58 protein-coding genes (1 of these 58 running past the window's edge) are annotated in these 53420 nt (G+C 62.0%); 19 read left to right on the top strand and 39 right to left on the bottom strand.

Annotated elements, in window-relative coordinates:
- Positions 1-206: 206 nt before the first annotated feature.
- Positions 207-866 carry a glutathione S-transferase family protein gene (locus AC1D3C_RS20965; protein ID WP_477484193.1) on the top strand — a complete coding sequence of 220 codons (660 nt, stop codon included), beginning with the start codon at positions 207-209 and terminating at the stop codon, positions 864-866.
- Positions 867-891: 25 nt separating this feature from the next.
- On the opposite strand, the gene AC1D3C_RS20970 is transcribed toward AC1D3C_RS20965, so the two are convergent.
- Both AC1D3C_RS20970 and AC1D3C_RS20975 read right to left on the bottom strand, forming a co-directional pair.
- On the bottom strand, positions 892-1227 hold the full coding sequence (locus tag AC1D3C_RS20970; protein WP_477484194.1) for a hypothetical protein: 336 nt from the start codon (positions 1225-1227) through the stop codon (positions 892-894).
- A gap of 110 nt (positions 1228-1337) precedes the next feature.
- A complete protein-coding gene (locus AC1D3C_RS20975; protein ID WP_477484195.1) occupies positions 1338-2231 on the bottom strand; it encodes a LysR family transcriptional regulator in 894 nt (297 codons plus the stop codon).
- A gap of 381 nt (positions 2232-2612) precedes the next feature.
- Between AC1D3C_RS20975 and AC1D3C_RS20980 the strand changes: the two genes are divergently transcribed.
- The 3 genes from AC1D3C_RS20980 to AC1D3C_RS20990 all read left to right on the top strand — a co-directional run bounded on the left by AC1D3C_RS20980 (position 2613) and on the right by AC1D3C_RS20990 (position 5803).
- Positions 2613-3809, top strand: a complete 1197-nt coding sequence (locus AC1D3C_RS20980; protein ID WP_477484196.1) for an MFS transporter — start codon at positions 2613-2615, stop codon at positions 3807-3809.
- A gap of 24 nt (positions 3810-3833) precedes the next feature.
- Entirely contained in the window at positions 3834-4871 is a 1038-nt protein-coding gene (locus AC1D3C_RS20985) for an aldo/keto reductase (protein WP_477484197.1), read from the top strand.
- 104 nt (positions 4872-4975) lie between these two features.
- Positions 4976-5803 (top strand): aldo/keto reductase, encoded by an 828-nt coding sequence (locus AC1D3C_RS20990; RefSeq protein ID WP_477484198.1) that lies wholly within the window; start codon positions 4976-4978, stop codon positions 5801-5803.
- Between the two features lie 120 nt (positions 5804-5923).
- On the opposite strand, the gene AC1D3C_RS20995 is transcribed toward AC1D3C_RS20990, so the two are convergent.
- The 3 genes from AC1D3C_RS20995 to AC1D3C_RS21005 form a co-directional block, all read right to left on the bottom strand.
- The gene (locus AC1D3C_RS20995) at positions 5924-6997 is read right to left on the bottom strand and encodes a magnesium transporter CorA family protein (RefSeq protein WP_477484199.1); all 1074 of its coding nucleotides are present in this window, start codon (positions 6995-6997) and stop codon (positions 5924-5926) included.
- A gap of 373 nt (positions 6998-7370) precedes the next feature.
- Positions 7371-7760, bottom strand: coding sequence for a hypothetical protein (locus AC1D3C_RS21000; RefSeq protein ID WP_007764435.1), 390 nt, complete (start codon positions 7758-7760; stop codon positions 7371-7373).
- An 89-nt stretch (positions 7761-7849) separates the two neighbouring features.
- Entirely contained in the window at positions 7850-8839 is a 990-nt protein-coding gene (locus AC1D3C_RS21005) for a YihY/virulence factor BrkB family protein (RefSeq protein WP_477484200.1), read from the bottom strand.
- A 110-nt stretch (positions 8840-8949) separates the two neighbouring features.
- Here AC1D3C_RS21005 and AC1D3C_RS21010 point away from each other — a divergent pair, with 110 nt between their 5' ends.
- Positions 8950-10521 carry a helicase HerA-like C-terminal domain-containing protein gene (locus tag AC1D3C_RS21010; protein ID WP_477484201.1) on the top strand — a complete coding sequence of 524 codons (1572 nt, stop codon included), beginning with the start codon at positions 8950-8952 and terminating at the stop codon, positions 10519-10521.
- 362 nt (positions 10522-10883) lie between these two features.
- Here the strand turns inward: AC1D3C_RS21010 and AC1D3C_RS21015 are convergent, their stop codons facing one another.
- Positions 10884-11189 carry an alkylphosphonate utilization protein gene (locus AC1D3C_RS21015; protein WP_046631329.1) on the bottom strand — a complete coding sequence of 102 codons (306 nt, stop codon included), beginning with the start codon at positions 11187-11189 and terminating at the stop codon, positions 10884-10886.
- Entirely contained in the window at positions 11176-11514 is a 339-nt protein-coding gene (locus AC1D3C_RS21020) for a hypothetical protein (RefSeq protein ID WP_477484202.1), read from the bottom strand. Before AC1D3C_RS21020 ends, AC1D3C_RS21015 begins: the two co-directional genes overlap by 14 nt.
- Before the next feature lie 102 nt (positions 11515-11616).
- Here AC1D3C_RS21020 and AC1D3C_RS21025 point away from each other — a divergent pair, with 102 nt between their 5' ends.
- The gene (locus AC1D3C_RS21025; protein ID WP_477484203.1) at positions 11617-13137 is read left to right on the top strand and encodes an ABC-F family ATP-binding cassette domain-containing protein; all 1521 of its coding nucleotides are present in this window, start codon (positions 11617-11619) and stop codon (positions 13135-13137) included.
- Between the two features lie 78 nt (positions 13138-13215).
- Here the strand turns inward: AC1D3C_RS21025 and AC1D3C_RS21030 are convergent, their stop codons facing one another.
- Positions 13216-13611, bottom strand: a complete 396-nt coding sequence (locus AC1D3C_RS21030; RefSeq protein ID WP_477484204.1) for a winged helix-turn-helix transcriptional regulator — start codon at positions 13609-13611, stop codon at positions 13216-13218.
- A 126-nt stretch (positions 13612-13737) separates the two neighbouring features.
- Here AC1D3C_RS21030 and AC1D3C_RS21035 point away from each other — a divergent pair, with 126 nt between their 5' ends.
- On the top strand, positions 13738-14496 hold the full coding sequence (locus AC1D3C_RS21035) for an SDR family oxidoreductase (protein ID WP_477484205.1): 759 nt from the start codon (positions 13738-13740) through the stop codon (positions 14494-14496).
- Positions 14497-14536: 40 nt separating this feature from the next.
- On the opposite strand, the gene AC1D3C_RS21040 is transcribed toward AC1D3C_RS21035, so the two are convergent.
- From AC1D3C_RS21040 to AC1D3C_RS21065, 6 genes are all read right to left on the bottom strand, one after another.
- Positions 14537-15067 (bottom strand): dihydrofolate reductase family protein, encoded by a 531-nt coding sequence (locus AC1D3C_RS21040; RefSeq protein ID WP_477484206.1) that lies wholly within the window; start codon positions 15065-15067, stop codon positions 14537-14539.
- Between the two features lie 77 nt (positions 15068-15144).
- Positions 15145-15702 carry a dihydrofolate reductase family protein gene (locus AC1D3C_RS21045; RefSeq protein WP_477484207.1) on the bottom strand — a complete coding sequence of 186 codons (558 nt, stop codon included), beginning with the start codon at positions 15700-15702 and terminating at the stop codon, positions 15145-15147.
- A gap of 24 nt (positions 15703-15726) precedes the next feature.
- Positions 15727-16410, bottom strand: a complete 684-nt coding sequence (locus tag AC1D3C_RS21050; RefSeq protein WP_477484208.1) for an alpha/beta fold hydrolase — start codon at positions 16408-16410, stop codon at positions 15727-15729.
- 210 nt (positions 16411-16620) lie between these two features.
- Entirely contained in the window at positions 16621-17433 is an 813-nt protein-coding gene (locus AC1D3C_RS21055) for a VOC family protein (RefSeq protein WP_247137690.1), read from the bottom strand.
- A gap of 60 nt (positions 17434-17493) precedes the next feature.
- A complete protein-coding gene (locus AC1D3C_RS21060; RefSeq protein ID WP_038548889.1) occupies positions 17494-17973 on the bottom strand; it encodes a DUF1579 domain-containing protein in 480 nt (159 codons plus the stop codon).
- A gap of 41 nt (positions 17974-18014) precedes the next feature.
- Positions 18015-18767: a DUF899 domain-containing protein gene (locus tag AC1D3C_RS21065; RefSeq protein ID WP_247137691.1), complete on the bottom strand. Its 753-nt coding sequence runs from the start codon at positions 18765-18767 to the stop codon at positions 18015-18017.
- 53 nt (positions 18768-18820) lie between these two features.
- On the opposite strand from AC1D3C_RS21065, the gene AC1D3C_RS21070 reads away from it, so the two are divergent.
- Positions 18821-19279: a MarR family winged helix-turn-helix transcriptional regulator gene (locus AC1D3C_RS21070; RefSeq protein WP_477484209.1), complete on the top strand. Its 459-nt coding sequence runs from the start codon at positions 18821-18823 to the stop codon at positions 19277-19279.
- A 51-nt stretch (positions 19280-19330) separates the two neighbouring features.
- Here the strand turns inward: AC1D3C_RS21070 and AC1D3C_RS21075 are convergent, their stop codons facing one another.
- A complete protein-coding gene (locus tag AC1D3C_RS21075) occupies positions 19331-19753 on the bottom strand; it encodes an organic hydroperoxide resistance protein (RefSeq protein ID WP_038540908.1) in 423 nt (140 codons plus the stop codon).
- Positions 19754-19915: 162 nt separating this feature from the next.
- On the opposite strand from AC1D3C_RS21075, the gene AC1D3C_RS21080 reads away from it, so the two are divergent.
- A complete protein-coding gene (locus AC1D3C_RS21080) occupies positions 19916-20401 on the top strand; it encodes a MarR family winged helix-turn-helix transcriptional regulator (protein ID WP_477484210.1) in 486 nt (161 codons plus the stop codon).
- 56 nt (positions 20402-20457) lie between these two features.
- Here AC1D3C_RS21080 and AC1D3C_RS21085 read toward each other — a convergent pair whose 3' ends face one another.
- The 5 genes from AC1D3C_RS21085 to AC1D3C_RS21105 all read right to left on the bottom strand — a co-directional run bounded on the left by AC1D3C_RS21085 (position 20458) and on the right by AC1D3C_RS21105 (position 24174).
- The gene (locus tag AC1D3C_RS21085) at positions 20458-20865 is read right to left on the bottom strand and encodes a DUF6766 family protein (protein WP_477484211.1); all 408 of its coding nucleotides are present in this window, start codon (positions 20863-20865) and stop codon (positions 20458-20460) included.
- A gap of 62 nt (positions 20866-20927) precedes the next feature.
- Positions 20928-21812, bottom strand: a complete 885-nt coding sequence (locus AC1D3C_RS21090; protein ID WP_477484212.1) for an aminoglycoside phosphotransferase family protein — start codon at positions 21810-21812, stop codon at positions 20928-20930.
- A 67-nt stretch (positions 21813-21879) separates the two neighbouring features.
- Positions 21880-22581, bottom strand: coding sequence for a L,D-transpeptidase (locus AC1D3C_RS21095; protein WP_038540897.1), 702 nt, complete (start codon positions 22579-22581; stop codon positions 21880-21882).
- Between the two features lie 226 nt (positions 22582-22807).
- Entirely contained in the window at positions 22808-23632 is an 825-nt protein-coding gene (locus tag AC1D3C_RS21100; protein ID WP_247137698.1) for a L,D-transpeptidase, read from the bottom strand.
- 74 nt (positions 23633-23706) lie between these two features.
- Entirely contained in the window at positions 23707-24174 is a 468-nt protein-coding gene (locus tag AC1D3C_RS21105) for an Rrf2 family transcriptional regulator (protein ID WP_038540890.1), read from the bottom strand.
- A gap of 136 nt (positions 24175-24310) precedes the next feature.
- Here AC1D3C_RS21105 and AC1D3C_RS21110 point away from each other — a divergent pair, with 136 nt between their 5' ends.
- The gene (locus AC1D3C_RS21110) at positions 24311-25192 is read left to right on the top strand and encodes an NAD(P)/FAD-dependent oxidoreductase (RefSeq protein ID WP_477484213.1); all 882 of its coding nucleotides are present in this window, start codon (positions 24311-24313) and stop codon (positions 25190-25192) included.
- Between the two features lie 32 nt (positions 25193-25224).
- On the opposite strand, the gene AC1D3C_RS21115 is transcribed toward AC1D3C_RS21110, so the two are convergent.
- The 4 genes from AC1D3C_RS21115 to AC1D3C_RS21130 all read right to left on the bottom strand — a co-directional run bounded on the left by AC1D3C_RS21115 (position 25225) and on the right by AC1D3C_RS21130 (position 30760).
- Positions 25225-26178: an alpha/beta hydrolase family protein gene (locus AC1D3C_RS21115; protein ID WP_477484338.1), complete on the bottom strand. Its 954-nt coding sequence runs from the start codon at positions 26176-26178 to the stop codon at positions 25225-25227.
- Between the two features lie 107 nt (positions 26179-26285).
- Positions 26286-27911: a cisplatin damage response ATP-dependent DNA ligase gene (locus AC1D3C_RS21120; RefSeq protein ID WP_477484214.1), complete on the bottom strand. Its 1626-nt coding sequence runs from the start codon at positions 27909-27911 to the stop codon at positions 26286-26288.
- Between the two features lie 268 nt (positions 27912-28179).
- A complete protein-coding gene (locus tag AC1D3C_RS21125; protein WP_477484215.1) occupies positions 28180-29190 on the bottom strand; it encodes a ligase-associated DNA damage response exonuclease in 1011 nt (336 codons plus the stop codon).
- Between the two features lie 37 nt (positions 29191-29227).
- Entirely contained in the window at positions 29228-30760 is a 1533-nt protein-coding gene (locus AC1D3C_RS21130; protein WP_477484216.1) for an MDR family MFS transporter, read from the bottom strand.
- A 119-nt stretch (positions 30761-30879) separates the two neighbouring features.
- Here AC1D3C_RS21130 and AC1D3C_RS21135 point away from each other — a divergent pair, with 119 nt between their 5' ends.
- Positions 30880-31431 carry a MarR family winged helix-turn-helix transcriptional regulator gene (locus tag AC1D3C_RS21135; RefSeq protein ID WP_477484339.1) on the top strand — a complete coding sequence of 184 codons (552 nt, stop codon included), beginning with the start codon at positions 30880-30882 and terminating at the stop codon, positions 31429-31431.
- Between the two features lie 147 nt (positions 31432-31578).
- Here AC1D3C_RS21135 and AC1D3C_RS21140 read toward each other — a convergent pair whose 3' ends face one another.
- The gene (locus tag AC1D3C_RS21140) at positions 31579-33108 is read right to left on the bottom strand and encodes a sensor domain-containing protein (RefSeq protein WP_477484217.1); all 1530 of its coding nucleotides are present in this window, start codon (positions 33106-33108) and stop codon (positions 31579-31581) included.
- A gap of 226 nt (positions 33109-33334) precedes the next feature.
- On the opposite strand from AC1D3C_RS21140, the gene AC1D3C_RS21145 reads away from it, so the two are divergent.
- Positions 33335-34714: a TIGR03808 family TAT-translocated repetitive protein gene (locus AC1D3C_RS21145; RefSeq protein WP_477484218.1), complete on the top strand. Its 1380-nt coding sequence runs from the start codon at positions 33335-33337 to the stop codon at positions 34712-34714.
- Here the strand turns inward: AC1D3C_RS21145 and AC1D3C_RS21150 are convergent.
- Together AC1D3C_RS21150 and AC1D3C_RS21155 are read right to left on the bottom strand one after the other, a co-directional pair.
- Entirely contained in the window at positions 34711-35022 is a 312-nt protein-coding gene (locus AC1D3C_RS21150) for a type II toxin-antitoxin system RelE/ParE family toxin (protein ID WP_038540868.1), read from the bottom strand. The two genes, AC1D3C_RS21145 and AC1D3C_RS21150, sit on opposite strands and share 4 nt — an antisense overlap.
- A complete protein-coding gene (locus AC1D3C_RS21155) occupies positions 35019-35300 on the bottom strand; it encodes a ribbon-helix-helix domain-containing protein (RefSeq protein ID WP_038540865.1) in 282 nt (93 codons plus the stop codon). Before AC1D3C_RS21155 ends, AC1D3C_RS21150 begins: the two co-directional genes overlap by 4 nt.
- Positions 35301-35434: 134 nt before the next feature.
- On the opposite strand from AC1D3C_RS21155, the gene AC1D3C_RS21160 reads away from it, so the two are divergent.
- Positions 35435-36094 (top strand): glutathione S-transferase family protein, encoded by a 660-nt coding sequence (locus AC1D3C_RS21160; RefSeq protein WP_038540860.1) that lies wholly within the window; start codon positions 35435-35437, stop codon positions 36092-36094.
- 4 nt (positions 36095-36098) lie between these two features.
- On the opposite strand, the gene AC1D3C_RS21165 is transcribed toward AC1D3C_RS21160, so the two are convergent.
- Positions 36099-36995 carry a LysR substrate-binding domain-containing protein gene (locus tag AC1D3C_RS21165; protein WP_477484219.1) on the bottom strand — a complete coding sequence of 299 codons (897 nt, stop codon included), beginning with the start codon at positions 36993-36995 and terminating at the stop codon, positions 36099-36101.
- Positions 36996-37096: 101 nt separating this feature from the next.
- Here AC1D3C_RS21165 and AC1D3C_RS21170 point away from each other — a divergent pair, with 101 nt between their 5' ends.
- Positions 37097-37297 carry a hypothetical protein gene (locus tag AC1D3C_RS21170; protein ID WP_477484220.1) on the top strand — a complete coding sequence of 67 codons (201 nt, stop codon included), beginning with the start codon at positions 37097-37099 and terminating at the stop codon, positions 37295-37297.
- A gap of 78 nt (positions 37298-37375) precedes the next feature.
- Here the strand turns inward: AC1D3C_RS21170 and AC1D3C_RS21175 are convergent, their stop codons facing one another.
- Both AC1D3C_RS21175 and AC1D3C_RS21180 read right to left on the bottom strand, forming a co-directional pair.
- Positions 37376-38008, bottom strand: coding sequence for a glutathione S-transferase family protein (locus AC1D3C_RS21175; RefSeq protein ID WP_477484221.1), 633 nt, complete (start codon positions 38006-38008; stop codon positions 37376-37378).
- A gap of 67 nt (positions 38009-38075) precedes the next feature.
- Positions 38076-38432 carry a DUF4406 domain-containing protein gene (locus AC1D3C_RS21180; RefSeq protein ID WP_477484222.1) on the bottom strand — a complete coding sequence of 119 codons (357 nt, stop codon included), beginning with the start codon at positions 38430-38432 and terminating at the stop codon, positions 38076-38078.
- A 127-nt stretch (positions 38433-38559) separates the two neighbouring features.
- Here AC1D3C_RS21180 and AC1D3C_RS21185 point away from each other — a divergent pair, with 127 nt between their 5' ends.
- Positions 38560-39315 (top strand): DeoR/GlpR family DNA-binding transcription regulator, encoded by a 756-nt coding sequence (locus AC1D3C_RS21185; RefSeq protein WP_477484223.1) that lies wholly within the window; start codon positions 38560-38562, stop codon positions 39313-39315.
- 408 nt (positions 39316-39723) lie between these two features.
- On the opposite strand, the gene AC1D3C_RS21190 is transcribed toward AC1D3C_RS21185, so the two are convergent.
- Complete coding sequence (locus tag AC1D3C_RS21190; RefSeq protein ID WP_477484224.1) at positions 39724-40641, bottom strand: LysR family transcriptional regulator; 918 nt, start codon at positions 40639-40641, stop codon at positions 39724-39726.
- 123 nt (positions 40642-40764) lie between these two features.
- On the bottom strand, positions 40765-41772 hold the full coding sequence (locus tag AC1D3C_RS21195) for an asparaginase (protein ID WP_477484225.1): 1008 nt from the start codon (positions 41770-41772) through the stop codon (positions 40765-40767).
- 94 nt (positions 41773-41866) lie between these two features.
- On the opposite strand from AC1D3C_RS21195, the gene AC1D3C_RS21200 reads away from it, so the two are divergent.
- Complete coding sequence (locus tag AC1D3C_RS21200; RefSeq protein WP_477484226.1) at positions 41867-42604, top strand: DUF3750 domain-containing protein; 738 nt, start codon at positions 41867-41869, stop codon at positions 42602-42604.
- A gap of 73 nt (positions 42605-42677) precedes the next feature.
- Here AC1D3C_RS21200 and AC1D3C_RS21205 read toward each other — a convergent pair whose 3' ends face one another.
- The 6 genes from AC1D3C_RS21205 to AC1D3C_RS21230 form a co-directional block, all read right to left on the bottom strand.
- Positions 42678-42824: a DUF1127 domain-containing protein gene (locus AC1D3C_RS21205; protein ID WP_007751079.1), complete on the bottom strand. Its 147-nt coding sequence runs from the start codon at positions 42822-42824 to the stop codon at positions 42678-42680.
- Positions 42825-43426: 602 nt separating this feature from the next.
- On the bottom strand, positions 43427-43708 hold the full coding sequence (locus AC1D3C_RS21210; protein WP_038540835.1) for a helix-turn-helix domain-containing protein: 282 nt from the start codon (positions 43706-43708) through the stop codon (positions 43427-43429).
- 13 nt (positions 43709-43721) lie between these two features.
- The gene (locus AC1D3C_RS21215; RefSeq protein WP_477484340.1) at positions 43722-44033 is read right to left on the bottom strand and encodes a type II toxin-antitoxin system RelE/ParE family toxin; all 312 of its coding nucleotides are present in this window, start codon (positions 44031-44033) and stop codon (positions 43722-43724) included.
- Positions 44034-44069: 36 nt separating this feature from the next.
- Positions 44070-45068 carry an NAD(P)H-quinone oxidoreductase gene (locus AC1D3C_RS21220; protein WP_477484227.1) on the bottom strand — a complete coding sequence of 333 codons (999 nt, stop codon included), beginning with the start codon at positions 45066-45068 and terminating at the stop codon, positions 44070-44072.
- Positions 45069-45170: 102 nt separating this feature from the next.
- On the bottom strand, positions 45171-46976 hold the full coding sequence (locus AC1D3C_RS21225; protein WP_477484228.1) for a bifunctional diguanylate cyclase/phosphodiesterase: 1806 nt from the start codon (positions 46974-46976) through the stop codon (positions 45171-45173).
- A gap of 173 nt (positions 46977-47149) precedes the next feature.
- On the bottom strand, positions 47150-47698 hold the full coding sequence (locus tag AC1D3C_RS21230; protein WP_247034219.1) for an HdeD family acid-resistance protein: 549 nt from the start codon (positions 47696-47698) through the stop codon (positions 47150-47152).
- A gap of 532 nt (positions 47699-48230) precedes the next feature.
- On the opposite strand from AC1D3C_RS21230, the gene betC reads away from it, so the two are divergent.
- From betC to betA, 3 genes are all read left to right on the top strand, one after another.
- Positions 48231-49754, top strand: coding sequence for a choline-sulfatase (betC, locus tag AC1D3C_RS21235; protein ID WP_477484229.1), 1524 nt, complete (start codon positions 48231-48233; stop codon positions 49752-49754).
- A gap of 1 nt (position 49755) precedes the next feature.
- A complete protein-coding gene (betB, locus tag AC1D3C_RS21240; RefSeq protein WP_477484230.1) occupies positions 49756-51219 on the top strand; it encodes a betaine-aldehyde dehydrogenase in 1464 nt (487 codons plus the stop codon).
- A gap of 246 nt (positions 51220-51465) precedes the next feature.
- Positions 51466-53118 carry a choline dehydrogenase gene (gene betA / locus AC1D3C_RS21245; RefSeq protein WP_477484231.1) on the top strand — a complete coding sequence of 551 codons (1653 nt, stop codon included), beginning with the start codon at positions 51466-51468 and terminating at the stop codon, positions 53116-53118.
- Here the strand turns inward: betA and AC1D3C_RS21250 are convergent, their stop codons facing one another.
- Positions 53119-53420 carry the 3' portion of a PIN domain-containing protein gene (locus AC1D3C_RS21250; protein WP_477484232.1) on the bottom strand. Its footprint extends 76 nt past the window's final position, so the window shows 302 of its 378 coding nt (coding positions 77-378); the start codon falls outside the window, past its right edge; it ends in the stop codon at positions 53119-53121. It abuts the gene before it with no gap.

Below are 53420 nucleotides of genomic sequence, written 5' to 3' on the forward strand. Positions count from 1 at the left end.
CTACTACTACTATTCCGCGCAGGTCAATATTGGGCGAAGGTCGAGCCGCTTGTGATCTCCCCACCTGTGGGGGAGATGCCCGGCAGGGCAGAGGGGGGCGATCTTGCTCGGCAGGAAATCATGCCAGCATAAACCAGTTGCAAAAAGCAATCAGCTGAGTTATTCCTAAACCAGTTTCAATTCGCAATCGGTTATGGGAGGCCGTCATGCGTCCGGTTCTGTATTCACATCCATTCTCGTCCTACTGCCAGAAGGTGCTGACCGCGCTCTATGAGAACGGTACCGACTTCGACACCCGCATGCTCGGGCCGGAGGATCCTTCGGCTTACCAGGATCTCTGCAGCATGTGGCCGGTGAAGCGTTTTCCGATCCTGATCGACGGGGAGAAACGGGTCTTCGAATCGTCGATCGTCATCGAATATCTCGACCAGCATTATCCCGGCCCGGTAAAACTGATCCCGGACGACGCGGACGCGGCGCTCGATGTGCGGATGATGGACCGCTTCTTCGACAACTACGTCTCCATCCCGCAGCAGAAGGTCGTCTTCAACGCCATCCGCCCGGAAGAGAGCCGCGATCCCTATGGCGTGCAGGAAGCCCGCGACATGCTGGACGCCGCCTATGGCTGGCTCGACCAGCGCATGGCGGACCGGGAATGGGCGGCCGGAGTGGCATTCAGCCTCGCCGACTGCGCCGCGGCGCCCGCCCTCTTCTATGCGGACTGGACGCACCGGATCGGCGAGCAGTTCGCCCATGTGCGGGCCTATCGCAAGCGGCTGCTCGCCCGACCGTCTTTTGCGCGCGCGGTGGACGAGGCCCGGCCTTACCGCTCGTTCTTCCCGCTCGGCGCACCGGATCGGGACTAGGATGGGTCACCGGCAGTAGCGGGCTTCAGAACATGCTGTCATTGGCGATCGGCAGACCGCGCATCGCAGCATAGACTCGCCACACCTCGTGGCGCAGGACTGCACTCGGGCGCACGCCGCCGCTGCCGTAGTTCTTGTATTTGTCGCGATAGGCTTCCATAAAAACCCTCACCGCCTCGATCACGTCGGCATGCAGCTCCGCCCTGCGGCGCAGCTCCTCCCGCTCGGAACGCAGGCTTTCAAAGTTCTGAACAAGCAGCAGCAGGTCCTCCATCGACATGGCGACATGCGAGCGATCGGCCGAAGCGGCAGCCACCTCCGCCCGGATGCGGGCGATGATTTCATTCAGCTGGTCATTCATGGGATTAGATTCTCCTAATCCCGCCGATGTGGGTGGCAAAAATGACCAATACAAGGCGAAACTGTGGCCCGAAAGACACGTTTGCCGATCAGCGTGAACGGAACGGTCTCTTAAAGTCGTGCCGCGATAAAGTCGATGTATGTGCGAATGCGCAGGGCGAGATGCTCGTGGCCGGCATAAACGGCATGGATTTCCTCGATATCTTCGGGATTGAAATCCTCCAGAACCGGCACGAGTCGGCCCGCCTCGATATCCGGTTCCACATGGAAACGCCCGACCCGGCCGATGCCGAGATGATCCAGGCAGAACTGCCGGATGATCGAGCCGCTACTCGCCTTCAGGTTTCCGGAAACCGGCAACAGCTCCCGGCTGCCGGTTTTCGGATCACGAAAAGGCCAGCCTTCGACCGCCCGCCGGAAATTAAAATTGATGCAGTTGTGATGGATGAGCTCGGCCGGCATTTTCGGGACACCGTGACGCTCCAGATAGCCGGGCGAGGCGATCACCACCTGGCGGCTCTCGCCGAGCTTTCGCGCCATCAGCGACGAATTGCGCATCGGCCCATGGCGGATGGCGATGTCGACCCGTTCGCGAATGAGATCGACGATATCGTCGGTCAGGGTGATATCGAGCTGAATATCGGGGAAAAGCTGCTGGAACTCGCAGGTGAGCGGCAGGACATAACGTTCTCCGAAGCCGACCGAAGCGTTGATCGACAGCGGCCCGCGCGGCAGCGTCCGCCCGCCGCCGGAGACCATTTCCTCCGTATCGGCGATCTCGGCCAGGATGCGCTGTGCCCGCGCCAGATAGGTCTCCCCCTCCGGCGTCAACTGCAACATGCGGGTGGACCGGACCACGAGGCGGGTGCCGAGCCGGTCCTCCAGGCGGGTGACGAGTTTACTGACGGCGGACGGGGAGAGCTTTAGCTTGCGACCGGCGGCCGAGAAGCTCTTCAGCTCGGCGGCCAGCGCAAACACTTCCATTTCACCGGCGCGGTTATCCATTTGGGGCTCGCTTTCAGATTTCGATCATTTCGGTTCTGCCGCGGCGCCCCCTCTGGCCTGCCGGCCATCTCCCCCACGGGTGGGGAGATCACAAGTGGCGCGATCGCCGCTTCCAAACAAACCGTCGTCCCCTGGTTGGTCGGCGCCCCGGATGAGACGTCGAGTGTAGAGCGGTGAGCAGGCGCCCAGCCAATCTCCCCACCCGAGGGGGAGATGGCCGGCAGGCCAGAGGGGGGCGGTCTTGCTCCACCATCAATGTCACCTGTGACTTCAATTCACAAATGATTATCCGCTTATGCGGCTACACAGGCAAGTCCGACGCGACGATATTGCGGTTCATCAAACTCAATTCCTTCCTCCCAAGGACAAGGATCCAAGCCAATGCCTCTCGCTCTCTACGCGCTGACGGCCGGTGCCTTCGGCATCGGCGTCACCGAATTCGTCATCATGGGTCTGCTGATCGACGTCAGCAAAGATCTCGGCGTGTCGATCTCGGCCGCCGGCCTCTTGATCTCCGGTTACGCGCTCGGCGTCGTCGTCGGTGCGCCCATCCTCGGCATGCTGACAGGCAAATGGTCGCGCAAGACCCTGCTGATGAGTCTGATGGTGGTGTTCACCGTCGGCAACCTCGCCTGTGCGCTGGCGCCCGACTACTGGACGCTGATGGCCGCCCGGGTGCTGACCGCGTTCGCGCATGCCTCGTTCTTCGGCGTCGGCTCGGTGGTCGCCACCAGCCTGGTTGCCCCGAACAAGAAGGCTTCGGCCATCGCCATCATGTTCACCGGCCTGACGGTCGCCAATATTCTCGGCGTCCCCTTCGGTACGTGGCTCGGCCAAGCCTATGGCTGGCGCTCGACCTTCTTTGCCGTCACCCTGATCGGTCTCGTGGCGCTCGCCGTGATCGCGCTGTTCGTCCCGAAGGACAAGGCTGCGGACAACCACGAAGAGAGCGCGCAGGGTGCGCTTGCCGTTCTCGGCCGCCGCTCGGTCCTGCTCGGGCTGCTGATCACCGTGCTGAGTTGGGTCGGCGTGTTTGCAGGCTTCACCTATATCGCCCCGATCCTCACCCAGATCACCGGCTTTTCGGAAGCCGCCGTTTCGCCGATCCTGCTCGTCTTCGGCGGCGGCCTGGTGATCGGCAATCTGGCCGGCGGCTGGCTTGCCGACCGTCATCTGGTGCCGACCATCGTCGCCAGCCTCGTCGCGCTCTCCGCCGTGCTGCTGGCACTGACCGCGGCGATCCACCAGCCGGTGCTCGCGGTCATCGCCATCGGCCTGTTCGGCGCCGCAGCCTTCGCCACCGTTTCGCCGCTTCAGATCTGGGTGCTGCAGAAGGCCGAAGGTGCCGGCCAGGGACTTGCCTCGTCGTTCAACATCGCCGCCTTCAACCTCGGCAATGCCATCGGCGCCTGGCTCGGCGGCGTGGTTATCGACCATGGCCCGGGTCTCGGCTCGGTCACTCTGATCGCCGGCCTGGTGCCGCTTGCAGCCCTTGCCGTCGCCCTCTTCGCCATCCGGCTGGACAAGCGCGAGACCGCCATCAGCGGCGCGCCCGCCCTCTCCTGCCCGGCCGAATAACCGACACACCAAAGGATCACGACCATGGAATACCGCAATCTCGGACAATCCGGCCTCAGGGTGCCGGTATTAAGCTTCGGTGCCGGCACGTTCGGCGGTTCCGGACCACTGTTCAGCCACTGGGGCACGACCGATGTCGAGGAAGCCCGCCGCCTCGTCGACATCTGCCTCGAGGCCGGCGTCAACCTGTTCGATACGGCCGACGTCTATTCGAACGGTGCTTCGGAAGAGGTGCTCGGCCAGGCGATCAAGGGCCGGCGCGACCAAGTGCTGATCTCCACCAAGGCCAGCCTGCCGACCGGCGACGGGCCGAACGACTGGGGCTCTTCCCGCTCCCGGCTGATCGCTTCCGTGGATGCGGCCCTGAAGCGGCTCGGCACCGACCATATCGACATCTTCCAGCTGCATGCCTTCGATGCCTCGACGCCGGTCGAAGAGGTCGTCTCGACGCTCGACCAGCTCGTGAAGGATGGGAAGCTGCGTTACATCGGCGTCTCGAACTTCTCCGGCTGGCAGATCATGAAATCGCTCGCCGCCGCCGAGAAACATGGCTGGACGCGTTATGTCGTGAACCAGGTCTATTATTCGCTGATCGGCCGCGACTACGAATGGGACCTGATGCCCTTGGGCATGGACCAGGGGCTTGGCGCGCTGGTCTGGAGCCCGCTTGGCTGGGGAAGGCTCACCGGCAGGATCAGCCGCGGCAAGCCGCTTCCGGAAAGCAGCCGCCTGCATGAGACGGCGGATTTCGGCCCGCCTGTCGAAGACGAGCTGCTCTACCGGGTGGTCGATGCGCTGCAGGTGGTGGCGGACGAGACGGGCAAGACGGTGCCGCAGGTGGCGATCAACTGGCTTGTCAGCCGGCCCACCGTTTCCTCCGTCATCATCGGCGCCCGCAACGAGGAGCAGCTTCGCCAGAATCTCGGGGCCGTCGGCTGGTCGTTGACACCGGAGCAGATCGGCAGGCTGGATGCGGCCAGCGCCGTCACCGCCCCCTATCCGCATTTCCCCTATCGGCGCCAGGAGGGTTTTGCCCGCCTCAACCCGCCGCTTGCCGGCTGACGCCTCCTGAAATCAGGGTGGTTGATCCGTCACAGAATCGGTCCATGTAATACGGGCCTCATTTGGCCCGGCCGTTTGCCGGGCTTTCCCTTCAGGAGTTCAATATGTTCACAGTCAGCGCCAATGGCGCCAACATTCCCGCCCTCGGCTTCGGCACGTTCCGCATGCCCGACGAAGACGTCGCCCGCGTGCTGCCGGAGGCCCTGAAGCTCGGCTTCCGCCATGTCGATACCGCACAGATCTACAAGAACGAGGCAGCCGTCGGCGATGTGCTTTCCAAGTCCGGCATCCCGCGCGCCGATATCTTCCTCACCACCAAGGTCTGGGTCGACCGCGTCGGCCATGCCGCCTTCCTCGCCTCGGTCGACGAGAGCCTCGCCAAGCTGAAGACAGATTATGTCGACCTGCTTCTCCTCCACTGGCCGCAGAGCGAAATGCCGCTCGCCGACCGCATGGGTGCGTTGAACGCGCTCAAAAAGGCCGGCAAGGTGAAGAATATCGGCGTCTCCAATTTTTCCGTCGCGCTGATCGCCGAAGCGGTGAAGCTTTCGGATGCACCGCTTGCCACCAACCAGGTGGAATACCATCCCTATCTCGACCAGACGAAGGTTCTGGCCGAAGTCGCCGAGCACGGCATGTCGCTGACCGCCTATTACCTGATGGCGAACGGCGCGGTTCCGGGCGACGCGGTGCTGAAGGATATCGGCGCCAAGCACGGCAAGACAGCCGCCCAGGTGACGCTGCGCTGGGCGATCCAGCAGAAGGACGTGATCGCGCTTTCCAAGACCGCGACCGTTTCCCGTCTGCCAGAAAATTTCGACGTGTTCGATTTCGCGCTGTCGGAGGACGAGATGCAGGCGATCCACGCGCTTGCCAGACCGACCGGCCGCATCGTCAACCCGGGGCACCTGGCCCCGGATTGGGATAATTGAGCGTTCAGCCGCTTGATGCAACTATGCGCCGGGTCATTCCCGGCGCATTTTTATTGCCTAAATCCATTTGACGAGAAGATCGATGGAAGCACCCCGGAAACATCCGGAAGCCTTCCCTGGTCACAGCCAGCCTTTCCGCTTGAAATAGAGATACGGCAGGGCCATCGAGACGATCATCATGGCAATCGCCATATGATAGCCGTAGGTCCATTGCAGTTCCGGCTGGTTGGCGAAGTTCATGCCGTAGATCGAGGCGACCAGGGTCGGCGGCAGGAAGACGACGGAGGCGACCGAGAAGATCTTGATGATCTGGTTCTGTTCGAGATTGATCAGCCCCAGCGTCGCATCCAGCAGGAAATTGATCTTGCCGGACAGGAAGGCGGAGTGATCGCCAAGCGAAGTGGCGTCCCGTTGCAGCAGTTTCAGGCGCTGGCGCAGTTCCTTGGTCAGCTTGCGGTCGACACCGTCGAGCGCCGCATAATAGGCAACCACGCGGGAGACGCTGACGAGGCTTTCGCGCACGACGGTGATGAACTCGCCCTTCTGACCGACCTCGCGGATGAGGTCCTGCAGGTCGCGCGTCTTCTTGTTGGCCTTGGCGGCCTTGGCCGAGAAGACCTCCTGGGAAATCTGGTCGATCTCGGTGCCGAGCCGTTCCAGCGTATCGGCCATGCGGTCGATGATCGCCTCGATCAGCCCCGTCATGATGAGTTCGCCGTAGCTGCAATGCAGGCCGGTTCCGTTCGGCTTGCGGGCGCGCGCCATGAAGGCGTCGAACGGGCGCGGCTCTGCATAACGGACGGTGACCAGGACCTGTCCCTTGACGATGAAGGTAACGGGAACCTTTCGCGGCGTGCCGGCATCGGGCCTGGTCAGCACCGTCATGGTCATGAATTCGGCGCCGTCCTCCTGGTAGAGGCGGGCGGAAAGCTCGATGTCCTCCATCTCGTCCATGGTCGGCACGGTAATGCCGAGACGCTCGCCGACGGCTCGCTCTTCCTCGGACGTCGGGCTGACAAGATCGTACCAGACGATAGCAGGCTTTGCGGGAGCGGGCGTTGCGAGGTCGGACGTTGTAAGATCGGACGTTACGGGTGCCGACACGTCGGATGTCGCCGGCGCTGCGGCAACGGCCGGCACATCGGACGCGACGGAAACAAGGCGATCAAGGTCGTAGGCATGGATGCGCAGCATGACGGCTCCTTTTTCGGACCATCGGTCCCTTCGGAGCGCGCATCCTTATCGAGAAGGACTAGAGCCCCGGAGGAACGGGTCGGTATGATGACGTCGAACTTCGACTGTCGGGGTTCATCTCAATTGTCCTTTGAAAGAAGGACGCCTGGACAGGCGTCGCTCGCGTGGTGAAATGTGCCTTAAACGGCTAAAAGTCAATGGCTTTTCTGTCGCAGCCGCGGGGGTTTCGGATTAACATTTGGTAAGGCCGGCGCCAGCCCGGAGAGACCGGACGATCGGCAGCCAAGTCCATCCACCAGCGCTGTCAACGCCACGAATAGCCCCAGCGGACCGGATGCCGGCGGAAGAGGCCGCCGACGATCCGGAAAAGCGATCAGACGAACTGCGACAGGCCCGGAACCGAAGCGATGACCGTGTCGACGACCTCGTCGCCGGCGTGTTCGCGGGCGACCGCCATGGTTTCCTTGGCAAGGCCGGTGATTTCGCCCATGCCGAGACCCTGGGACATCAGCTGCTGGCCGAGCGCCATGACGCCGCCGCCGAAGCTCGCCATCAGGCCGCCGAGAAGACCGCCGCCGCCGGCACCTTCGCCGTTGAACTTGGCGACGAGTTCGGATGCGCCGGGGATCGCCTCGATCATCTTGGCAACCGCGCCGTCATCGGCCTCGCGCTGCAGGAAACCGAGCATCATGCCGATCGCCTTTTCGGCGACGTCAGGGGCAATGCCGACATTTTCGGCGACGCGGGAAACCAGTTCGTTCATCAATCTCTCCTGAAGGTTTTGACGTTCACGTCAAGGTAATACACACAGTCTTTGCCGAAGCCAACAGGGAGTTGGCGTATCCCAGACCTTCAGCTTTCGCCGGAAGGCTCGCCCACCGTGTCCGCCATGTAGGCACCGCGCGCCCCCATCGGCACCGGCATGCCTGTGGTCGAATCGCGGGCCGTCTGGTGTTCGAGCTCGGCGTTGATCTCGGCGCCGACGACGACGATGATGACCGATATCCATGTCCAGACCATGAAGCCGATCAGCGCGCCGAGCGTGCCGTAGGTGGCGTTGTAATCGGCAATATTCCCCAGATAGAAGGAAACCGCAATCGAGGCGGCGAGCCATGCGATGGTCGAGAATGCCGCACCCCAGGTGAGCCACTTGAGTTTGGCCGGTTCGCGGCTCGGGCCGAAGCGGTAGAGCATCATGATCCCGCCCGCGACGAACAGCATCATCACCGGCCAGCGAGCGATGCGGATGATGATTTCCGTGAAGCGGTCGAGCCAGAGATAACGCAGCACCGCCGGCACGACGCCCATGGCAAACAGGATGACGATCGCCAGCAAAAGCGCGCCGAGCGTGAACAGCAGCGAGATGACGTTGAGGCGGACGATGCTGCGCTTTTCCTCCTCCGCATAGGCGACGTTCATCGCCTCGAACAGCGCCTTCATGCCGTTATTGGCGCTCCACAGCGCCAGCGCCAGGCCACCTATCAGGGCGATCGACAGCGTCGTGTTGCGCTCCGACGTCAGCGCCCGCAACTGCTCGAGAAAGATGTTCAGGCCGTCCGCCGGCATGACCGAACTCAGGAACGCGATGCGGTCGACGATCGCCGAGGGATCCGCGACGAAACCATAAAGGGATACGAGCGCGCTTGCGGCCGGAAACAGCGCCAGCAGCAGATAATAGGTGACGCCGGCGGCGATCAGCGTGATGCGATCCTGGGTGACGCTGGCATAAACGCGCCAGAAGACATCCTTCAGGCCCGTGGAGGGAATCTCCTCCGGGGAATCGGCCTCGCGCCCCCTGTCGGTTTCCGATGTTGCCGCCGTTTCGCCGGTCGTCATGCCCATCCAGCCTTCCCTCGCAAGCGGGCGCGGGCCGATCTCGTTGCCGTTGCCCGGCGCCTCCGCACATCCTATAAGCAGTTGGCAGAGAACGCGGTCAGGGAGCGCATAGTTGCATGGACGATACGGGAAAGCTCTTCATCGGCGGCAGCCGCAAGCCGGACGATTCGCTCAACAAGGCTGAATATCTGGAACTGAAGTTCGGCAACCGCCACGGCCTCGTGACCGGCGCCACCGGCACCGGCAAGACGGTGACCCTGCAGGTGCTTGCCGAAGGTTTTTCAAAGGCCGGCGTGCCCGTCTTCGCCGCCGATATCAAGGGCGACTTGTCCGGCATCGCCTTGAAGGGCGAGGCCAAGGACTTTCTCCTGAAGCGCGCCGAGCAGATCGGTTTCCAGGATTACGAGTTCGAACAGTTCCCGGTGATCTTCTGGGATCTGTTCGGCGAAAAGGGCCATCGGGTACGCACCACCATCGCCGAGATGGGGCCGCTCCTGCTGTCGCGCCTGATGGATGCGTCCGAGCCGCAGGAAGGCGTCATCAACATCGCCTTCAAGATCGCCGACAAGGCGAACCTGCCGCTGCTCGACCTCAAGGATTTCGCCTCGCTGCTGAATTACATGGCCGAGAATGCCAGCGAGCTATCGAGCCAGTTCGGGCTGATCTCGAAAACCTCGGTCGCATCGATCCAGCGCGGGCTGCTGGTGCTGGAACAGCAGGGTGCCGAGCACTTCTTCGGCGAACCGGCGCTGAAGATTTCAGACATCATGCGCACCAACCCGAACACCGGCTACGGGCAGATTTCGGTGCTTGCCGCCGACAAGCTGATGATGAACCCGAGGCTTTACGCGACCTTCCTTCTGTGGCTGCTCTCCGAACTGTTCGAGGAACTGCCGGAAGTGGGCGATCCGGAACAGCCGAAGCTGGTGTTCTTCTTCGACGAGGCGCATCTGCTCTTCAACGACGCGCCAAAGGTGCTGACCGAGCGCGTCGAACAGGTCGTGCGCCTGATCCGCTCCAAGGGCGTCGGCGTCTATTTCGTCACCCAGAACCCGCTCGACGTGCCGGAAACCGTGCTCGCCCAGCTCGGCAACCGGGTGCAGCACGCGCTGCGCGCCTATACGCCGCGCGAACAGAAGGCGGTGAAGACGGCGGCCGATACGTTCCGCCCCAACCCCGATTTCGACTGCGCCACGGCGATCACCAATCTCGGCACCGGCGAGGCGCTGGTCTCGACGCTCGAAGGCAAGGGTGCGCCTTCGATCGTGGAACGCACGCTGGTGCGTCCGCCATCCGGCCGCATCGGCCCGCTTTCCGACCAGGAACGGCAGGCGGTGATGGACAAGAGCCCGGTGCTCGGCCTCTATGACGAGGACCTAGATCGCGAATCCGCCTTCGAAATCCTCGCCGCCCGCGCCAAGCAGGCCGCCGATACCGCTGCGGCCAGGAAGGCGCAGGACGAGCTGCAGGCCGCCCCGCCCGCCGGTTCCGGCGAGACGACCGGCTGGACCCTGCCGGGCTTCGGCGGCAAGGACGACGACAACGACCAGAACCGCGCCCAGCCGCGCCGCTCCGGCTATCAGCGCGAAACGATCATCGAAGCAGCGATGAAGAGCGTGACCCGGACGGTTGCGACCCAGGTCGGCCGGGCGATCGTGCGCGGGATCTTGGGGAGCTTGAAGCGGTAGGGGAGCGTTTGGGCTAATTCGCGGGGAGGCTTGTCGGATTTCGGTTGCTAGTTGGCTGTCGCGCCCGTGATACCCCCCTCTGCCCTGCCGGGCATCTCCCCCTCAAGGGGGGAGATCGGATGGGGCTTGCACCGTGCCCCAATCAAGGTCGAGAGCGGGAGCCGACACACTGTCGCCCTAGGCTGATGCGCTCGGGCCGAAGCTAATACGCCTTGGTCCGGGCTGATGCGCTGTCGCCCAAGAGAGAATTCGGAGCCCGCCTCTGGCCGATCTCCCCCCTTGAGGGGGAGATGCCCGGCAGGGCAGAGGGGGGTGCCCCGGAGCGCAACGAAGCCTACCGCGGCCGGCATCGACCTCAATCATCACCGCTTGCGCACGAACTCCGTCCGCAACACCAGGCCCTTGATCGCCTCATGCCGGCAGTCGATTTCTTCGGGGTTGTCGGTCAGCTTGATCGACTTGATGACCGTGCCCTGTTTCAGGGTCTGGCCTGCACCCTTGACCTTGAGGTCTTTGATCAGGGTGACGGAATCGCCGTCCTTGAGGACGGTTCCGGAGGCGTCGCGAACCTCGGCGGCACCCGCGCCTGCGGCCGCAGCCAGTTCGGAGGCCGGGCGCCAGTCGCCGGTCGCTTCGTCATAGACGTATTCGTCGTCATCGCCAGCCATCGGCGTCTCTCCTGAAAATCAACAAATTCGCCAATCGGCGATGGCCGCTTATAACAGCCGAACCGTCCTGAGCAAGCTCCGCGGCGATATGCCGGCCGAGCGTCGTCCGGTTGCATTCGCCCATATGCGATGATATTTGGCCATTGTGCCATTCAAGAGAAAGGAGGGTCACGTGCACAATTTCTATTTCCGGTACTACCGGACGCGTGGTCCCGTCGACGCCCTGCAAATGCGTTTGCAGGGCTGACCAGAGGCCGTTTCTCTTAAAATACACCTTCCTGGTCTGCCCTTCGTGGCCCGCAGCGCCGAGCGCCCGCTCGTGCATAGCTGCGATTTCCGAACACGCTGCAAACTGTGCATGACATCGATGATGGCCGCGAGTTGCCCGCGATGTCCTGTGTCTGCAAGCCAAGACCAGAGAACGACAATGAGCCTCATCAACCTCCGCAACCTCGGAATCACCCTGTCCAGCCCGCTGTTTTCCGGGCTCAACCTCAGCGTCAATGCCGGCGATCGGATCGGCATCGTCGCGGCCAACGGGCGCGGCAAGTCCACGCTCTTGAAATGCATCGCCGGCACGCTCGATGCGAGCGAAGGCGAGATCACCAGAAGCCGCGGGCTGACGATCGGCATGGTGGAGCAGAACGTGCCCCCCGCGCTGATGCAGGCGAGTTTTCGCGAAGCCGTGCTCCAGGCGCTGCCGGCCGATCAGATCGACAGCGAAAGCTGGCGTGCCGACGTAGCGCTCGAAGGGATGGAGGTGCCGGAGGGATTGCGCGAACGGCCTCTTTCCGCGCTAAGCGGCGGCTGGCAAAGGCTGGCGCTGATCGCGCGGGCCTGGGTGACCGAACCGGACGCGCTGCTGCTCGACGAGCCGACCAACCATCTCGATCTTGCCAAGATCGCGCTTCTGGAAGACTGGCTGAACGCGCTCCCCCGTGACATGCCGGTGATCCTGTCGAGCCACGACCGCGCCTTCCTCGACACTGTGACCAACCGCACGCTTTTCCTGCGACCGGAGAACTCTCAAGCCTTCTCCCTGCCCTATTCCCGGGCGCGGGCAGCGCTCGACGAGGCGGATGCGGCGGATGCCAAGCGCTACGAGCGCGATATGAAAACGGCCGATCAGCTGCGCCGGCAGGCGGCGAAGCTGAAGAATATCGGCATCAATTCGGGCAGCGACCTGCTGGTCGTCAAGACAAAACAGCTCAAGGAACGGGCCGAGAAGCTGGAGGACGCGGCAAGGCCGGCGCATCTGGAACGCTCCGCCGGCGCCATCCGCCTCGCCAATCGGGGTACCCATGCCAAGGTGCTGGTGACGCTGGAGGATGCGGCGGTGACGACGCCGGACGGCACGGTTCTGTTCAAAACCGGCAAGCAGTTCATCTGCCAGGGTGACCGGATCGTGCTGCTCGGCCGCAACGGCACCGGCAAGACGCGGCTGGTGACGATGCTGCGCCGGGCGATCGCCGAACCTTCCGCGACGATCTCCGGCATCAAGGCGACGCCGACGCTGATCCTCGGTTACGGCGACCAGTCGCTCGCCGATCTCGACGACCGGCAGACGCCGCACGAAACGATCATCCACCGGTTCGACATCGGCGACCAGAAGGCCCGCTCGCTGCTCGCCGGCATAGGCATCACCGTGGAGATGCAGGCGCGGCCGGTGGCAGAGCTTTCGGGCGGGCAGAAGGCACGGCTCGGCCTTTTGGCGCTGAGGCTGCGCGAGCCGAATTTCTACCTGCTCGACGAACCGACCAACCATCTCGACATCGATGGGCAGGAGGCGCTGGAAAGCGAGCTGATGGCGCATCAGGCAAGCGGCCTGCTGGTCTCGCACGACCGCAGCTTCGTGCGGGTGGTTGGCACGCGGTTCTGGGTGATCGACAAAAAGAAGCTGATCGAGGTCGAGGGGCCGGAGGAGTTTTTCGCGGCGAGCCGTGGGTGACGTGATGGACATTGCTCGGGAAGCGGTGGTGGCAGCCGGATAAGGACAGACCTTCCTCCCCTCCATAAGGAGAAAAACTCAGGCTTGCCCGTTCCGCTCCTCGAAGGCTTTTCGCGCGGCTGCGATATCGGCGTGGCGCGCCGCTGCCCATTCCCAGACGCTGCAGAAGGCGGCGCTGAGGCTTCGGCCGAGTTCCGTGAGGCTGTATTCGACCTTCGGCGGGATGACCGGGTAGACCTTGCGCGACACGAAACCGTCGCGTTCCATCTGCCGCAGCGTCTGGGTCAGCATCTTCTGGCTGATGCCGCCGGTCAGCTTGCCGATCTGGGTGAAGCGCAGCGTGCCGTGTTCTTCCAGGACCTCGAGGATCAGCATGGTCCATTTGTCGGCTACCTGGCCGATGATGCCGCGCACCAGTTCTTCCAGTACCGGATCGATCTCGTCGGGGATTTCACGACCTGAGGGGGACCGCATCGACGGGCGAATTCCTTGATCCACAGTCACTCTCCTTTTGGTGCGTATAAATCTTTTGGGTGCCTTCTTCCGAGAAGAGATTGATAGCCGTATTTTCCGGCCACGCAACACGGAAAGGCGAAGACCATGAAAATGAACGGCAATACGATCCTCATCACCGGCGGCAATTCGGGCATCGGCCGGGCTCTCGCCGAGGCGTTTCATGCGCTCGGCAACCAGGTGATCATCACCGGGCGGCGCCGGGAAACGCTCGACGCGGTGACCGCCGCCAATCCCGGCATGAAAGGCATGGTGCTCGATCTTTCCGATGCCGAAGCAATCAGGTCATTCTCGGCCGAGCTCGCGGCGGCCTATCCGTCGCTGAACGCCGTCATCAACAATGCCGGCATCATGGTGCCGGAGCATATCGGCGCGGGCTCGGACTATCTCTCGACCGCCGAGCAGACGATCACCGCCAACCTGCTCGGCCCGATCCGGCTGATCGCGGCGCTGCTGCCGCAGTTGAGCGCCCAGAAAGATGCCGCGATCCTGACCGTATCCTCGGGCCTTGCCTTCGTGCCGATGGCGCTGACGCCCACCTATTCCGCCACCAAGGCCGCGATCCATTCCTATTCGATGGCGATCCGCGAGCAGCTCAAGGGCGCGGGGCCGCAGGTGATCGAGATCGTGCCACCCTATGTGCAGACATCGCTGATGAGTGAGCGCCAGTCGAGCGACCCGAACGCCATGCCGCTTGCCGATTTCATCTCGGAGGTCATGGGCATCCTGGCGGGGCAGCCGGACGTCAAGGAAGTCGTCGTCGAACGCTGCAAGCCGCTGCGTTATGCCGTCGAGAACGGCAATTTCGACGCGATGTTCAACGGCATCAATTCGATGAGCCACTGATACCGACGCGGCGACGCAATCCGTCTGGCGAGACGCGCGATCAGGCGGGCACGTATGTCAGCCTGATCACGTCCTCGCCGACGCGATCGGTGGAAACAAGGCGGAGCGGCGGCCGCGGGCCGGCAAAGAACGGCTTGCCGCGGCCAAGCACGACGGGGTGGAGGTAGAGCCGATACTCGTCGATAAGGCCAAGGTCGGTCAGGCTTCCTGCCAGGTCCGGTCCGGATACCGAGATCTCCCCGACGAGCCGAGCCTTCAGGCCACGGACCATCGCCTCGACATCATCATCGACAAGCGTGGCGTTGGGGCCGACCGACTTCAACGAGCGCGATACGACCCATTTCGGCAGGCGCTGCCAGGCTGCGGCGAACTCGCGGTGTTCCGCGCTCCACTCGGGACGGTCTTCGTCCCAATACCGCATGGTCTCGTACATGCGGCGACCATAAACACTGCCCGCCAGATCGCGCACATGCTCTATCCAGTGACGAAAGAGTTCGGGGCCGGTCGCCATTTCCTGGTGGTCGACATAGCCGTCCAGGGACTGGTTCATTCCAAAAACGAGTTTCGCCATGCTGCAAAATCTCCCCCAGGGTATTCGAATAGCTTGAGGCGACATCCGCTCCGGTACCAGGCCCCAGATTCTATCCGTCAGCTGCCATTCAGAACGTCGTAGCGGATAAAGACGGTGCCGTTGGTGAAGGGCACCTCTTCAGTGCGCGCGAGTTTCACCTTGTTCCGGGTCTGGAACATCGGCGTACCGTCGCCGACCGCGACGGGGACGTAATAGATGCCGATTTCGTCGACCAGGCCGGCATCCAGATAGTCGGCGGCAAGCGTCGGGCCGGAGACGAAAATATTCCCCCCGGTTTGCGCCTTCAGGTCGCGCATCGCGCCGACATCGAGAGAGGTCACCAGTTTCRTGCGCGGCGTCTTCGGCTCGCTCAAGGTCTTCGAGACGACGACCTTGTCGGTCTGCCGCCAGATTTCCGCATATTCCGCCTCGAACGGCGTATCGCCCCGATAGGTCTGCCAGAACGCCATGGTCTCGTACATGCGCCGACCGTAGACGGCGAGGCCGCAGCGACGCCCCTCCTCGTTGGCATGGCCATGCACCTCGGCGTCGATATGTCCCCAGTCGAAATCGCCCCGGGCGTCGTTGATATAGCCGTCGAGCGAGATCATCATCTCGAACACCAGTTTTGCCATCGGCCGCTCCTTAACCGTTCCTCATCAGGCCGCCTCGATCAGCAGCGCGGTCAGTTCGTCCGGCATGTCGATCGGGATATCGTGGCCGCAGGCAAGCTCATGCACGGTCCAGCCGGGAGCGCCGCGATATTTCTCCGACATCCGGCCAAACGGCCCGTCCCAGCCGGTCGCGACGATGAAGGTCTTTTTCGGGACACGCTGATAGGCGCCGGTGACTTTCAACTTCTGCCGCAGGGTGCCGGAAGGCTGGGGCGTCGCCTTCGGTGCGGCCCACAGCTCGTCCTCTTCGCGCATATGGCCGCCGGGGCCTTCCGGCACCGGGATCATCGGCGCGGAATAATCTCCCTCCGGATCGTAGTCGGTGAAGCTCATGCCGTCCTCGGGGATGAAGGCCTCGACATAGACGATCGAGCGGATCCGCTCGGGCATGCGCTCGACAACGCCGGTGGCGACGATGCCGCCATAGGAATGGCCGACGAGGACGATATCCGTCAGGTCCTTGTAGATCGCCTCATTGACCAGGTCGTCGATATGGGTGTCGAGGTTGACGGAAGGGCTCGCCAGGTGCTTGCGCTCGCAAAGCCCGGTCAGCGTCGGCGCGTAGGCGCGGTGGCCCCTGGCATGCAGGCGGGTCAGCACCCGCTCCCACGACCAGCCGCCGGTCCAGGCGCCGTGGGCGATCAGGAATGTCAGTTTGGAACCGGACATTACTTTCCCCTTGAACCAGTTGCGATCTGCAATTGGCTCCAGCCTACCAAACCAGTTCCATTTTGCAATCAGTTTTTCGAAGCAAAAAAGGGGAAGGCCCTCACCCTTTGGCGACATGCCGGCGTCTTTTTCAACGCCTCCACATGCACTTCAGAATGAGGGCCAACACCTGCCAAAACAGCCAACACCTGCCAAAACAGACTATGCCGCTTACTTCTTCGCGGAAGTCAGCGCGAAGAAAGCGCCCTGCGGATCGAGCGCCTGAACGATCCAGGAGCCGCCGGGAACTTCCATCGGGCCGTGGACGACCTTGCCGCCGCCTGCCGTCAACCGGGCGATTGCGGCATCGATCGAGTCGACAATGAAATAGTAGCACCAGCAGGCCATCGGCACTTCCGCCGGCTTGGTCATCATGCCGCCGATCTGCCGGCCGTTATGGGAGAAGATGTGGTAGGTACCCATCGGGCCCATGTCGAAATCGTGGTCGAGCGTCCAGCCGAACATCTTGCCGTAGAAGTCCATGGCTTCCTTGCCGTTGCCGGCATAAAGTTCCCGCCAGCCGACATTGCCGACGGCATCGGGCGCCAGTGCCTGCGGCGGGTTCTCCGGCGGGATCGGCGTCATGATGCAGATGACCGCACCATGCGGATCGGCGACGACCGCGAAACGGCCGATGCCCGGAATATCCTCCGGCTCACGCTGGACGCGGCCGCCATTGGCGACATAGTCCTTGGCCATCTGATCGACGTCGTCGACTGCGACATAACCGGTCCAGTTCGGCGGGATCTTGCCTTCGAGTTCCGGCGGAAAGTTCATCATGCCGCCGACGCCCGGCCGATTGTCGCCCTCTCCCATTTCGAACAGGAAATAGGCGGGCATGTCGGGCATCGACATTTCCTTGACCTTCCAGCCGACCACCGACGAATAGAATTTTCCGCCGGCATCGGTATCGGGCGTCATCAGCTCGACCCAGATGAATTTGCCATGGGTCTCGGATCGAGACCCGGTAACGGTCTGCAACATGGTCGTCTCCTCTATGAATGACTGCGTCGACCGACGCGTTGAATTGGACACACGCAAGGCTCAGCGCTTGCGGGCGTAGTTCGCCTCCATGAACTGCTTCCAGGAGCCGTCCGGCTGTTTTGCGCTGGAATTGAAGACGCGATGATCGTCATCGGTGAAGATGATCTGCTCGCGGTAGTCGCCGGTCTTGCCGGGATTGGCGAAATCCGGGCCGGTCGTATAGAGATTGAGCGTCGATCCGTCGTCCGACACCTCCCCCTCGTAGACCCAGAGATGGTTCATCATCGTGCCGAGCCAGGTTCCGACATATTTGCCCTTGGCCGGATCATAGCCGAGGGTGAGGATGGTGGTGGCGGGGCCACCGCCACCCGGCATCTCGCCGCTGCCTTCGGCGACGAACCAGATGCCGTTCAGCGACCGGCAGACCTCGACCCATTTTTCGTCATGGCCCATGCTGGTGGACGTCACCTCCCAGAGGCCGACCATCCTTTCCAGAAAGCCGTGTTCGACCTGCGGCTTGGGCATTTCCATCGTGCTCATCTTTTCCTCCTCCTCTTTTCGAAGCGCCAGAATGAACCCGTTCAATGGCAGCAGGATGAAGCCGTCTCCTGTGGCTTCTCATCGTATTCGTCATGGCGCTTGACGAAATTCATCGTCGAATCCTCGTTGCGGCCAAGTGGTGCCCGGTCGAGGATCATCAGCGTGCCGATCAGCTCTTCGCCGCCGCGGGCATAGCTGGAATAGGTATGAAAGATCTCGCCCGCCTCGTTTCTGTAGAAGGCGGAAAGACCCGGCAGCTCGTCATGCGCCTCTGACGGCGGGACCTCGCGGAAGTTATAATACACCTTCTCCTTGGCGAGGTCTTCCTTGGTAAAGGAGACGTGATAATCGAAGTTGAAATCGCTGCCGAAGGACGAGACCCAGGGGAATTTCCAGCCCATGCGCTTCTTGTAGGCCTCGATCTTGTCGAGCGGCGCGCGGGCCACCGCGACATAGGTGACGTCGTGGTTGTTGAGATGCGGCAGAGCGCCATCGATATGGTCCGAGAGAAATGAACAGCCGAGGCAGCCGGCATCCCAGTCCGGGCCGAGCATGAAATGGTAGACGAGCAGCTGGCTGCGGCCGTCGAACAGTTCGGCGAGCGACTTTTTGCCCTTCGGAGTGTCGAACACGTAGTCCTTGTCGACCTTTACCCAGGGCATCGCCTGACGCTCGGCGCGCACCTTGTCGCGCAGATGGGTCTCTTCTTTTTCCAGAGCCAGCAGCTTGCGCCGGGCTTCGAGCCACTCCTCGCGGCTGACGACAGGGTTTTTCGGGGACATGGTGACATCCATGACAGGCTCCTCCTATGCTTGACAGAATAAGTTGATATCAACATACTCTTCCGATGCTGTCAAACATTCAGACCATCGAAGTGATTCCCTTTTCGACAACGCTGCTGGTCCGCGACACGTGCCTGTGCCTGCATGTGCAGCGGGCGGCGCGGGCGCTTGCCCGGCGTTTCGACAATGCAATGAAGCCGATCGGGCTTACCAACGGGCAATTCTCGCTGATGATGTCGCTGAACCGGCCGCAGCCGGCGCCGATGAGCCAGGTCGCCAGCTTGCTCGCGATGGACCGCACAACGCTGACGGCGGCACTGAAAGTGCTGGAACGGCGCGGCCTGGTGGAAACCACCGTCGATCCGAAGGACCGGCGCGGCCGGCTGCTGCGCCTCACAGATGACGGCATGACCATGCTGTCGGCCGCCCTGCCGATCTGGAAGCGAGTGCATGCCGAGATCGACGCTGAGCTTGGCGAAGGCGGACCGGCAGAACTGCGGGCGACGCTGGGCGGGATCAAATAGAAAAAGCCGGCGCAAGCGGCCGGCTTTCCATTTCGGAAATTTTCAGAACGATCAGGCGACCGAGACCGGCACTTCGGTCGAAGTGCGCATCGCGTGGCTATAGGGGCAGACGATATGGGCCTTGGCGACGAGGTCTTCGGCCTGGGCCTTGTCCATGCCCGGGATGTCGACCAGGAGGGATACTTCGATGCCGAACCCCTTGCCGTCGTCGCGGGGGCCGATGCCGACGGTCGCCGTCACCTTGGCGTCATCCGGGATCTTGACCTTTTCCTTGCCGGCAACGTTCTTCAGCGCGCCGAGGAAGCAGGCGGAATAACCGGTTGCGAAAAGCTGTTCCGGATTGGTGCCGCGGGCGCCGTCGCCGCCGAGTTCCTTCGGAACGGTCAGCGTGACGTCGAGAACGCCGTCTTCGGAGGCGCCATGGCCGGCGCGGCCGCCGGTGGCAGAAGCCTTGGTGGTGTAGAGAATAGGCATGGGTCTAACTCCCTTGGTCTTTGATGATGGTTCAAGGTTAAAAAATTGTCCGCAATTCAATTGCGCACAATCTAATTACGCGCATTGCATTTCGCCGTCAAGCCTGCGAAAATGCGCTTGCCGAAAAAGATAGAGCACAGGCACGTGAAGACAGGACCGGCCATGCAGAAAAAAGCGCGCAACGCGGATAATTTCGAGATCGAGCTCGATGCGCAGCTGTGTTTTGCGATCTACGGCGCGGCGCATGCCTTCACGCGCACCTACAAGCCGCTGCTCGAGCCGCTCGGCCTCACCTATCCGCAATACCTGGTGATGATCGCGCTGTGGGAGGAGGACGACCAGCCGGTAAAGGCGATTGGCGACCGGCTCGGACTGGATTCTGGCACGCTCTCCCCTCTCCTCAAGCGGCTCGAACAATCCGGCCTCGTCGCCCGCAAGCGTGACCGCGACGACGAGCGGCAGGTGAAGATTTTGCTGACGAAAAAGGGCAGAGAACTGAAAACCCAGGCGGCCGGGGTCACCGCAGCAATCGGCAAAGCCACCGGCTGCAGCTTCGAGGAAGCCATGGCACTGCGCGACGAACTGGTTGCGCTCAAGGAAAGGCTGACGAAAGCGGGAAGCGAAAAAGAGGCGCTGCCCTCTGTCTGACAGTCTCCATCGCCGGTCGAGACCGGTCAACGCGAGGGTGGCAGAACTTGCGCCGCTCACGTCTTGTGGGCTTCCGGTTCGTCCGTATGGCGGCCCGAATAACGCTCGTCCAATTCCCGGATCACGCTTTCGCCGTCGGCGGGATCCACTCTGCGCAGGATGACGTCGATCTTCGCCTCCAGCCGATCGGAGCCTTCCTTCGATTGCGGCGAGCCCAGAAACAGGAAGAAGGCAAGCCCGCCGACCTGCCAGAGCAGCTGCAGGAATTCCGACTGCCAGTTTTCGAACGTATCCCTCAGCATTTCCACCAGATAGGGAGAAAATTCCACCGGCTGCCCGTGCTCGGCCTGTTCCTGGACAAAGGCGAACCAGCCGAACAGCCAATGCCCGACAAGACTGAAAACAAAAAATGCCAAGGTGATCCAGGCGTAGCTATAGGCTCGCCATAGTGAATTCTGCTGCACGACTTCCTCCAGAACATTTCACGCAATTCAACGGAAAAGTTCCAGCCTAGTTCCCGTAGAGATCAGGTCTGGCCGAGGTGATCCGCAACGATCCTGTCGATCCAGCGGCGATGCTCATCCTTGACCAGCGGATTTGTGCCGGGTTCGCCGGCAACCGTGATCAGCGCTTTCCATAGGCACCAGCCGCGCGCCCTTTCCCAGGTCTCGGCGTCGAGCCTTACTCGATTGCGGAAGGCGCGGGCTGCCGGTTCATCGAACAGGGTCCAGGCGATGACGAGGTCGCAGGCCGGGTCGCCGGTGCCGGAACTGCCGAAATCGATCACAGCGGCAAGCCGTCCGTCGCGGACAAGCAGGTTGCCTTCGGCGACGTCGCCATGCACCCAAACCGGCCTGTTCTTCCAGGTCGAGGCGAGCGCCCGTTCCCAGATTTCGGTGATCAGCGGCACATCGATCTGGTCGGCAAGGACTCTGATCGAGCGGCGCGTCTCGTCGTCATAGACTTCCAATGCGCCGCCGCGGAAAAAGTTATGCGTGCCGGCAGGCGGGCCGTCGGACGGGTCGACTTTCCAGAGAGCCAGCAGGAAATCGGCCAGATCCTCGGCAAAAACGGTCAGGTCGGCGATCGTCCTGAGACTGGACCGGTCGCCCACAATCCAGGCGTAGACTGACCAGGGCCAGGGATAACCTTCGCCCGGCTTTCCTAGCCCGAGGGGGACTGGAATGGGAAGCGGCAATCGGGGGCCAAGCGTCGGCAGGATGCGATGTTCCTTCTCCACCTGCGCGACATAACGTTCGGCCCCAGGCAGGCGCACCAGCATGTTGTCGCCGAGATGGAAGGTGCGATTGCACCATCCGCCGATCGCGACCGGGTGCACGGACAAATCCGCCCAATCGGGGAATTGGGCGGCTATCAGGTTTTTCACGAGAGCGATGTCGATCTCGACCATGCGCAAATCCCTTTCGGCGCAAATCTAGGTTGCGCCGGGGATGATTAGCAAGCGTCTGTGACAGAGATTACTGCCACACCACGATACGCGCCTTTTCCGGCACGCGGTCGTAGAGGTCGATGATATCCTGGTTCATCAGCCGCACGCAGCCCGACGAGACGGCCTTGCCGATCGAGTTCCATTCCGGCGAGCCGTGCAGGCGGTAGAGCGTGTCCTGGCCGTTCTTGAAGATGTAGAGCGCGCGGGCACCGAGCGGGTTCAGAAGGCCGGGCGGCATGCCGCCGTTCTTGGCCGAATATTTGGTGAGTTCCGGCTGGCGGGCGACCATTTCGTCCGGCGGCGTCCATTTCGGCCATCTCTGCCGCCACTGGATGACGCCCTCGCCCTGCCAGGCGAACCCTTCGCGGCCGATGCCGACGCCGTAACGCATCGCGGTGCCGCCCGGCTCGATGAGGTAGAGGAAACGCGAGGCGGTATCGACGACGACGGTGCCTGGACGCTCACCGGTCGGATCGACGACCTGCTGGCGGTAATAGCGTGGGTTGATCTGCCGATAGGGTATCGCCGGAATGACGAAACCGCCGTCGACCATGGAACCGTACATCACATCCAGTTCCGACGACGGACCTTCAATAGGCTCCGGTCGGAAGGCAACCGTGGTCGCCAGCGGACGCGGCACCGATGAGGCGCAGCCGGCAAGCGTGGAGGCCGCGCCCGCACCGAGGAGAGACAAAAAACTCCGGCGGGAAAACGAAGGGGTCAGGATCATCTGAGGCAGGACCGTCCGATAGGAAACGCAGGGAACAGCAAAATCGCTCTTTAACGGCAGGGCGGCAGAAAAGTTCCGACTCGCTCCTTCCGCAGGGAAGATAGGTCTGCGGTCGTTAATCAACTATTCACGAGACCTACACGGCGGTTCAAACCCATGAGATGAATCAAACGAAAAAGAGCGGCACCGCCGCCCTTTCCGTCTATTGCCAAGCCAGTTGCTGCGCTCAGAGGACCACGATCGGGGTGCCGGAGGGCACGCGGTCGAAGAGGTCGATGACATCCTGGTTGAACATGCGCACGCAGCCGGACGAGGTCTGTTTGCCGACGGACTGCCAATCCGGCGTGCCGTGCACCCGGTAGAGCGTGTCCTGGCCATCCTTGAAGATGTAGAGCGCGCGGGCGCCGAGCGGATTGTTGAGCCCGGGATTGGCACCGCCTTCGGCGGCCGAAAATTTGCGCAGATCCGGCTGGCGGGCGACCATCTCGTCCGGCGGCGTCCAGCGCGGCCATTCCGCCTTGCGCTGGATCACGCCGCGGCCCTGCCAGGCAAAACCGGCCTTGCCGAGGCCGACGCCGTAACGGATCGCCTTGCCGCCCGGCTGCACGAGATAGAGGAAGCGCTCCCTGGTATCGACGACGATCGTGCCCGGCGCCTCGCTGGTTCGGTAGTCGACGTCCTGGCGCAGATAACGGGCATCGATGCGCGAATAAGGGATTGCCGGAAGCGTGTGGCCGTCATCGCGGATCACGCCATACATCGCCCGGTGGACCGGGTTGGAAATCGGCAACCCGTAGGTCTGATGGAAAGTCGACGGATAGAGCTGGCGCTTGTGCGGGATCGCACCCGGCATCGGAGGCGGCTGGTTCGACGGCGGATCCGCATAGGGTGCGACGTTGAAGACCGGCGACGTCTCCTGGACGAAGACGTCGGGGTTCATGCGGCTGGTATCGGTGACCAAGGGAATCTGGCAGCCGCTGACCGCAGCGGTCGCAGCGAGCGTGACGGAAAGCCCAAGGGTTCGGCGGAAAGATCGAAAGGAGAATGGCATGGGAACCCGCTTCCAGCAGATGACGTCTGGGCCGACCATCGCAGATGCGGCTGGCGCGAGGCTGGTGGAACCGTTTACGCGTGCCAACCCGTCCCGGCATCGGCCGCCAATGCCGGATGGCGTGCCATGCGGGCATCGAAGTCGCGGGCGATATCTGCCAGCGTCACCTTGCCGAAGCGGCTCAGAAGCAGCTTTTCGGCTTCCTCGAAAGCTTCGGAAAGGGCTGCATTGACGGCCTGTTCCACCAGGCATGCCGGCTGGTCGCAGGCGGGGCCGACCGCAAAGACCGCGGGCTCGCCGACCGCTTCGTAGATGTCGAGCAATGTCATTTCCGACAAGGGGCGACCCAGTCTCCAGCCGCCGCCATGGCCCTTTTCCGAGCGCACATAGCCCTTTTCCCGAAGCCCGGCCATGGTGCGGCGGACCACGACCGGATTGGTGTTGAGCATCGCGGCAATGGTTTCCGACGTGGCCGCGCCTTCGTGCCGGTCCATGTGGATCAACACGTGCAGCATGCGCGAGAGGCGGCTGTCATGTCTCATCGTGGCGTTCCTTGCGCGTTATCGGCCATCCATTCCTAACACGGGCAATCATTCGCAACAACATAAGTTACGAATCTATTGACCGCGCGCATTCATGTAACTTATGTTGTTTCGAGACTCATGAGGAGGATTTCGCATGGATTATGAAGCGATCGTCATCGGTGGCAGCTATGCCGGCCTCTCCGCCGCCCTGCAGCTCGCCCGCGCCCGCCGCCGCATTCTGGTGATCGACGACGGCCATCGCAGGAACCGTTTTGCCGAGACTTCTCACGGGTTCCTCACCCGCGATGGGGAAAGGCCCGAGATCATTGCTGGTGAAGCCCGTTCGCAACTGATGGCCTATCCGACCGTCGATTGGCTCGACGCGCGGGCCGACGATGCCCGGAAAAGCGATGACGGCTTCTCGGTGACAGCAGACGGCAAAGAGCTTGCGGCGAAACGGCTGGTGCTCGCCATGGGCGTCAAGGATCATCTGCCTGAAGTCCCCGGCCTGCTCGACCGGTGGGGCAAAAGCGTCTTTCATTGCCCCTATTGCCACGGCTACGAACTGAACCGCGGGCAGATAGGCGTGATCGCCGTCTCCAGGCTGTCGATGCATCACGCGCTGATGCTGCCCGATTGGGGGCCGACGACCTTGCTGCTCAACGATGCGTTCCGACCTGACACGGAACAGGCTGGCCAGCTGGCGGCGCGCGGCGTCACCATCGAAGAAATGCCGATCTCGTCGATCGGCGGCCATGCCGAAATCCTGCTGCAGGATGGCCGGGCCTTGAGTTTCGCCGGACTTTTCGTCCTGTCGCAAACGGAATTGGCAAGCCCGATTGCCGAACAGCTCGGGTGCGCCCTGGAAGACGGCCCGGTGGGCAAATTCATCCGCACCGACATGACCCAGCAGACCAGCGTTCCCGGTGTTTTCGCGTGCGGCGATGCAGCCCGCGCTGCGGGCTCGGTGGCAATTTCAGTCGGCGACGGCGCCATGGCAGGCGCGGGAACGCACCGGTCGCTGATGTTCGGGTAATTCTGACGATGCACAATGAGGTCGGCTAAGCCCTACCCTATCACCTGGTTGAAGAAGCGGATGCTCTCGGCGACCGCGCCCGGCACGACGCCGTTATGGTTGCCGGGCAAGAGCTTTGCCTCGATGGAAACGCCTGTCGATTTTGCCCGATCCATCAGCAGCTGGTGGTCGGCATCGAAGGGGCGTTCCTCGGTGCCGCGCAGCAGCAGCGTCGGGCATTTGAGGCTGTGGCCGAAACAGACCGAGGAGCGCATGACGAATTCCTGCTGGTCGTTTTCGTCGAAACGGACTTCGCGCTCGAAGCGGCCGAAATAACGCCAGGAATTGACACCCGCCGAGATCGGCGCCGAGGCGCGGAATTTTCGGGTCATCGAGGCGAGCAGCGCAAGGGTGCCGCCATTCGAATGGCCGGCGAGGAAAAAGCGGCTCTTGTCGATCCCCGGCAGTTCCTCCAGGTAGCTTGCGGCAGCGAGCGCATCCGATGTCTCGTCGTAGAAGCCCGAATAATTGCCGGCCTGGCCGTTTTCGCCGCGGAACGAGGGCAGCATGACGACGTAACCGGCTTCCCAATAGGCCTTCATCAGTTCCCAATGGCCGTCACCGGTGGCGTTGCCGCCGTGCAGGAAAAGAACCGCGGGCTTCAGCTTCGCGGAAGGCTCATAGGGCGAGATCCAGGCGATCAGTTCGATCGAACCGTCCGGGCCGCCGCGATACATCACCCTCCTGGCGCCTGCGGGCGTGCCGAGCGGGGCAGACTGTTCGGGAGAAGGCCCCTTCCTCAAGAGATTGGTATGGAACCGCCTGCGGGCTTCGCCATAGTCTTCCCTCTCAAGCGGAGGAACGTCCGGAATGGGGAATTCCGCGCGCGCCGCGGCCGGCAACATGGCAGCGGCCGAAACGCCGGCGGCGGCCGCCAAAAGTGTCCGGCGTGTGACGCCGTCGCGTATCGAGTGGGAATTCGGGGCAATGATGCGGTCTGATGCCATGTCTTTTGATGCCATGTCTGCGGAATCCATTTCTTCCGTTGCGCGCGAATCTGATTTCAGCACTCGCCAAAGGCGCTGTCCATTCAACGATTCGGGAACGGCACCGCCTAATTCGCCTTGGCGTCCACCATTGCCGTCAGCGTCGAAAGCCGGTCGGCGTCGCGCGGCAGCTTGTCCTGGCGCAGGCGGGCGATCCGCGGAAAGCGCATGGCGACGCCCGACTTGTGGCGGGTCGAGCGGTTGATGCCCTCGAAGGCGACCTCCAGCACGAAACCGAAATCCGGTTCCGCACGCACCGCCCGGACCGGCCCGAAGCGATCGACCGTGTTGTCGCGCACGAACTTGTCGAGCACTTCGAGCTCCGCATCGGTAAAGCCGAAATAGGCCTTGCCGACCGGCACCAGCGCCTCGCCATCCGGCGTCTCGGCCCAGACGCCGAAGGTGAAGTCGGAATAATAGCTCGACCGCTTGCCGTGACCGCGCTGGGCATAAAGCATCACCGCGTCGATATTGTAGGGGTCGCGCTTCCACTTGAACCATGGCCCCTTGAGGCGGCCCGCCTGATAAGGGCTGTCCTTGCGTTTGATCATCACCCCTTCGATGACCGGATCGGGCGGCGCGACGCGAATGCGGTCGAGCTCGTCCCAGGTGGTGAACGGCACGAGTTCGGAGAGATCGAAACGGTCGTGCGGCGCCCGTTCGATCACGTCGCCGAGCCGCCTGCGGCGTTCGAAAAAGGTCTCGGCACGGATATCGCGGTCGCTTTCGAACAGCAGGTCGTAGGCACGCACGAAGGCGGGGTAGTCGTCGAGCATCTTGGTTGTCACCGTCTTGCGGTTCAGCCGCTGCTGCAGATCGGAGAAGGTGCGCGTCGGATTGTTGGACCGGGCGGTGCCGCCGACCAGCAGTTCGCCGTCGATGACGCCTTCGAAATTGATCGACCCGACGACATCCGGAAAGGCGCCGGTGATGTCGTCGCCGGAGCGGGAATAGAGCTTCTTCGTGCCGCCGTAGCTCGACATCTGCACGCGGATGCCGTCCCATTTCCACTCGGCGGCGTAATCGGCGGGATCCAGCTTTTCGAGATCGCCGGTCTCCACCGGATTGGCCAGCATGACCGAGTGGAAGATCGCCGGCGTGGCGAGGACCGGTTTGTCCGCCCTGCCCTCCAGCCAGGCAAAAAGCGGTTCATAGGGCGGGGTCAATCCGTGCCAGAGCGTCTCGATTTCGGTGACGTCCTTTCCGCTCATGTCCGACAGCGCCTGCTTGGCGAGGCGGGCCGAAACGCCGATGCGGAGCGCACCGGTGACGAGCTTCAGGAAAGCGAAACGGCTTGACGGGTCGAGCCTGTCGAGCAGGTCGCGGACGGCGGAGCGCACCTCGGTGCGGCCGAGCGAGTTCATTCTGGTGACGACTTCGCCGAGGCGCGGCTGGTGATCATCATCGATTTCGTCCTTGCGGGTGCCGTCCCAGACCAGCGAGATGGTCTCGGCGAGATCGCCGACATAGTCGTAGGAATACTGGAAGAGAACCGGATCCATGCGTTCCAGCACGAGGTCGCGTAGCATGGCGGGCTTGACGCTTTTCAGATCGAGGCCACCGGCCAATGCGGCTAGGCCGTAACCGCGGTCGGGATCGGGCGTATCGCGAAAATAGTCGGCGAGAAGGGTGAGCTTGCCGTTGCGGGACGGGGTGAGGACGAGGCGGTCGAGGAGGGTGGCGAAGGGTTTCATGAGCCAGCCTCCCGAAGAAAGACCCCTTCTGGCCTGCCGGCCATCTCCCCCACAAGGGGGGAGAAGACTCGTGGCAATGCCTTGCCTCGATCTCGACGGAAACGCGTGGCAGCGAAGCCCCTCCCCCTTGTGGGGAGGGGTTGGGGAGGGGTTTTGTCTTTGAAGAATGGCAATGGCCATACCACTTGCCGATCTCCCCCCTTGAKGGGGAGATGCCCGGCAGGGCAGAGGGGGGTACTGGTGGCACAACGAATATTGTCGATCCCCATCAATCCCCCTCGTCCTCGTAACCAACCAGATGCAGCGGCCTTGCCGGAATGTTCTTCAGCTCGCACCAGCGCACCAGCGCCTCCTCGCGGCCGTGTGTCACCCACACTTCGGATGGACCGATCTCCTCGATAGTCGACAGCAGTTCCGGCCAGTCGCAGTGATCGGAGATGACCAGCGGCAGTTCGACGCCGCCCTGCTTGGCGCGCTGGCGCACCATCATCCAGCCGGAGGCAAAGGCGATCAGCGGTTCGTTGAAGCGGCGCGCCCAGCGATCCTGAAAGGCCGAGGGCGGACCGACGATGACGGCGCCCCTGAAAGCGTCGGGGCTGCTCTTCTCGACGGTCGCAGGCCTTATATCGCCGAGGTCGATGCCCTGGCCGACATAATAATCGCAGAGTCTTGCGAGCGCGCCATGGATGAAGATCGGCTCGTGATACCCGCAATCGCGGATCAGCCGGATGACCCGCTGCGCCTTGCCGAGCGCATAGGCGCCGACGAGATGGCTGCGTTCGGGGAACTGTTTCAGCGAGGTCAGCAGCTTGTCGATCTCGTCTTTCGGATCCGGGTGGTGAAAGACCGGCAGGCCGAAGGTCGCCTCGGTGATGAAGACGTCGCAGGCGACCGGCACGAAAGGTGCGCAGGTGGGATCGACGCCGCGCTTGTAATCGCCCGAAACGACAATGCGCAGACCTTGCCTCTCGATGGCGATCTGGGCCGAGCCGAGTACATGGCCGGCGGGGTGAAAACTCACCCGCACGCCTTCGACATCGATCTCCTCACCGAAGGCGGCTGCCTGCTCCTCGCCGCAGAAATCCTCGCCGTAACGAAGCCGCATGATGTCGAGCGTCTGGCGGGTCGCCAGAACCTTGGCATGGCCGGCGCGGGCGTGGTCGGAATGACCGTGGGTGATCAGTGCCCGCTCGACGGGACGGACCGGATCGACATGGAAACGGCCGATGGGGCAGAACAGCCCGGCCGGGGTGGGATGAAGCAGCGCCTCTGGTTTCATGTCCTTGAAGATAGGGCAAAAACGGTCGGACGCCAGATCACTCCGAGGCGGTGGCCGGCTTCTTTTCGGCGATCACCGCCTGCGGCAGGCGGACCGGTTTCAGCATCAGGGCGGCGATGAGGCCGATCAGCGCCATGGCGCTGCCGGCCATGAACACGGGCGTGAAGGCCTCGGTGTAGAGCGTGTGGACCGCGATCCGCGACGGTTCGGGCAATGCGAGCATCATCAGCGGCGTCAGCGAGCCGATATCCTCGACGCCGGGGATGCTGGTGCCGACGCCCCGGATGCCGGCGGCGACGATCGCGCCATAGACCGAGATGGCAATCGAGGCGCCGGCCATGCGCATCAGCGTCACGGCGCCGGTGGCGGCACCGACATCCTCGCGGGGGGCTGAATTCTGAACGCCGATGATCGGCGCCTGCTGGCCGAAGCCGATCGCCAGGCCCTGCATCAGCATGAAGCCGAGGATGACATAGATCGGGGTACCGACCGGAAGCTGCGAGAAGATGAACAAGGCAACGATATTCAGCGACAGGCCGATCAGCGTGAACGGCTTGTAGCGGCCGGTGATCGAGATCAGCCGGCCGGTCGACAGCGAGCCGATGACGATGCCGAGGGTCGTGGCGACAAAACAGAAGCTTGCGGTCGTCGGCGACAGACCGGTGGTCGTCTGCAGGAAGAGCGCGAAATAATTGGCCATGCCGATCGCCACCGCGCCGGTACAGAAGGAGACGATCAGGAACAGGGAAAAGGTCGAATCGCGGAACAGTTTCAGTGGTACGATCGGCTCCGGCACCTTCCCCTCGATGAAGACCCAGACCACGGCGCAGAGCGCGCCCGCTGCCACGACCACCATCGACTGCCAGGCGACCAGCGAACCGAACAGCGTGACGCTATCGGCCCAGACGACAATGCTCGCAACGGTTCCCGCCAGCAGGACGGCGCCGAGATAGTCGATCTTCGGCTTGCGGATCGGGCGGCGATAGGGAAGCAGAAGCGATATGCCGGTGACCGCGATGATACCGATCGGCAGGTTGATCAGGAAGATCGACCGCCAGCCGAACAGTTCGCTCATCGTGCCGCCGAGCAGAGGGCCGAGGCTGCCGGAGGCCATGATCACCAGGCTCGAATAGCTCTGGTATTTCGCCCGTTCCCGCGGCTCGAACAGGTCGGCGTTGATCGAGAAGATCGACACCATGATGCCGCCGCCGCCAAAGCCCTGCAGCACGCGCGAGGCGATCAGCGAATCCATCGACCAGGCAAGCCCGCAGGTGAGCGAACCGACGGTGAAGATGACGATCGCCGCCAGCATCACGTATTTGCGGCCGAACAGATCGCCGAGCTTGCCGTAGATCGGCATCGACGTGCTGCTGGCGAGGAGATAGGCCGACCCGATCCAGCCAAAACGCTCCAGTTCGCCGAACTCGCCGACAATCGTCGGCAACGCCGTCGAGACGATCTGGTTGTCCAGCGTCGCCATGAACAGCGCCGTCAGCAAAAAACAGAAGATCACCAACCGCTGGCGGTGGTTGGCGACGAGCGGCACATGGGCCGGACGGGTCATATCCATGGGTCAATCCAAAGTGTCCTAAAATTTATGTGCCTTCAGCATATAATTGTCAACGGCACTTTGATGCGCAGGGCAAAGAACGGTTGGAAAGCTTTATGGGCTTTGATATGTTCGGCGGCATGACGAGCAAGAGCCTTTTAAACCCGAAACCCGCTGCCGCCTCACCCTCCCCCGAGGACGTGGCCCGCGTGAGCGAAATGCTCGGGCGGATGCGGATCCTGATCGGCCGGCGGATCATCGGCCGCACGGCGATTGCCAATATCGCGCCGGGCCTGGAAATTTCGCATCTCGACGTGCTGGATGTGATGCGCCGCATCGAAGGCGAGGTGACGGTGGGGGCGATCGCCGAGGCGATGCGCATCGACCCCTCGCGCGGCAGCCGGCTGGTGGCCGATCTCGTCGCCCGCGGCATCCTGCGCCGCGACGCCTCCCAGGCGGACGGCCGCCGTTCGCTGGTCGTGCGCACCGAACTGGGCGACGGCCTGCTGGCCGAGATCCGTTCCGTCAAACGCTCCCTGCTGGCACGTGTCCTGGAGGACTGGCCGGAAGACGAACTTCACACATTCTCGCTGCTGTTCGAAAAATTTGTATCGAGTTACGAAGAGGTCTTCGTGACGCCGGAAAAATCGCCGGACGACGCGCTCTCCGAGGCGTCTCCGCCAATGCCATAAGCTTCCGGCATTGCGGGAGACATTGCTACTGAGATGTCCGTGACGAGACCTCGACACTTCGCTCGAAGCGGCAGCCGAAGAACTGCACAAACAGGGCTATTGGTTAGCCCGGCGATATCTCGGTAGCTCCCATCCTGATAAGGACGCCTAAATGCCGAGGCCATCGCCCGGCACATGCGAGACCCGCAGGCGGTCGCGGCCGAGATCCTTGGCTTCGTACATGGCACGGTCGGCGCGGGCGAGCAGTTCTTCGGGCGTTTCACCATCCTGCGGGAAGAAGGCGACGCCCATGCTGCAGGTGGCGGTGACGCTCTGGTCGTCGATGACTATCGGCTTCGAGATCGCGGTTCGCAATTCCTGAAGCCGGCGCATCAATCCGAGTTCGTCGTGACTGACATTGCTGAAGACGATCGCGAACTCGTCGCCACCAAGGCGAACCAGAAGATCGGTGACGCGGACGCAGTTGACCATGCGCCACGACAGCGTTTTCAACACCTCGTCGCCGGCCGCGTGACCCAGCGTATCGTTGATCTGCTTGAAATTGTCGAGGTCGAGATAAGCGACCGTGACCTTGCGTTTCTCGCGGCGGGCCTCATGCAGGGCGCGGCTGAACTGCGCCCAGAACAGCGTCCGGTTCGGCAGGCCGGTCAGCGGATCGTGATGGGCCATGTGGTGGATGCGTTCTTCCGAGCGGGCGCGCTCGATGGCGATGCCGGCAATATCGGTCGCCATCGCGGTCAGCTCGAGTTCGAGCTCAGTCGGTTCGCGCGGCGCGTCGGAATAGAGCCCGAACGTGCCAAGCACTCGCCCGTCAGCGCCCATGATCGGCGTCGACCAGCAGGAGCGAAAACCGAACCTCAGCGCCAGTTCGCGATAGTTGTCCCAGAGCGGATCGGTCAGCACGTCCTTGACGAAGACAGGTTCGCGCCGCCAGGCGGCGGTGCCACAGGAGCCGACCTTCGGGCCGATCTCGATGCCATCGATCAGTTTCACATAGGCCGGCGGAAGGCGTGACGCCGAGCCGTGACGCAGCCGGTCCGTACCTTCTTCGAGAAACAGGACCGAGGCCGTGACGTCGTCCAGCTCATCCTCCACCGTTTTGACCAGCGCATCCAGAACCGCCGTCAAAGGCTGGCCGCGGGCGATCATCTCGAGAAGACGCGCATGGCCGTGCCGGCGGTCGTCCTGGCGCTTGCGCTCGGTAATGTTGCGGGAAATGCCAACCAGGCCAACGATCTGGCCGTGAACATCGCGCAGCGGCATTTTGGAGGTGGTAAGCCAGAGCACACGGCCATCGCCGAGCTTGACGCGCTCCTCGCGACCGTCGATCGCCACACCGGTCGACATGATCTCCTGTTCGATGAGAAACAGTTCGCGTGCGGTTTCATGATCGAGAATGTCGAAATCCGTCTTGCCGATCAGGTCGTTGCCTTCATGCAGCTTGCTGCTGCGGCCGGCCGCGGCATTGGCAAAGACGAAGCGGCCGCGACGGTCCTTTACGTAAATGAAGTCCGGGAGCTGGTCGAGAAGGGTACGGGTTTCCAGTTCGAGCGTGACCAGGGCAACGTCGAGGTCGATATCGCTGTCGGTGGAAACGCGCAGGAGACGGCTGCAGAGCTCGTCGAGCGGATCGGGGGCAAACGTCAAGGGCATGCTATGCGACATGGGTCCCGCCATCCGAGTGCCTCCTTTTCATTTTCAACAGAAAATACGCGGGAACTCGCGCCAATTGCCCTATAGCATGACGGAGAATTCCTTATCGTTGCTTAAAATCATCGTGAAATTGCCATGATTGAAGCTTGGGCAGAAGTCTTTTTACTGAGCTGTCCAAGACTTTTAGCGTAATAACAATATAAAGGACTGGCATAGAAAATGCTTTATTGACGCCAGGAGGAGGCGCTGGATGATTTCGAGACGGGCGGCGTTGACGATGATCGCGGGTGCGGCGGCTGCCGGAACCTTGCCTCCCCGCGTTTTCTCCGCCTCACAAGGCTTTCCGTCGGTCGACCTGCGCGGCTCGATCGATGCCGGTGCGCATGGCGTCACCCCTGACGGTGGAGACAAGCAGAACCGCAAACTCGCAGAGATTATCGCCAAGGCGGCGCGCCAGAACATGCCGGTCTTCCTGCCGCCCGGAAACTACCCGGTGTCCAATCTCGACCTGCCCGAAGGTACGCGCATCACCGGCGTACCGGGCGCGTCGCGGCTCGTCTATTCCGGTGACGGACGGATGCTTACGGCCGACGGGGTGCGCCGCATCGAGCTTTCCAACATCGTCATCGACGGAGCGAGCCGCCGGCTCGACGACCAGAGCCCGGCGCTCGTCACCATGCGCGGCATCAGTGAGATCGTCATCGACAATTGCGAGATCATCGGAGCGCGCAAGACGGGCGTGCAAATCGAACGCTGCGGCGGGCGGATCGAGCGGAGCCGAATTTCCGGAGCCGCGGAATATGGCCTCTATGCCGTCGAGAGCACCGGGCTTTCGGTCAACGGCAATACGGTTTCCGACTGCGGCAACGGCGGCATTCTCATCCATCGGTGGACCAAGGGCGCCGACGGTACGATTGTTTCCGGCAATCGTATCTCCCGGATCGGAGCAACAAACGGCGGCACCGGTCAGTATGGCAATGCGATCAACCTGTTCCGGGCCGACAACGTGATGGTGACCGGCAACCAGATCTCGCATTCGGCCTTTTCGGCGATCCGTGCCAACAGCGCCTCGAACGCCCAGATCGCCAGCAATACCTGCCTCGCCTCCGGCGAGACGGCGATCTATGCGGAATTCGCCTTCGAGGGCGCCATGGTGTCGGGCAATATCATTGACGGCGCGGCGAACGGCATCTCTGTTGTCAATTTCAACGAGGGCGGCCGGCTGGCGACCGTCGCCAACAACATCGTCCGCAACCTGAAGCCCACCGGTCCCTATGTGCTCGACGAAGCGATCTTCGGCGTCGGCATCAGCGTCGAGGCGGACACCGCGGTGACCGGCAACGTCATCGAGAATGTGCCGCTCTGGGGCATGGCGCTCGGTTTCGGTCCGTACCTGCGCAACGTGCTTGCCAGCAACAACATCGTCCGCCAGGCGAAAGTCGGCTGCGCGGTGACCGTCGTCGAAGGGGCCGGAAGCGCGCTGATTTCCGGTAACCTGTTCGAGGCGGTGAAGGACGGCGCGGTGATCGGCCATCGCTGGAAGGCGCCATCCACGGCAGAGCTGGCTCGCGGAGACGGTCAGGCCCAGGGGTTCAAGCATCTGACGATCGAGAACAACCGGATTGTTTAGTCGAGATCGCTGGAAGCGTCGCCGAAATCAATATTGCGGCCGCGATGGAAGATGCGGGCGATAACGACGACATCGCCTTTAACCTGAAACGCGATGGTCGCTTTGCGCCGGTATCCGACGAGACGCAGGCCCGGCCTCTTGTTGGAGAAAACGCCGCGTTCGGGAAAGGTTTCAAAGGAGTAACAGTAGTCGATCAACCGATCGACGTATCGCTTGGCAACTTTCTCCCCCGCGGCAGGTACCAAGTACTCCAAGAGCTCCGCGACGTCCTCTTCGGCATCATCCGAGAACAAGACCGTATACTTCATGCCTCTGGATCGACCAGTTTGTCGACGCGGGCATGCAGCCTTCTACGTGCCTCCTCAAGCGGCATGACCTTGGAGGGATCCGCTTCGATCTCATCCAGCGTCGGCACCACTTCCTCAACCAGCCACTTCTCGATTGCCGCATCGCGGGCGAGCAGCGTGCGCAGGCCGTCACGAATGACTTCGCTTTCGGTGGCGTATTCGCCGGAGGCGACCTTGGACTTGACCATCTGCGCCATTTCGAGCGGCAGGGTGATGCTGAGCGACTGGGTGGTGCGCATGATCGGCTACTTTCCAGGAAATCGGACACGATTAAATCCTATCGAAAACTTTCATAGCAGTCCAATGCGGATTGGTCTTCCGTTTTGCGCGCCCTGCCCATAGCTTGCGGCCTGCATTTCAGGAGGGACATTGAATGCTGAAAATCTATGGTGTTTACCGCTCGCGCGCCACGCGGCCGCTCTGGCTTATCGAAGAGCTGGGTATTCCTTTCGAACATATTCCGATCATCCAGGGTTATCGCCTGCCCGAGCCGATGGCACCGGGCGCACCGGTCAACACGCTGTCGCCGGAATTCCTGAGCGTCAACCCGATGGGCTCGATCCCGTCGATGGACGACGACGGTTTCGTGCTGCACGAATCGCTCGCCATCACGCTTTACCTCGCCCGCAAATACGGCGGCGAGCTCGGCCCGAAGGATATCGCCGAGGAAGGCCAGATGGTGCAGTGGTCGCTGTTCGGTGCGACCAGCATCGAGACCCCGGCGCTGAAGATCTCCGCCACGATCGCCGGTGGCCGCGCCGAGACCGAGGAAGGCAAGGCGGATATCGAAGTGGCGGCCCGCACCCTGAAGCGGCCGTTCGACGTGCTCGAAAAGCACCTGTCCAAGAACGGCCACATGGTCGGCGGCCGCTTTACCGTGGCGGACATCAATGTCGGAGAAGTCGTGCGTTATGCACAAGGATATGCGCCGCTGTTCGACAGCCGCCCGGCGTTGAAGGCGTGGATCGAGGCTGCCCAGGCTCGCTCCGGTTTCAAGGCAATGTGGGACAAGCGCACCGCCGAACCGGCGTAACGCTTTAATCCCGGCTTTTCGTGAGCGGCGGCAGCTCCGTCTTCAGCCACTCCCGGAAAGCCCTCACCTTCGCCGGCATCCTAGCGCCGGCGCGGGTGACGAGATAATGCCCCATGCCGGTATGTGCCCGTATCGAAAACGGCTCGACCAGCCGCCCCTGTTCCAGCGCGTAGGTGGCGAGCGTATGCCAGGCGAGCATCACGCCCTGCCCCGCAATCGTCGCATCGAGGCAGAGCGAGGCGTCGTTGAAGACATGGCGCGTCGCCATGCCGGCACCGGACAATCCCGCCTCGTTCAGCCATATCTCCCAGGAAAACATCGAGGGGCCGTCGATGATCGCCGGCAGTTTCAGGATATCCTTCGGCTCCTTGAGCTTTTCAGCGAGTGCCGGGGAGCAGACCGGAAACACCGTCTGCTCGATCAGCAGTTCGGCATCGACGCCCGGCCAGGTCCCCGGCCCGACGCGGATGCCGAGATCGATATCGTCGACGCCAAGGTCCGCGAGCCTGGTCGTGGCGTCCATGCGCAGGCGGATTTCCGGGTGCAGGCTCGAGAACCGATCGAGCCGGTGGACGAGGAACCGCGCTGCAAACACAGGTGCGACAGAAATGGTCAGCAGCGCATCGTCCTGGCGCTTGCCGATCGCCACCGCTTCGGAAAGCGCATGGAAACCTTCGCTCAATCGCGCCAGCATGGGGCGGGCCGCATCGACCGGCATCATGCCCTTCGGCAGGCGTTGAAAGACCGGCTGGCCGAGTTGGGCCTCGGCCTTGATGACCTGTTGGCTGACGGCACCGACCGACACGCCGAGTTCGTCGGCAGCCGCCTGCAGCGAGCCCAGGCGCCCGACCGCCTCCAGCGCCCGCAAGCCGTTGAGATGCACGAGGTTGAGATTGTTCATATAGATTTTCTATAGTCTTCTTCTCAAGAACTCAATTGAAAATGCGAGCAACAGAGCCGATATTACCGTTGCAAATGGTAACAATTTGCGAGGTAACGGTCATGGTACCGCTGAAGATTTTCTTGAACCTGAAAACCTGGTTGGAAACGCCCGAAACATTGACGGACCTGCAGTCGAACGACCCGTTCCGTCATCCCGACATCCGCGCGATGGACCTGCGGCAACTCGCCGACCTGCCCTTCCCGCGCCCGCTTCACGCTGACACGAATCGCAACAACGCGCCTCTCGCGAAATGCGCCTGATGCTCACATGATCCACGACCCCGAGGGGCGGATCATGTGGCTGACGTGAACCCGTATTTAAGCCGCCGTCTTCCGGCGTTAGACCGCGGTCGCCGCAGCCTGTTCGGCCAGGGCGCGCTGAACGGCGGGACGCTGTTTCATCCGCTCGTAGTGCGCATTGACCTTCGGAAAATCCGCACGGTCGAGCTTCATGTTGGCGAGCCAGTCGGTCATCAGGTAGAGATAGGCGTCGGCGACCGAATAGGTTTCGCCGAGCACATAGGGACCTTCGAGCAACGAGTCCTCGATCACCTGAAAACAATCGTGGAAGACCTTTGGTGCCTTGGCGGCCATGTCGTCGAAGGAGGACTGGTTGTCCGCCCAGCGATAACCGCGGCGCCAATGGGCATAGGCGACATGCACCGTCGAGGCGATATAGGCGTTGAACGCCTGCATCTTGCCGAACAGGAACGGGTCGTCGAGTGGTGCCAGCTTCGCCTCGGGTGCGGCCTGGGCGATGAAGGCGAGGATCGCGACGGACTCGGTGATAACGCCTCCGTCGGTTGCGAGTGCCGGAACGCGGCCCTTGGAATTGATCTTCAGGTAGGCTTCCGACTGCTGTTCCTTGTCGGCGAATTTCACCCATTTGATCTCGTAGGGAAGACCGGATTCGGCGAGCGCGATGTGGCTGGCCAGTGAACAGGCATTGGGCGAAAAGAACAGCGTATACATGAAAATCCTCCTTTGGACCGCGCCGTTCTAGCACGGTTTTTTCAGGTTAGAAGTCTCAAACCAGCGATCAACTGACGCCCGGCACATCCTCCAGCCGATGCCAAACCGGAATCCCCCGCTCGTTGGCGATCCGTACGTCGTTGTCGGCGCCCTTGGAGGCACCCGGCAGACGCAGGACGCCCTCGCAGAGTTGCAGCAGACGACCGGCGACCGGGTGAAATATCTCCTCGTAAAGGTCGTCGCCCACATGTTTTCCGCCGGCCGCATGCCAGATCGGCAGCGCCACCCATTCGCCGATCATCGGCACATGGCCGGCCTTGAACAACGCATGCGACGGCGCTTCGAGCCGCTTCAGGTTCTCGGCCATCTTCTGAGGGTCGTCTCCGGTGCCGGAGCGGTAGGGACCAGCGATCAAAATCAACATCTTCGTTTCTCCAAACTTGTCCGCAATCATCGCGGAATCGCACGAACATGCCGGAAATGCTTTACATCGTTCGCATTTTCAGGCACATTCGTTCTTATTCATGCAATTTCGTGCAGAGTCAAGAGCCATGCTGACAAGCCAACGCAAGAGCCTCATCCTCGACATGCTGCGCCGGGAGGGGCAGGTCGTCGCCAAACGGGCGGCGGAAGAATTTTCGCTTTCCGAGGACACGATCCGGCGGGACCTTCGGGAAATGGCGGCGGAAGGGCTGCTGCGGCGGGTGCACGGCGGAGCGATGCCGATCGCGCCCGACCTGCCGGATTTTTCGGCCCGGCGGGCGGTGTCATCGGATGTAAAGCAGCGGCTCGGCGCAAAGGCGGCCGGGATGGTGCGCGAGGGGCAGACAATCTTTCTCGACGGCGGAACGTCGACCGCGGAAATCGCCCGCTCCCTGCCCCGCGACCTTGCCTTCACCGTGGTCACCCATAGTCCGACGATCGCCGCAGAACTCGAACACCATCCGACGGCAGAGGTGATCCTGATCGGCGGGCGGCTTTACAAACATTCGATGGTCGCGACAGGTGCGGCGGCAATGGCGCAGATCGCGCTGATGCGGCCGGACATATTCTTCCTCGGCATCACTGCGGTACATCCCGCCCGCGGGCTTTCGACCGGCGATTTCGAGGAGGCGGCGATCAAGCGCCATATTGCCGCCTGCTCCACAGAGACCATCACGCTCGTCACGGAGGAGAAGCTGGATGCGGTCTCGCCGCATGTGATCATGCCGGTTTCGGCATTGTCGGGCATGATCGTGCAGGAGGGCATCGACGAGGAGCGGCTGGCGCCTTACAGGACTTTGGGTATCGCCTTGCTGGAAACCTGAGGCCCGCCGTCGAGAGCCGGCCCAAGCGGCTTTCTCACCAGTGGGCGACAGGCCATGCGAAAACATTCGACAAAGACACGGCGGATTGCGGCGTTCCGCAATTGGCCGGCCAGTCGTCCGTGATGCCTTATCACGCTCGAAGTAACGATAGGCGGGCGAACTTCCTGCCGCTTCGGCAACAGGCGTGCGTATATCATTTTGCTTCCGCCTTCCTTTGCCGGACGCGGCCATGAACGACGTCTTTGGCGCCGGAGAACAATCGCGGGCGGAAGACAGTGACGATCATGGGGCGGGCTCCTCTAAACACCGGGAAACGACACGCGGGGCCGCGTCGTGGGCGATCCGGTCCGTTCCAGAAGAGGATGAGCGCCGCTCAACTATAAATCAAATGCATTGTTTCTATAATGATTATACCTCGCACGAGGAGCTCTCGAGCCTCTTCGTCAAGGCGTTCGCCAGTCGATCGACCGCCGGGTCGAAGCGTCTCGGCATAGCGCTGCGGACCAGGGTGACGGTTGCGGGGATGACGAAATCCATCACCGACAGGATCTGCCGGCCTTCGCGATGCGGGCTGTGCTCGAACAAACGGCGCGGGACGAGCGCGAGACCTCCCACCTTAGACAGAAGCGACAGCTGAAGATCTTCCCCGAAAATCTCGGCGGCGATTCGCATGGGAAGCTGCTGGCGATCGAAAGACCGCACCAACGCTGCACGACATCCACATCCCGGCGGGTTGAGAAACCAATCTTCCTCCGCCAGATCCCTCAGGCGCCACGGACTGCCGTCCCGTTTTGTGGGGAGGCGCGACGCAGAAACCACGACGACCTGTTCCGCGCCGAGCGCGATACGCTGCAGCCCGGCTGGGACCGTGTGGTCGTCGGTCAACAATCCAACGGCGCAATCGATGGCGCCACTCCGCACTTCTTCGATCAGGCCGACGCTCCAATTCGAACTGATCTGGAGTCGCAGGCGCGGCAAATCCTGCCGAAGCGTTTCCAGCGGCGTGCTGAGAACTATCTCTCCCAGGCCGTGGGCCACCCCGATCTTCAGTTCGCCGGCCGGATCGGCGGCGCTCGTCGTACAGGCTTCCAACTCTGTCACGGCAGCAAGCACGCGCCGGCAATGTTCGAGAACATGGCTGCCAAGCGCCGTCAGTATGGCAGGCTTCACCGTGCGATTGAAGAGGAGGCCTTCTCCCACAGCGATTTCGAAGCTTTGGATGCGCCGCGTCATAGCGGGCTGGGTAAGATTGAGGCGTGCTGCCGCGCGGCTCACGGAGCCCGTTTCCGCCACTGCCACGAAGGCCTCGATATCTTGAAGATTCATGCTCTGAATTTATAAACGTGAGCAGATTATGTGCAAGCGAGAATATCTAAAAGGTGGCGAGAAGAACCGTCCCTCCGCTTGATGAGGGAGGGCGCTGCCACGCCCACCCTGCCGGCGTCGACCTCACGCAAACAGCGCGTCGGTCACCCTGACATCACCCACATGGATGCCGTTCCAGTTCTTCATCGGCTTGTTGGCCATCGCCATCAGATTGGCGTGCACCTCGCTGCCCTTTTCGAAATAACGGGCGATCAGAGCGAAGATCATCGCTTCGGCGGCGCGGGTGGTGCCGTCCTCGCATTTCACCGCCATGGCGATGCCCTGATCCGGAAGCGCGGCGACGAAGACGCCTTCGGCGCCGGTCTTGGCAAAGATCTTACCCGGCGCGACTTCCATCAGCCTGGTGCAGGCGCGGTTGGTGCCGGCGACATAAAAGGGCTCGGCCATGCAGGCTTCCATCAGCCGGCGCGAGGCCTTGGCACGTTCGGCCGACAGGGTGTTGCCAGTCGCCATTTTTGCAAAACCGTGGGCAAGGCCCTTCAGCGGCACCGCATAGGTGGGGATCGAGCAGCCGTCGGTGCCGCAGTTCTGGTGGCCGATGATGGCGCCGGTCAGGGTTTCCATCGTGCCGCGGATTTCGGCCTGCAGCGGATGGTCGTAGTCGACGTAGCCTTTCAGATCCATTCCCGTGTGGACGCAGGTGCAGACGAAGCCGGAATGTTTGCCGGAGCAGTTGTTGTGAAGTGCCGTCGGGGCCTCGATGGTGCGGGCCTGATGGATCAGCACCGCCTGTTCCGAGGACCAATGGGCGCCGCATTCGAGCACGCTGTCGTCGCGGCCGGCCTTGCTCAGCATCGAGGCGGCCATCGCCACATGCGCGTCCTCGCCGGAGTGGGAGGCGCAGGCAAAGGCGAGTTCCTTGTTGCCGAAGCCATAGGCGTCCGCCGCACCGCTTTCGATGAGCGGCAGCGCCTGCATGGCCTTGCTGGCGGAACGGGGGAAAACATGCGCGTCCGCCTCGCCGAACGAGAACAGCACCTTGCCGTCACCATCGACGACCGCGCCGAGCCCGCGATGGCGGCTTTCGACCAGGTTGCCTCTAGTGACTTCGACGGTAACGGGGTTTTGCATGGTCTGTCCTGAAATTGCCGGTTTCAATGTGCCTATCGTCTGGCGATATCACAGGCTCTTAAACGAGTCCGGCGGGATTTTCATGGGGGACCGTATGAAATCGGTTAAGCGGTTATTTCTGGTCATCTTCATCGTCTATCTGGTTCCGACCTTCGCGTCGGCTGGGTTATGGGCGATCAAGGACCGGCCGTCGCGCTGGCGCGATGCGCGATGGTCCTCGGCCGGTATATTGCCGAAGCCCGAGACGAGCAACGAAGCGGCGATCTACGTCTTCTCGGCGATGACGGGAGGCATGAAGGGCGCGGTCGCAAGCCATGCCTGGATCGCCTTCAAGGAAAAAGGCGCGAAAACCTATACGCGCTTCGACAAGGTGGGCTGGGGCAGTCCGATCCGCCGCAACGGCTATTCGCCTGACGCCTACTGGTATTCCAACACGCCGCAGTTCGTCACCTCGGTGACCGGCTCGAAGGCGGAACTGCTGATCCCCAAGATCGAGGGCGCGATCGCCGCCTACCCCTATGCGGAACCGGGCGGCTACACGATCTGGTCGGGACCGAACTCCAACACGTTCGTCGCCCATGTGCTGCGGACCGTGCCGGAGCTCGACGCCGTGCTGCCGCCGCATGCAGTCGGGCGCGACTATCTGCCGGACGGCGAATTCATTCATGTGGACGACGACTGGCGCGACGTGCATGTGACCGTGCGCGGCCTCATCGGCCTATCGGCCGGCCTGCGCAGCGGTTTCGAGGTGCACTTCCTCGGCCTGGTCGCAGGCCTCGATTTCGCCAATCCCGGCATCAAGGTGCCGGCACTCGGGCGGATCGGGATTTAAGATGGCAGCTATGCATGAAATGCAAAACGCCCGCGGATGCGGGCGTTCGACATAAATAGATGTCAGATGGCGATCAGAAGCCGACGGCCTGACGCGCAACCCGGCGGATATCGCCCTGGGCGATGCCGAGATCGTTGAGTTCGCGCGGTGTCATACGGCCCAGTTCGGCAACCGTCTGACGATACTTGCGCCAATTGTTGAGAGTGCGTGCGACGTTCATGATGGTTCCCCTTTCCTGGGATTTTCGAAGCTTGAGCGCCAGTCCTTGGCGCTCTCGTTTGCTTCGATGACGCTTATATAAGCTCATCAAACGTGCACTGAAAGCGCCCACTTAGCAGGCCACCTATGCGAGGGGCGCATGGGTATTCTCATATTAGAAATAATGAAAAATGAAGAGCCGCCAGCCAGTAAAGCGGCTTTGAATGAAGGGCCATAAATGGAAAAGGGCCGCTCGAGGCGACCCTTCCATGAGTTTGGTCCGGTTGAACGAACCCGGGGCGCTTCGTGAGCTCCCCGAAGGAAGATGAGGTTCAGGCCGAGGGTTGCCCCGTCAAGACCGCCACCTTTCCATTGCCCGTTGCACAGACCGAAATCTCACTAGACATTGGATCACCTTCCTTTCACTACGTTGACGATGATTAAAAGGTAGGGGCCAAAGCCTTCTTCTGCAAGCCACGTTATATAAACGATCGCGAATTTAATTGAGTTGCGGAAGCGACCATCCGCCCCTAGAATTCGCCAGCTTTGATCGAGGCAGATTCTCCCCTTCAGCTCAACGTCACAACGATCTTGCCGATTTCCATCAGCTTGTGGGATCGGAAATCAGGCTGCGTCCGCGATATCCAGCCGGACGGAAAGCCCAACTTTCCCAGCCAATTCAACGAGTGCGTCCAGGCTGAAATTTGCAATCCTGCCCCGCAGCAAGTCGTTCAGGCGCGGCTGAGTGATGCCGAGGCGAGCCGCGGCATCCTTCTGGGTCACATTCCAGTTCCGGACCTTCTGCTCGATCGCAATCAGCAGGGCCGAACGCATGGACATATTGGCCGCTTCCGCCGGGGTGTCTTCCAGCGCGTCCCAGACATTTGAAAAGCTCTGACGTTCCATAGGTCCAATCCAATCAGATCTGCCGCAGACGCGCGGTGGCGATATCCAGATCCCGCTTTGCCGTCTGCTGTGTCTTCTTCTGAAATGCATGCAGCACGTAGACGGCGTCCTCTATCCTAGTCACGTAGATGACGCGAAAAGCGCCCGCTTCGTCTCGAATGCGGATTTCCCGCACACCCGCTCCGATCGTCGTCATGGGCTTCCAGTCGCTCGGCTCAAGGCCGAGTTGAATTTTATGCAACTGGACGCCCGCCTCCTTACGGGCGACCTCCGGAAAGTCCCGCAACTGCTCCAGGGCATCACCGAGAAAAACGACCGACTTCATCATTTATACCAAAACTGATATAATTTGACAAATTTGTCAAAGCGTCACCACGATCTTGCCGATATGGCTGCTGGTTTCCATCAGTTTGTGGGCCTCAACGACCTCTGCGAACGGCAAGACGGAGTGGATGACCGGCGCGACCGTTCCGTCTTCCAGGAGCGGCCAGACCTCAGCCAGGAGATCGTCGCGGATAGCGCGTTTTTCGTCCGCGGTGCGCGGGCGCATGGTCGAGCCGGTGACCGTCAGGCGCTTGACCATGATCGGCGACAGGTTGACCTTTTCAGCGACGTTGCCGCCGAGGAAAGCGATGATCGAGAGGCAGCCGTCCTTGGCGAGAACCGAGAGGTTCTTTTCGAGATAGGCCGCGCCGATCATGTCGAGCACGACATCCACTCCCCGGCCGCCGGTTTCCGCCTTGATGACCTCGGCGAAATTCTCGGTCCTGTAGTCGATGCCTTTCACGGCGCCGAGCTTTTCGCAGGCCTCGCATTTTTCCGTGGAGCCGGCCGTCGCGTAGACCGTCGCGCCGAACGCTTTGGCGAGCTGGATGGCCGTCGTGCCGATGCCGCTGGTGCCGCCGTGGATCAGCACGCTCTCGCCTTCGGTCAGGCCCGCCATCTGGAATAGATTGGCCCAGACGGTGAAGAAGGTTTCCGGCAGCGCCGCGGCCTTGACTGCGTCAAAACCCTTCGGCCAGGGCAGAGCCTGCCCCGCCGGCACGACGCAATATTCCGCATAACCGCCACCGTTTGCGAGCCCGCAGACCTTGTCGCCGAGCTTGAATTCGCTAACGCCCTCGCCAAGCGCTACCACTTCGCCGGATATTTCCAGGCCGAGGATCGGGCTTGCATCCTTCGGCGGCGGATAGGCGCCCTTGCGCTGCTGCACATCGGGACGGTTGATGCCCGCCGCCTCGACCCTGACCAGGATTTCGCCCGGCCGCACCGCCGGCAGCGGACCGTTCGCGATGGTCATCACCTCCGGCTCTCCGAAGGACGGCAGATCGACGAAACGCATTTCGGTGGGAAGCGGCATGGAAGGACTCCTCTCAGAACCAGCCATCGACTTACGGCCGGCGTCGGGCACTGACTTAGGACAGTCCCCGGCTGATAGGAAGGCGGCGTTCCGCCGCCTAGGTCATTTTGTCTCGCCGAAACTCGCGAAAAACAGACCGGCTTCGTTTTCCTTGGCCTGCGCCTTGACGGTGGCGATTTCCGCGCCGATGCGGCCGACATCGTCGAGCAACAGGCCCTGGGGCAGTTCAAGCACGCCGATCGAGCAGCGCAGCAACGGAAAATCCCGCTCGGCGCCGGAGCGGTCGTGGCCGCGGATCTTGCCGGCAGCACGCTCTTCCGGGGAATAGAGCTGGACGACGTCGTCGTGGAAATCGGAGAGCAGGCGGCCGAGGATTTCATTGAGTTCGTCGCGGGTCCAGTCGCAAACACCGATGAAGAAGTCGTCGCCGCCGACATGGCCGAGGAAATCGCCGTCGGAGAAGAAATAACGCTTCACCAGGGCGGCAAACAGCGAGATCGCATGGTCGCCCATCTGGAAGCCGTAATGATCGTTGAACGGCTTGAAGTTGTCGAAGTCGCAATAACAGAAGAAGCGGGTCTCGTCGTCGTCGCGGCCGGTTTCCTGCATGAAATCGCGGATGGCGCGGTTGCCCGGCAGGCCGGTCAGCGGGTTCTGGTCCTGGGCGATCTTCAGCTGCTTTTCGTTGATGACCTTGATCAGCGAGGCGGCCGAGACGACCCCCGCGTAGCGCATGTTTTCGGTGAGAATGACGCAGGCGCTGTTTTCCATGTTGGCGAACAGGCTCATCAGTTCTTCGGCTTCCGCATCGAGCCCGACGATCGGGGCGCGGTCGACGAAATGCGAGATCGAGCGTTCGTAGACCTTGTTCTTCAGGAGATCGCGGCCGAAGGGCTGATAGATATATTCCTTGAGGTGATATTCGTTGATGACGCCGCGCGGCTCGCCGTTTGCATTCAGCACCGGGAAGAACGCCTGGCGCGGATTGCGGCGGAACAGGTCGAAGACGCTGTCGATGCTCTGGTTCTCATAGACGGTCGGCAGGTGTTCGATCTGCTTGCGGATGAGGATTTCGTCGAGCGACTGGCTGGAGCGACGGGTACGGCCGATATCGGCGAGATAGGGGAAGGACGGCTGCAGTTCGGACACGAATGTCGTCGGCCGGGCAATGAACCAGCCCTGGACGAGATCGACGCCGTATTCGCGGCAAACGAGGAATTCCGCTTCCGTCTCGATGCCCTCGGCAATGACGCGGATGCCGAGCACGTGGGCGATGCTGACGATGTTCTTGACGAGGTGGCGCTTGCGCGGGTTCTTGTCGATGCCGGCGACGAAATGGCGGTCGATCTTCAGATAATCGACCGGATAGTCGCACAGCAGTTTCATTTCGCCATGGCCGACGCCGAAGTCGTCGATCGCCAGCTTGAAGCCTTCCTTCCGCATCTGGGTGACCAGATCGGCGAATTCCGGCACGCTGGTATTGTCGAAACGCTCGGAGAACTCGAAGCAGACGGAGGACGGGGCGATATTCGCCTTGCGCAGGTGCTGCACGACCTTTTCAAGGAAATGTTTGCCGTGGCGGATCAGCCGGACGTCGAGATTGAGGAACAGCGTCTGGGACGAGAAATCCGGCAGGCTGGCGAATTTCGCCAGCGCCCGGGTTGCCATCATCTGTTCGAGTGCCAGAAGCTGGCTGGTCTCCTGGGCCTCATCGAGCAGTTCGAGCGGCGAGGAGAAACCGATCCGTTCCTGGCCGCGCAGCAGCGATTCATAACCAAAGACGGAACCGGTGCCGACTTCGACGATCGGCTGGAAGGCATTTTCCAGAACCAGTTTTGCCAGGGTGACAAGCTGATCGCTCGCATACCGGCGGAAAACGCCCGGTTCCAAGATGGCCGCAGACGACATTACTCATTACTCCACTGCGCAATGGCCTAAAACATGCCTAAAACACGAATGTCAGGTTCCCGGAAATTGGTCAAAAATACCTTTCCCGAACATGAAGCTTGGATGAAAGTTTTGTGACGATAAAAGGCATTTTTATGCAATATTTGAAAGGCTTAACCGCAACCTCACGTGCTTCAGGCCTTGGCCGCAAGCGCCAGCGCAATCAGTGCCCAGCCCTGTATCGTGAGATCGATCGCCAGGAACAGGCCGAGGATCCAGAGGCTGTTGACCGGCCAGCCGAAGGCGATGACGAGACCCGCAAGCCCTGTTATGACGCCGCCGAAAATGAACCATCCGGAACCTCGCATCGGCCGCATCTTGAGCCCGATCCAGAGGCGAAAAATGCCCGCGACGATCAGCGCCATCGCTATGAAGAAGGTAACGATGGCGGCGGTCAGCGCCGGATTCCAGAAGGCGAGCAGACCGGCAATGGTATAGAGGATGCCGCTTGCCGCCCAGAACAGGATATGATCCCAGCCTTTCACCTGGAAAGCATGGACGAGATAGGCGATGCCACCCGTCAGCATCATCATGCCAATGTAAAAGACCGACGCGACGGTCGCCACCAAGAGATTGGCGAGGGCGAGAAAACCGAGGATCAGCAACAGAATGCCGAGGGCCAGAAACCAGCCCCACTTATCACGGACCGTCGCGACCGACGGCGTATCCAGACCAAACGTCATGGCCAACCCCCTTTTGCAAGAACCTCACCCGAACATTAAGGGATAAGATGTGGAGTAGGCTTGATCCGGGTCAACGGCGCGCTTTTGCGACAGGAAGGTTCGCAATCGCTTCTTGATTGGCGCGAGGATCAAAAATAACTCATTTCACTGAGGGAATCTAAGGCACGATCGAAATGGTGACCGCCAAGAGACGAAGCGTAACGAGCACCCTCCCCGAAGGCGGCATTGCAGGTGATGACGTATCGCGGCCCATCCGCAGCAGAGCGCGCGGCTGGATCCTCGGGTCAAGCCCGAGGATGACGACAGAGAGGCCCAAGATGACGACGGAGAGGCCCCGGGATGACTACGGAGAGGGAAGTGCGACAGATGCCCAAAGAGACCTCTGAGCGAATTGCAACGTTTCCTATTTCGCCGATCGATCCCATACGCTCCGTCATCCTCGGGCTTGACCCGAGAATCCACGCCCCACCAAGCGGCATGCTATGCGTGACAATCCGCGCCTTGGGCGCCCACGTCGACTTTTGAGGACAGCATGACCAAACCCAATATCCTCATCGTCATGGTCGACCAGCTGAACGGGACGCTGTTTCCCGATGGGCCGGCTTCGTTCCTGCATGCGCCGAACCTCAAGGCGCTTGCCGCGCGCGGCGCCCGGTTTGTCAACAATTACACGTCCTCGCCGCTCTGTGCGCCGGCGCGTGCCTCGTTCATGGCAGGACAGCTGCCGAGCCGGACGCGGGTCTATGACAATGCCGCCGAATATGTCTCGTCGATCCCGACCTTCGCGCATCACCTGCGCCGCGCCGGTTATTACACGGCACTTTCGGGAAAGATGCATTTCGTCGGGCCGGACCAGCTGCACGGGTTCGAGGATCGCCTGACGACCGATATCTATCCGGCCGATTTCGGCTGGACGCCGGATTATCGCAAGCCGGGTGAGCGGATCGACTGGTGGTATCATAATCTCGGTTCGGTGACCGGCGCGGGCGTCGCCGAAATCACCAACCAGATGGAATATGACGACGAAGTCGCCTTTCTCGCCAACCAGAAGCTCTATCACCTCGCCCGCGAGCGGGACGATGCGAAGCGGCGCCCCTGGGCACTGACCGTCTCCTTCACCCATCCGCACGACCCCTATGTGGCGCGGAAGAAGTTCTGGGATCTCTACGAGGATTGCGAGCACCTACTGCCGGACGTCGGGCCGATCCCGCTCGAAGACCAGGACCCGCATTCGAAGCGGATCATCTTTTCCTGCGACTACAAGAATTTCGACGTGACGGAGGAGAATGTCCGCCGCTCGCGAAGAGCCTATTTCGCCAACATCTCCTATATCGACGAGARGGTCGGCGAGCTGGTTGACACGCTGACGCGGACGCGGATGCTGGATGACACGCTGATCCTGTTCTGCTCCGACCATGGCGACATGCTGGGCGAGCGCGGGCTGTGGTTCAAGATGAACTTCTTCGAGGGCTCGGCCCGCGTGCCGCTGATGATCGCCGGTCCGGGCGTGCCCGCTGCCCTGCATCTGGCGCCGGTTTCCAATCTCGACGTGACGCCGACGCTCTGCGACCTCGCCGGCATTTCGATGGACGAGATCAAGCCCTGGACGGATGGCGAGAGCCTGAAGCCGATGATGGAGGGTGTTCCGCGCACGAGCCCGGTGCTGATGGAATATGCCGCCGAAGGTTCCTATGCGCCGCTCGTAGCCATCCGCGAGGGCAAATGGAAATATGTCCATTGCCTGCTCGATCCGGACCAGCTGTTTGACCTGGAAAGCGATCCCCGGGAGCTCAACAACCTCGCCGACGATCCGGACTTTGCCGAGGTCGTCGCTCTGTTCCGGCGCCAGCGCGAGGAGCGGTGGGACATGGGTGCCTTCGACGCGGCGGTGCGGGAAAGCCAGGCGCGGCGCTGGGTGGTCTACGAGGCGCTGCGCAACGGCGCCTATTATCCCTGGGACCACCAGCCCTTGCAGAAAGCATCGGAGCGCTACATGCGCAACCACATGAACCTCGACAATCTCGAAGAGTCCAAACGCTACCCGCGCGGAGAATGAGATGAAAGCCCAACCGATCGCCAGCCATTTCATCGATGGCGAATATGTCGAGGATACCGACGGCACCGTCATCGAAAGCCTCTATCCGGCGACCGGAGAGGTGATCGCGCGGCTGCATGCGGCAACGCCCGCGGTCGTCGAGAAGGCAATTGCAGCTGCCAAGCGCGCCCAGCCGGAATGGGCGGCCATGAGCCCGACCGCCCGCGGCCGCATCCTCAAACGCGCCGCCGATATCATGCGGGAGCGCAACCGTGAGCTTTCCGAACTGGAGACGCTCGATACGGGCAAGCCGATCCAGGAAACCATCGTCGCCGACCCGACCTCGGGCGCCGACAGCTTCGAATTCTTCGGGGGTATCGCAGCGGCAGGACTCAACGGCAGTTATATCCCGCTGGGGCAGGACTTTGCCTATACGAAACGGGTGCCGCTCGGCGTCTGCGTCGGCATCGGCGCCTGGAACTATCCGCAGCAGATCGCCTGCTGGAAAGGCGCCCCGGCGCTGATCTGCGGCAATGCCATGGTGTTCAAGCCTTCGGAAAACACGCCGCTCGGGGCGCTGAAGATCGCGGAAATTCTCATTGAAGCCGGGTTGCCGAAGGGGCTCTACAACGTCATCCAGGGCGATCGGACGACCGGGCCGCTGCTGGTCAACCATCCGGATGTCGCCAAGGTGTCGCTGACCGGCTCGGTGCCGACCGGCCGCAAGGTGGCCGCCGCCGCTGCCGCAAGCCTCAAGCATGTGACGATGGAGCTCGGCGGCAAGTCGCCGCTGATCGTCTTCGACGACGCCGATATCGACAGTGCGATCGGCGGGGCGATGCTCGGCAATTTCTATTCGACCGGCCAGGTCTGCTCCAACGGCACCCGCGTCTTCGTGCAGCGGAGCATCAAGGAGACATTCCTGTCGCGGCTCAAGGCACGCACCGAAAACATGGTGATCGGCGATCCGATGGACGAGACGACCCAGATCGGGCCGATGGTCTCCTTCGACCAGCGCCAGAAGGTGATGAGCTATATCGAAAAGGGCAAGGCCGAGGGTGCCACGCTCGTCACCGGCGGCGGCATTCCCAATCACGTCACCGGCGAGGGTTATTACGTGCAGCCGACCGTTTTCGCCGACGTGACCGACGAGATGACGATCGCCCGTGAGGAGATTTTCGGGCCTGTCATGTGCGTGCTCGATTTCGACGACGAGGCGGAGGTGATCGCGCGGGCCAACGGCACGGAGTTCGGCCTTTCGGGCGGCGTGTTCACCAGCGATCTGACGCGTGGGCACAGGGTGGCGGATCAGTTGGAAGCCGGGATGCTGTGGATCAACATCTACAATCTCTGCCCGGTAGAAATCCCCTTCGGCGGCTCCAAGCAATCCGGCTTCGGACGCGAAAATTCGCTGGCGGCGCTGGAGCATTATTCCGAGCTAAAGACGGTCTATGTGGGCATGGGCAAGGTCGAGGCGCCGTATTGATGTTCACCACGGCTGTCGTCGCGCAAGTCCGCCCCCCTCTGGCCTGCCGGCCATCTCCCCCACAGGTGGGGAGATTGGCTGGGGGCGCAGGCTTCCCCAAACAACAGGCGCAGCGACTCGGCCCGTGGTCAATTTGGCGGGAAGGTCGGGCCAGTTGTAATCTCCCCACCCGTGGGGGAGATGGCCGGCAGGCCAGAGGGGGGCTGGCACGGCACGACCTCACGACAATGTCTGGAGAACACTGACATGCTTCAGGCAGATTTCGTCATCATCGGTTCCGGTTCCGCAGGCTCCGCCATGGCCTATCGCCTGTCGGAGGACGGCAAAAACTCGGTGATCGTCATCGAGGCCGGGGGCACGGATTTCGGGCCGTTCATCCAGATGCCCGGGGCGCTCGCCTGGCCGATGAGCATGAAGCGCTACAACTGGGGCTATCTTTCCGAGCCCGAGCCGAACCTCAACAACCGCCGCATCACCGCCCCGCGCGGGAAAGTGATCGGCGGGTCGTCGTCGATCAACGGGCTTGTCTATGTCCGGGGGCACGCCGAAGACTATAACCGCTGGGAAGAGCTTGGGGCGACCGGCTGGGCCTATGCGGACGTGCTGCCCTATTTCAAGCGCATGGAGCATAGCCATGGCGGCGAGGAAGGCTGGCGCGGCACGGACGGGCCACTGCATGTGAAGCGCGGGCCGGTGACCAATCCGCTCTTCCATGCCTTCATCCAGGCGGGCTCCCAGGCCGGTTTCGAGATGACACAAGACTATAACGGTTCGAAACAGGAAGGTTTCGGGCTGATGGAGCAGACGATCCATAACGGCCGGCGCTGGTCCGCCGCCAACGCCTATCTGCGGCCGGCGCTGAAGCGCAAGAATGTCCAATTGATCTTTGGGCTGGCGCAGAAGGTCGTCATCGAGAACGGCCGGGCCGTTGGCGTCGAGATTTTTCGCCGCGGGATCAGCGAGGTGATCCGCGCCAACCGCGAGGTGATCGTCTCGGCCTCCTCCTTCAACTCGCCGAAACTGCTGATGCTGTCCGGCATCGGACCGGCGGATCATCTCAAGGAGATGGGCATCGAAGTCACGGCCGACCGGCCGGGTGTCGGCGCCAATCTGCAGGACCATATGGAATTCTATTTCCAGCAGGTCTCGACCAAGCCGGTCTCGCTCTATTCCTGGCTGCCCTGGTTCTGGCAGGGCGTGGTCGGCGCACAATGGCTGCTGTCGAAGGGCGGCCTCGGTGCATCCAACCAGTTCGAGGCCTGCGCCTTCCTGCGCTCCACCGCTGGGCTCAGCCAACCGGATATTCAGTATCACTTCCTGCCGGTGGCGATCTCCTATGACGGCCGCGCGGCGGCGAAAAGCCACGGATTCCAAGTGCATGTCGGCTATAATCTGTCGAAATCGCGCGGAAGCGTGACGTTGCGATCGCCCGATCCGGGGGCCGATCCGGTGATCCGCTTCAACTATATGAGCCATGCGGAAGACTGGGAGAAGTTCCGCTACTGCGTGCGGCTGACCCGAGAGATCTTTTCGCAGAAGGCATTCGACCAGTATCGCGGGCCGGAAATCCAGCCGGGCGAACAGGTCGAGACGGACGGCCAAATCGACGCCTTCCTGCGCGAGCACCTGGAAAGCGCCTATCACCCCTGCGGTACCTGCCGCATGGGACGCGCCGACGATCCGCTTGCGGTGGTCGATCCGGAATGCCGGGTGATCGGCATCGACGGCCTCAGGGTCGCGGACTCGTCGATCTTCCCGCATGTGACCTACGGCAACCTCAACGGCCCCTCGATCATGACGGGCGAAAAGGCGGCCGATCATATCCTCGGCAGGACGCCCCTGCCCCGCAGCAATCAGGAGCCGTGGGTCAATCCGAGGGCGATGGTGAGTGATCGGTGATCAGTGGCGCAGAACGTAAGGTACGCGAATTCCCGGCAGATTTGCAGGAAAGTCCTTCGTGTTCCTTGTGACGAGCAGCATTGAATGAATATCCGCGCTCGCCCAGATGATCGCATCGGGTAGCTTCATCTTATGCCTCTGGCGAAGAGCCTCAGCCCGCTCGGCAACCGCATCGTCGAGCGCGATGATATTCAGAGCATTCAGGAATTCTCGTGTTGCCGCAGCAAGATGTGGGGGCACGCCGACGAGCACCTCCATCCACGTCACAATGCTGATGCATGGATTTCCGTATCGTTCAAATT

The organism is Neorhizobium sp. P1_A6, assembly GCF_056406795.1.

Excerpts from the sequence above, each read along its gene's own strand:
- AC1D3C_RS20965 (WP_477484193.1), top strand. The coding sequence starts at position 207 with ATGCGTCCGGTTCTGTATTCACATCCATTCTCGTCCTACTGCCAGAAG.
- AC1D3C_RS20970 (WP_477484194.1), bottom strand. The coding sequence starts at position 1,227 with ATGAATGACCAGCTGAATGAAATCATCGCCCGCATCCGGGCGGAGGTG.
- AC1D3C_RS20975 (WP_477484195.1), bottom strand. The coding sequence starts at position 2,231 with ATGGATAACCGCGCCGGTGAAATGGAAGTGTTTGCGCTGGCCGCCGAG.
- AC1D3C_RS20980 (WP_477484196.1), top strand. The coding sequence starts at position 2,613 with ATGCCTCTCGCTCTCTACGCGCTGACGGCCGGTGCCTTCGGCATCGGC.
- AC1D3C_RS20985 (WP_477484197.1), top strand. The coding sequence starts at position 3,834 with ATGGAATACCGCAATCTCGGACAATCCGGCCTCAGGGTGCCGGTATTA.
- AC1D3C_RS20990 (WP_477484198.1), top strand. The coding sequence starts at position 4,976 with ATGTTCACAGTCAGCGCCAATGGCGCCAACATTCCCGCCCTCGGCTTC.
- AC1D3C_RS20995 (WP_477484199.1), bottom strand. The coding sequence starts at position 6,997 with ATGCTGCGCATCCATGCCTACGACCTTGATCGCCTTGTTTCCGTCGCG.
- AC1D3C_RS21000 (WP_007764435.1), bottom strand. The coding sequence starts at position 7,760 with ATGAACGAACTGGTTTCCCGCGTCGCCGAAAATGTCGGCATTGCCCCT.
- AC1D3C_RS21005 (WP_477484200.1), bottom strand. The coding sequence starts at position 8,839 with ATGGGCATGACGACCGGCGAAACGGCGGCAACATCGGAAACCGACAGG.
- AC1D3C_RS21010 (WP_477484201.1), top strand. The coding sequence starts at position 8,950 with ATGGACGATACGGGAAAGCTCTTCATCGGCGGCAGCCGCAAGCCGGAC.
- AC1D3C_RS21015 (WP_046631329.1), bottom strand. The coding sequence starts at position 11,189 with ATGGCTGGCGATGACGACGAATACGTCTATGACGAAGCGACCGGCGAC.
- AC1D3C_RS21020 (WP_477484202.1), bottom strand. The coding sequence starts at position 11,514 with ATGCACGAGCGGGCGCTCGGCGCTGCGGGCCACGAAGGGCAGACCAGG.
- AC1D3C_RS21025 (WP_477484203.1), top strand. The coding sequence starts at position 11,617 with ATGAGCCTCATCAACCTCCGCAACCTCGGAATCACCCTGTCCAGCCCG.
- AC1D3C_RS21030 (WP_477484204.1), bottom strand. The coding sequence starts at position 13,611 with ATGCGGTCCCCCTCAGGTCGTGAAATCCCCGACGAGATCGATCCGGTA.
- AC1D3C_RS21035 (WP_477484205.1), top strand. The coding sequence starts at position 13,738 with ATGAAAATGAACGGCAATACGATCCTCATCACCGGCGGCAATTCGGGC.
- AC1D3C_RS21040 (WP_477484206.1), bottom strand. The coding sequence starts at position 15,067 with ATGGCGAAACTCGTTTTTGGAATGAACCAGTCCCTGGACGGCTATGTC.
- AC1D3C_RS21050 (WP_477484208.1), bottom strand. The coding sequence starts at position 16,410 with ATGTCCGGTTCCAAACTGACATTCCTGATCGCCCACGGCGCCTGGACC.
- AC1D3C_RS21055 (WP_247137690.1), bottom strand. The coding sequence starts at position 17,433 with ATGTTGCAGACCGTTACCGGGTCTCGATCCGAGACCCATGGCAAATTC.
- AC1D3C_RS21060 (WP_038548889.1), bottom strand. The coding sequence starts at position 17,973 with ATGAGCACGATGGAAATGCCCAAGCCGCAGGTCGAACACGGCTTTCTG.
- AC1D3C_RS21065 (WP_247137691.1), bottom strand. The coding sequence starts at position 18,767 with ATGGATGTCACCATGTCCCCGAAAAACCCTGTCGTCAGCCGCGAGGAG.
- AC1D3C_RS21070 (WP_477484209.1), top strand. The coding sequence starts at position 18,821 with ATGCTGTCAAACATTCAGACCATCGAAGTGATTCCCTTTTCGACAACG.
- AC1D3C_RS21075 (WP_038540908.1), bottom strand. The coding sequence starts at position 19,753 with ATGCCTATTCTCTACACCACCAAGGCTTCTGCCACCGGCGGCCGCGCC.
- AC1D3C_RS21080 (WP_477484210.1), top strand. The coding sequence starts at position 19,916 with ATGCAGAAAAAAGCGCGCAACGCGGATAATTTCGAGATCGAGCTCGAT.
- AC1D3C_RS21090 (WP_477484212.1), bottom strand. The coding sequence starts at position 21,812 with ATGGTCGAGATCGACATCGCTCTCGTGAAAAACCTGATAGCCGCCCAA.
- AC1D3C_RS21095 (WP_038540897.1), bottom strand. The coding sequence starts at position 22,581 with ATGATCCTGACCCCTTCGTTTTCCCGCCGGAGTTTTTTGTCTCTCCTC.
- AC1D3C_RS21100 (WP_247137698.1), bottom strand. The coding sequence starts at position 23,632 with ATGCCATTCTCCTTTCGATCTTTCCGCCGAACCCTTGGGCTTTCCGTC.
- AC1D3C_RS21105 (WP_038540890.1), bottom strand. The coding sequence starts at position 24,174 with ATGAGACATGACAGCCGCCTCTCGCGCATGCTGCACGTGTTGATCCAC.
- AC1D3C_RS21110 (WP_477484213.1), top strand. The coding sequence starts at position 24,311 with ATGGATTATGAAGCGATCGTCATCGGTGGCAGCTATGCCGGCCTCTCC.
- AC1D3C_RS21115 (WP_477484338.1), bottom strand. The coding sequence starts at position 26,178 with ATGGCATCAGACCGCATCATTGCCCCGAATTCCCACTCGATACGCGAC.
- AC1D3C_RS21120 (WP_477484214.1), bottom strand. The coding sequence starts at position 27,911 with ATGAAACCCTTCGCCACCCTCCTCGACCGCCTCGTCCTCACCCCGTCC.
- AC1D3C_RS21125 (WP_477484215.1), bottom strand. The coding sequence starts at position 29,190 with ATGAAACCAGAGGCGCTGCTTCATCCCACCCCGGCCGGGCTGTTCTGC.
- AC1D3C_RS21130 (WP_477484216.1), bottom strand. The coding sequence starts at position 30,760 with ATGGATATGACCCGTCCGGCCCATGTGCCGCTCGTCGCCAACCACCGC.
- AC1D3C_RS21135 (WP_477484339.1), top strand. The coding sequence starts at position 30,880 with ATGACGAGCAAGAGCCTTTTAAACCCGAAACCCGCTGCCGCCTCACCC.
- AC1D3C_RS21140 (WP_477484217.1), bottom strand. The coding sequence starts at position 33,108 with ATGGCGGGACCCATGTCGCATAGCATGCCCTTGACGTTTGCCCCCGAT.
- AC1D3C_RS21145 (WP_477484218.1), top strand. The coding sequence starts at position 33,335 with ATGATTTCGAGACGGGCGGCGTTGACGATGATCGCGGGTGCGGCGGCT.
- AC1D3C_RS21150 (WP_038540868.1), bottom strand. The coding sequence starts at position 35,022 with ATGAAGTATACGGTCTTGTTCTCGGATGATGCCGAAGAGGACGTCGCG.
- AC1D3C_RS21155 (WP_038540865.1), bottom strand. The coding sequence starts at position 35,300 with ATGCGCACCACCCAGTCGCTCAGCATCACCCTGCCGCTCGAAATGGCG.
- AC1D3C_RS21160 (WP_038540860.1), top strand. The coding sequence starts at position 35,435 with ATGCTGAAAATCTATGGTGTTTACCGCTCGCGCGCCACGCGGCCGCTC.
- AC1D3C_RS21165 (WP_477484219.1), bottom strand. The coding sequence starts at position 36,995 with ATGAACAATCTCAACCTCGTGCATCTCAACGGCTTGCGGGCGCTGGAG.
- AC1D3C_RS21170 (WP_477484220.1), top strand. The coding sequence starts at position 37,097 with ATGGTACCGCTGAAGATTTTCTTGAACCTGAAAACCTGGTTGGAAACG.
- AC1D3C_RS21175 (WP_477484221.1), bottom strand. The coding sequence starts at position 38,008 with ATGTATACGCTGTTCTTTTCGCCCAATGCCTGTTCACTGGCCAGCCAC.
- AC1D3C_RS21180 (WP_477484222.1), bottom strand. The coding sequence starts at position 38,432 with ATGTTGATTTTGATCGCTGGTCCCTACCGCTCCGGCACCGGAGACGAC.
- AC1D3C_RS21185 (WP_477484223.1), top strand. The coding sequence starts at position 38,560 with ATGCTGACAAGCCAACGCAAGAGCCTCATCCTCGACATGCTGCGCCGG.
- AC1D3C_RS21190 (WP_477484224.1), bottom strand. The coding sequence starts at position 40,641 with ATGAATCTTCAAGATATCGAGGCCTTCGTGGCAGTGGCGGAAACGGGC.
- AC1D3C_RS21195 (WP_477484225.1), bottom strand. The coding sequence starts at position 41,772 with ATGCAAAACCCCGTTACCGTCGAAGTCACTAGAGGCAACCTGGTCGAA.
- AC1D3C_RS21200 (WP_477484226.1), top strand. The coding sequence starts at position 41,867 with ATGAAATCGGTTAAGCGGTTATTTCTGGTCATCTTCATCGTCTATCTG.
- AC1D3C_RS21205 (WP_007751079.1), bottom strand. The coding sequence starts at position 42,824 with ATGAACGTCGCACGCACTCTCAACAATTGGCGCAAGTATCGTCAGACG.
- AC1D3C_RS21210 (WP_038540835.1), bottom strand. The coding sequence starts at position 43,708 with ATGGAACGTCAGAGCTTTTCAAATGTCTGGGACGCGCTGGAAGACACC.
- AC1D3C_RS21215 (WP_477484340.1), bottom strand. The coding sequence starts at position 44,033 with ATGAAGTCGGTCGTTTTTCTCGGTGATGCCCTGGAGCAGTTGCGGGAC.
- AC1D3C_RS21220 (WP_477484227.1), bottom strand. The coding sequence starts at position 45,068 with ATGCCGCTTCCCACCGAAATGCGTTTCGTCGATCTGCCGTCCTTCGGA.
- AC1D3C_RS21225 (WP_477484228.1), bottom strand. The coding sequence starts at position 46,976 with ATGTCGTCTGCGGCCATCTTGGAACCGGGCGTTTTCCGCCGGTATGCG.
- AC1D3C_RS21230 (WP_247034219.1), bottom strand. The coding sequence starts at position 47,698 with ATGACGTTTGGTCTGGATACGCCGTCGGTCGCGACGGTCCGTGATAAG.
- betB (WP_477484230.1), top strand. The coding sequence starts at position 49,756 with ATGAAAGCCCAACCGATCGCCAGCCATTTCATCGATGGCGAATATGTC.
- betA (WP_477484231.1), top strand. The coding sequence starts at position 51,466 with ATGCTTCAGGCAGATTTCGTCATCATCGGTTCCGGTTCCGCAGGCTCC.